The sequence below is a fragment of the Rhodococcus sp. NPDC058532 genome, assembly GCF_042719255.1.
Lineage (GTDB): Bacteria > Actinomycetota > Actinomycetes > Mycobacteriales > Mycobacteriaceae > Rhodococcus_G.
Map to the genome: position 1 here is coordinate 1 of NZ_JBHXNU010000016.1, position 56,345 is coordinate 56,345.

57 protein-coding genes, 2 pseudogenes and 1 riboswitch (1 of these 60 running past the window's edge) are annotated in these 56,345 nt (G+C 70.9%); of the genes and pseudogenes, 35 read left to right on the forward strand and 24 right to left on the reverse strand.

All coding sequences use genetic code 11. The annotated features are described in order from the left end of the window. Positions 1-148 precede the first annotated feature (148 nt). Genes ACFWQG_RS17885 through ACFWQG_RS17905 form a run of 5 tightly spaced genes read left to right on the forward strand, consistent with a single transcriptional unit; the run spans position 149 to position 4,650 of the window. A complete protein-coding gene (locus ACFWQG_RS17885; protein WP_378508987.1) occupies positions 149-439 on the forward strand; it encodes a helix-turn-helix transcriptional regulator in 291 nt (96 codons plus the stop codon). Next, positions 429-1,016 (forward strand): hypothetical protein, encoded by a 588-nt coding sequence (locus ACFWQG_RS17890; RefSeq protein WP_378508988.1) that lies wholly within the window; start codon positions 429-431, stop codon positions 1,014-1,016. Before ACFWQG_RS17885 ends, ACFWQG_RS17890 begins: the two co-directional genes overlap by 11 nt. Further along, positions 1,013-1,912, forward strand: coding sequence for an ABC transporter ATP-binding protein (locus tag ACFWQG_RS17895; RefSeq protein WP_378508989.1), 900 nt, complete (start codon positions 1,013-1,015; stop codon positions 1,910-1,912). The genes ACFWQG_RS17890 and ACFWQG_RS17895 overlap by 4 nt, the downstream gene beginning before the upstream one ends. Then, positions 1,909-3,129, forward strand: coding sequence for an ABC transporter permease (locus ACFWQG_RS17900; RefSeq protein ID WP_378508990.1), 1,221 nt, complete (start codon positions 1,909-1,911; stop codon positions 3,127-3,129). Before ACFWQG_RS17895 ends, ACFWQG_RS17900 begins: the two co-directional genes overlap by 4 nt. A 24-nt stretch (positions 3,130-3,153) precedes the next feature. Beyond that, positions 3,154-4,650, forward strand: a complete 1,497-nt coding sequence (locus ACFWQG_RS17905; protein ID WP_378508991.1) for a carboxyl transferase domain-containing protein — start codon at positions 3,154-3,156, stop codon at positions 4,648-4,650. Between the two features lie 48 nt (positions 4,651-4,698). Here the strand turns inward: ACFWQG_RS17905 and ACFWQG_RS17910 are convergent, their stop codons facing one another. Further along, entirely contained in the window at positions 4,699-5,373 is a 675-nt protein-coding gene (locus tag ACFWQG_RS17910; protein WP_378508992.1) for a GPP34 family phosphoprotein, read from the reverse strand. 55 nt (positions 5,374-5,428) lie between these two features. Between ACFWQG_RS17910 and ACFWQG_RS17915 the strand changes: the two genes are divergently transcribed. The 4 genes from ACFWQG_RS17915 to ACFWQG_RS17930 all read left to right on the forward strand — a co-directional run bounded on the left by ACFWQG_RS17915 (position 5,429) and on the right by ACFWQG_RS17930 (position 10,703). Then, complete coding sequence (locus ACFWQG_RS17915) at positions 5,429-6,586, forward strand: hypothetical protein (RefSeq protein WP_378508993.1); 1,158 nt, start codon at positions 5,429-5,431, stop codon at positions 6,584-6,586. A gap of 126 nt (positions 6,587-6,712) precedes the next feature. Next, a complete protein-coding gene (locus tag ACFWQG_RS17920) occupies positions 6,713-8,614 on the forward strand; it encodes a propionyl-CoA synthetase (RefSeq protein ID WP_378508994.1) in 1,902 nt (633 codons plus the stop codon). A 43-nt stretch (positions 8,615-8,657) separates the two neighbouring features. Then, on the forward strand, positions 8,658-9,377 hold the full coding sequence (locus ACFWQG_RS17925) for a response regulator transcription factor (protein ID WP_378508995.1): 720 nt from the start codon (positions 8,658-8,660) through the stop codon (positions 9,375-9,377). A gap of 6 nt (positions 9,378-9,383) precedes the next feature. Further along, the gene (locus tag ACFWQG_RS17930) at positions 9,384-10,703 is read left to right on the forward strand and encodes a sensor histidine kinase (RefSeq protein ID WP_378508996.1); all 1,320 of its coding nucleotides are present in this window, start codon (positions 9,384-9,386) and stop codon (positions 10,701-10,703) included. Positions 10,704-10,871: 168 nt separating this feature from the next. Here the strand turns inward: ACFWQG_RS17930 and ACFWQG_RS17935 are convergent, their stop codons facing one another. The 6 genes and pseudogenes from ACFWQG_RS17935 to pdxH all read right to left on the reverse strand — a co-directional run bounded on the left by ACFWQG_RS17935 (position 10,872) and on the right by pdxH (position 16,018). Continuing rightward, complete coding sequence (locus tag ACFWQG_RS17935) at positions 10,872-11,252, reverse strand: FKBP-type peptidyl-prolyl cis-trans isomerase (protein WP_378509092.1); 381 nt, start codon at positions 11,250-11,252, stop codon at positions 10,872-10,874. After that, positions 11,241-11,597 (reverse strand): annotated as a pseudogene (locus ACFWQG_RS17940) (FKBP-type peptidyl-prolyl cis-trans isomerase); the annotation flags it as partial. The pseudogene ACFWQG_RS17940 and the gene ACFWQG_RS17935, both read right to left, overlap by 12 nt. 2 nt (positions 11,598-11,599) lie before the next feature. Then, on the reverse strand, positions 11,600-12,898 hold the full coding sequence (locus ACFWQG_RS17945) for a citrate synthase (RefSeq protein WP_378508997.1): 1,299 nt from the start codon (positions 12,896-12,898) through the stop codon (positions 11,600-11,602). 146 nt (positions 12,899-13,044) lie between these two features. Beyond that, positions 13,045-13,956, reverse strand: coding sequence for an aldose 1-epimerase family protein (locus ACFWQG_RS17950; protein ID WP_378508998.1), 912 nt, complete (start codon positions 13,954-13,956; stop codon positions 13,045-13,047). A gap of 77 nt (positions 13,957-14,033) precedes the next feature. After that, complete coding sequence (locus ACFWQG_RS17955; RefSeq protein WP_378508999.1) at positions 14,034-15,320, reverse strand: MFS transporter; 1,287 nt, start codon at positions 15,318-15,320, stop codon at positions 14,034-14,036. Next, entirely contained in the window at positions 15,317-16,018 is a 702-nt protein-coding gene (gene pdxH, locus ACFWQG_RS17960; RefSeq protein WP_378509000.1) for a pyridoxamine 5'-phosphate oxidase, read from the reverse strand. The genes ACFWQG_RS17955 and pdxH overlap by 4 nt, the downstream gene beginning before the upstream one ends. A 176-nt stretch (positions 16,019-16,194) precedes the next feature. On the opposite strand from pdxH, the gene ACFWQG_RS17965 reads away from it, so the two are divergent. From ACFWQG_RS17965 to ACFWQG_RS17980, 4 genes are all read left to right on the forward strand, one after another. Further along, on the forward strand, positions 16,195-17,319 hold the full coding sequence (locus ACFWQG_RS17965) for a citrate synthase 2 (protein WP_378509001.1): 1,125 nt from the start codon (positions 16,195-16,197) through the stop codon (positions 17,317-17,319). A 42-nt stretch (positions 17,320-17,361) separates the two neighbouring features. Continuing rightward, positions 17,362-18,477, forward strand: a complete 1,116-nt coding sequence (serC, locus tag ACFWQG_RS17970; RefSeq protein WP_378509002.1) for a phosphoserine transaminase — start codon at positions 17,362-17,364, stop codon at positions 18,475-18,477. A gap of 129 nt (positions 18,478-18,606) precedes the next feature. Further along, complete coding sequence (locus ACFWQG_RS17975; RefSeq protein ID WP_378509003.1) at positions 18,607-20,058, forward strand: flavin-containing monooxygenase; 1,452 nt, start codon at positions 18,607-18,609, stop codon at positions 20,056-20,058. A 245-nt stretch (positions 20,059-20,303) separates the two neighbouring features. After that, entirely contained in the window at positions 20,304-21,275 is a 972-nt protein-coding gene (locus ACFWQG_RS17980) for a hypothetical protein (protein ID WP_378509093.1), read from the forward strand. A 218-nt stretch (positions 21,276-21,493) separates the two neighbouring features. Here ACFWQG_RS17980 and ACFWQG_RS17985 read toward each other — a convergent pair whose 3' ends face one another. The 3 genes from ACFWQG_RS17985 to ACFWQG_RS17995 are packed head-to-tail and all read right to left on the reverse strand — an operon-like array spanning position 21,494 to position 23,308. Beyond that, the gene (locus ACFWQG_RS17985; protein WP_378509004.1) at positions 21,494-21,883 is read right to left on the reverse strand and encodes a RidA family protein; all 390 of its coding nucleotides are present in this window, start codon (positions 21,881-21,883) and stop codon (positions 21,494-21,496) included. A gap of 34 nt (positions 21,884-21,917) precedes the next feature. Continuing rightward, positions 21,918-22,412 carry a nucleoside deaminase gene (locus tag ACFWQG_RS17990; protein WP_378509005.1) on the reverse strand — a complete coding sequence of 165 codons (495 nt, stop codon included), beginning with the start codon at positions 22,410-22,412 and terminating at the stop codon, positions 21,918-21,920. Then, on the reverse strand, positions 22,409-23,308 hold the full coding sequence (locus ACFWQG_RS17995; protein ID WP_378509006.1) for a hypothetical protein: 900 nt from the start codon (positions 23,306-23,308) through the stop codon (positions 22,409-22,411). The genes ACFWQG_RS17990 and ACFWQG_RS17995 overlap by 4 nt, the downstream gene beginning before the upstream one ends. 277 nt (positions 23,309-23,585) lie before the next feature. Here ACFWQG_RS17995 and sepH point away from each other — a divergent pair, with 277 nt between their 5' ends. The 3 genes from sepH to ACFWQG_RS18010 all read left to right on the forward strand — a co-directional run bounded on the left by sepH (position 23,586) and on the right by ACFWQG_RS18010 (position 26,360). Next, positions 23,586-24,407 (forward strand): septation protein SepH, encoded by an 822-nt coding sequence (gene sepH / locus ACFWQG_RS18000; RefSeq protein ID WP_378509007.1) that lies wholly within the window; start codon positions 23,586-23,588, stop codon positions 24,405-24,407. A gap of 109 nt (positions 24,408-24,516) precedes the next feature. Then, on the forward strand, positions 24,517-25,623 hold the full coding sequence (locus tag ACFWQG_RS18005) for an alpha/beta hydrolase (protein ID WP_378509094.1): 1,107 nt from the start codon (positions 24,517-24,519) through the stop codon (positions 25,621-25,623). A 26-nt stretch (positions 25,624-25,649) separates the two neighbouring features. Next, positions 25,650-26,360 carry a DUF6928 family protein gene (locus tag ACFWQG_RS18010; RefSeq protein ID WP_378509008.1) on the forward strand — a complete coding sequence of 237 codons (711 nt, stop codon included), beginning with the start codon at positions 25,650-25,652 and terminating at the stop codon, positions 26,358-26,360. Between the two features lie 19 nt (positions 26,361-26,379). Here ACFWQG_RS18010 and ACFWQG_RS18015 read toward each other — a convergent pair whose 3' ends face one another. Genes ACFWQG_RS18015 through ACFWQG_RS18030 form a run of 4 tightly spaced genes read right to left on the reverse strand, consistent with a single transcriptional unit; the run spans position 26,380 to position 29,403 of the window. Continuing rightward, complete coding sequence (locus tag ACFWQG_RS18015) at positions 26,380-26,628, reverse strand: DUF2537 domain-containing protein (protein ID WP_378509009.1); 249 nt, start codon at positions 26,626-26,628, stop codon at positions 26,380-26,382. Next, positions 26,625-27,428, reverse strand: a complete 804-nt coding sequence (locus ACFWQG_RS18020; RefSeq protein WP_378509010.1) for a TrmH family RNA methyltransferase — start codon at positions 27,426-27,428, stop codon at positions 26,625-26,627. The genes ACFWQG_RS18015 and ACFWQG_RS18020 overlap by 4 nt, the downstream gene beginning before the upstream one ends. A gap of 55 nt (positions 27,429-27,483) precedes the next feature. Beyond that, positions 27,484-27,915, reverse strand: coding sequence for a MarR family winged helix-turn-helix transcriptional regulator (locus ACFWQG_RS18025; protein ID WP_378509011.1), 432 nt, complete (start codon positions 27,913-27,915; stop codon positions 27,484-27,486). A gap of 33 nt (positions 27,916-27,948) precedes the next feature. Continuing rightward, positions 27,949-29,403, reverse strand: a complete 1,455-nt coding sequence (locus tag ACFWQG_RS18030; protein WP_378509012.1) for an NCS2 family permease — start codon at positions 29,401-29,403, stop codon at positions 27,949-27,951. 102 nt (positions 29,404-29,505) lie between these two features. Between ACFWQG_RS18030 and ACFWQG_RS18035 the strand changes: the two genes are divergently transcribed. Continuing rightward, entirely contained in the window at positions 29,506-29,754 is a 249-nt protein-coding gene (locus ACFWQG_RS18035) for a DUF2530 domain-containing protein (protein ID WP_378509013.1), read from the forward strand. On the opposite strand, the gene ACFWQG_RS18040 is transcribed toward ACFWQG_RS18035, so the two are convergent. The 3 genes from ACFWQG_RS18040 to ACFWQG_RS18050 are packed head-to-tail and all read right to left on the reverse strand — an operon-like array spanning position 29,747 to position 33,919. Continuing rightward, positions 29,747-30,298: a phosphatase PAP2 family protein gene (locus tag ACFWQG_RS18040; RefSeq protein ID WP_378509014.1), complete on the reverse strand. Its 552-nt coding sequence runs from the start codon at positions 30,296-30,298 to the stop codon at positions 29,747-29,749. The two genes, ACFWQG_RS18035 and ACFWQG_RS18040, sit on opposite strands and share 8 nt — an antisense overlap. Continuing rightward, on the reverse strand, positions 30,288-33,044 hold the full coding sequence (locus ACFWQG_RS18045) for a sacsin N-terminal ATP-binding-like domain-containing protein (protein WP_378509015.1): 2,757 nt from the start codon (positions 33,042-33,044) through the stop codon (positions 30,288-30,290). The genes ACFWQG_RS18040 and ACFWQG_RS18045 overlap by 11 nt, the downstream gene beginning before the upstream one ends. Beyond that, complete coding sequence (locus ACFWQG_RS18050; RefSeq protein ID WP_378509016.1) at positions 33,041-33,919, reverse strand: DUF3027 domain-containing protein; 879 nt, start codon at positions 33,917-33,919, stop codon at positions 33,041-33,043. Before ACFWQG_RS18050 ends, ACFWQG_RS18045 begins: the two co-directional genes overlap by 4 nt. 41 nt (positions 33,920-33,960) lie before the next feature. Here ACFWQG_RS18050 and ACFWQG_RS18055 point away from each other — a divergent pair, with 41 nt between their 5' ends. The 3 genes from ACFWQG_RS18055 to ACFWQG_RS18065 are packed head-to-tail and all read left to right on the forward strand — an operon-like array spanning position 33,961 to position 37,038. Then, entirely contained in the window at positions 33,961-34,770 is an 810-nt protein-coding gene (locus ACFWQG_RS18055) for a glutaminyl-peptide cyclotransferase (RefSeq protein ID WP_378509017.1), read from the forward strand. A 60-nt stretch (positions 34,771-34,830) separates the two neighbouring features. Further along, the gene (locus ACFWQG_RS18060) at positions 34,831-36,489 is read left to right on the forward strand and encodes an MFS transporter (protein WP_378509018.1); all 1,659 of its coding nucleotides are present in this window, start codon (positions 34,831-34,833) and stop codon (positions 36,487-36,489) included. 48 nt (positions 36,490-36,537) lie between these two features. Continuing rightward, a complete protein-coding gene (locus ACFWQG_RS18065) occupies positions 36,538-37,038 on the forward strand; it encodes a DUF2771 family protein (protein WP_378509019.1) in 501 nt (166 codons plus the stop codon). 74 nt (positions 37,039-37,112) lie between these two features. On the opposite strand, the gene ACFWQG_RS18070 is transcribed toward ACFWQG_RS18065, so the two are convergent. After that, positions 37,113-37,526 carry a cold-shock protein gene (locus ACFWQG_RS18070; protein ID WP_378509020.1) on the reverse strand — a complete coding sequence of 138 codons (414 nt, stop codon included), beginning with the start codon at positions 37,524-37,526 and terminating at the stop codon, positions 37,113-37,115. Between the two features lie 132 nt (positions 37,527-37,658). On the opposite strand from ACFWQG_RS18070, the gene ACFWQG_RS18075 reads away from it, so the two are divergent. The 4 genes from ACFWQG_RS18075 to ACFWQG_RS18090 all read left to right on the forward strand — a co-directional run bounded on the left by ACFWQG_RS18075 (position 37,659) and on the right by ACFWQG_RS18090 (position 40,699). Continuing rightward, a complete protein-coding gene (locus tag ACFWQG_RS18075) occupies positions 37,659-37,910 on the forward strand; it encodes a hypothetical protein (RefSeq protein ID WP_378509021.1) in 252 nt (83 codons plus the stop codon). Next, on the forward strand, positions 37,910-38,317 hold the full coding sequence (locus tag ACFWQG_RS18080; protein WP_378509022.1) for a YccF domain-containing protein: 408 nt from the start codon (positions 37,910-37,912) through the stop codon (positions 38,315-38,317). The genes ACFWQG_RS18075 and ACFWQG_RS18080 overlap by 1 nt, the downstream gene beginning before the upstream one ends. Then, positions 38,314-39,726 carry a glycosyltransferase 87 family protein gene (locus ACFWQG_RS18085; RefSeq protein WP_378509023.1) on the forward strand — a complete coding sequence of 471 codons (1,413 nt, stop codon included), beginning with the start codon at positions 38,314-38,316 and terminating at the stop codon, positions 39,724-39,726. The genes ACFWQG_RS18080 and ACFWQG_RS18085 overlap by 4 nt, the downstream gene beginning before the upstream one ends. A gap of 150 nt (positions 39,727-39,876) precedes the next feature. Beyond that, a riboswitch (cyclic di-AMP (ydaO/yuaA leader) is annotated at positions 39,877-40,062 on the forward strand. A 4-nt stretch (positions 40,063-40,066) separates the two neighbouring features. Continuing rightward, complete coding sequence (locus ACFWQG_RS18090) at positions 40,067-40,699, forward strand: transglycosylase family protein (protein WP_378509024.1); 633 nt, start codon at positions 40,067-40,069, stop codon at positions 40,697-40,699. A gap of 63 nt (positions 40,700-40,762) precedes the next feature. Here the strand turns inward: ACFWQG_RS18090 and ACFWQG_RS18095 are convergent, their stop codons facing one another. Beyond that, positions 40,763-40,954 (reverse strand): hypothetical protein, encoded by a 192-nt coding sequence (locus ACFWQG_RS18095; RefSeq protein ID WP_378509025.1) that lies wholly within the window; start codon positions 40,952-40,954, stop codon positions 40,763-40,765. A gap of 60 nt (positions 40,955-41,014) precedes the next feature. Between ACFWQG_RS18095 and ACFWQG_RS18100 the strand changes: the two genes are divergently transcribed. From ACFWQG_RS18100 to ACFWQG_RS18120, 5 genes are all read left to right on the forward strand, one after another. After that, positions 41,015-43,291 (forward strand): helicase-associated domain-containing protein, encoded by a 2,277-nt coding sequence (locus tag ACFWQG_RS18100; RefSeq protein ID WP_378509026.1) that lies wholly within the window; start codon positions 41,015-41,017, stop codon positions 43,289-43,291. Positions 43,292-43,696: 405 nt separating this feature from the next. Then, the gene (locus ACFWQG_RS18105; protein WP_378509027.1) at positions 43,697-44,131 is read left to right on the forward strand and encodes a hypothetical protein; all 435 of its coding nucleotides are present in this window, start codon (positions 43,697-43,699) and stop codon (positions 44,129-44,131) included. 135 nt (positions 44,132-44,266) lie between these two features. After that, positions 44,267-45,946 carry a DNA repair helicase XPB gene (locus ACFWQG_RS18110; protein ID WP_378509028.1) on the forward strand — a complete coding sequence of 560 codons (1,680 nt, stop codon included), beginning with the start codon at positions 44,267-44,269 and terminating at the stop codon, positions 45,944-45,946. 10 nt (positions 45,947-45,956) lie between these two features. Beyond that, positions 45,957-46,616 carry a DUF3239 domain-containing protein gene (locus ACFWQG_RS18115; RefSeq protein WP_378509029.1) on the forward strand — a complete coding sequence of 220 codons (660 nt, stop codon included), beginning with the start codon at positions 45,957-45,959 and terminating at the stop codon, positions 46,614-46,616. Positions 46,617-46,723: 107 nt separating this feature from the next. Then, a complete protein-coding gene (locus ACFWQG_RS18120) occupies positions 46,724-47,689 on the forward strand; it encodes a sigma-70 family RNA polymerase sigma factor (RefSeq protein ID WP_378509030.1) in 966 nt (321 codons plus the stop codon). Here ACFWQG_RS18120 and ACFWQG_RS18125 read toward each other — a convergent pair. From ACFWQG_RS18125 to ACFWQG_RS18135, 3 genes are all read right to left on the reverse strand, one after another. Then, on the reverse strand, positions 47,616-48,218 hold the full coding sequence (locus ACFWQG_RS18125) for a carboxymuconolactone decarboxylase family protein (protein WP_378509031.1): 603 nt from the start codon (positions 48,216-48,218) through the stop codon (positions 47,616-47,618). The genes ACFWQG_RS18120 and ACFWQG_RS18125 overlap by 74 nt on opposite strands. Before the next feature lie 100 nt (positions 48,219-48,318). After that, positions 48,319-49,899 carry an ABC transporter permease gene (locus tag ACFWQG_RS18130; protein ID WP_378509032.1) on the reverse strand — a complete coding sequence of 527 codons (1,581 nt, stop codon included), beginning with the start codon at positions 49,897-49,899 and terminating at the stop codon, positions 48,319-48,321. Continuing rightward, entirely contained in the window at positions 49,896-50,807 is a 912-nt protein-coding gene (locus ACFWQG_RS18135; protein ID WP_378509033.1) for an ATP-binding cassette domain-containing protein, read from the reverse strand. The genes ACFWQG_RS18130 and ACFWQG_RS18135 overlap by 4 nt, the downstream gene beginning before the upstream one ends. A gap of 67 nt (positions 50,808-50,874) precedes the next feature. Between ACFWQG_RS18135 and ACFWQG_RS18140 the strand changes: the two genes are divergently transcribed. Together ACFWQG_RS18140 and ACFWQG_RS18145 are read left to right on the forward strand one after the other, a co-directional pair. Continuing rightward, complete coding sequence (locus tag ACFWQG_RS18140; RefSeq protein WP_378509034.1) at positions 50,875-52,059, forward strand: pyridoxal phosphate-dependent aminotransferase; 1,185 nt, start codon at positions 50,875-50,877, stop codon at positions 52,057-52,059. A 7-nt stretch (positions 52,060-52,066) separates the two neighbouring features. Then, the gene (locus tag ACFWQG_RS18145) at positions 52,067-53,086 is read left to right on the forward strand and encodes an AraC family transcriptional regulator (RefSeq protein ID WP_378509035.1); all 1,020 of its coding nucleotides are present in this window, start codon (positions 52,067-52,069) and stop codon (positions 53,084-53,086) included. On the opposite strand, the gene ACFWQG_RS18150 is transcribed toward ACFWQG_RS18145, so the two are convergent. Beyond that, positions 53,083-53,508, reverse strand: a complete 426-nt coding sequence (locus ACFWQG_RS18150) for a VOC family protein (RefSeq protein WP_378509036.1) — start codon at positions 53,506-53,508, stop codon at positions 53,083-53,085. The two genes, ACFWQG_RS18145 and ACFWQG_RS18150, sit on opposite strands and share 4 nt — an antisense overlap. Positions 53,509-53,687: 179 nt before the next feature. On the opposite strand from ACFWQG_RS18150, the gene ACFWQG_RS18155 reads away from it, so the two are divergent. Beyond that, positions 53,688-54,302: a HEAT repeat domain-containing protein gene (locus ACFWQG_RS18155; protein ID WP_378509095.1), complete on the forward strand. Its 615-nt coding sequence runs from the start codon at positions 53,688-53,690 to the stop codon at positions 54,300-54,302. Between the two features lie 3 nt (positions 54,303-54,305). Beyond that, on the forward strand, positions 54,306-55,310 hold the full coding sequence (locus ACFWQG_RS18160; protein ID WP_378509037.1) for a MerR family transcriptional regulator: 1,005 nt from the start codon (positions 54,306-54,308) through the stop codon (positions 55,308-55,310). 112 nt (positions 55,311-55,422) lie between these two features. Here the strand turns inward: ACFWQG_RS18160 and ACFWQG_RS18165 are convergent. Continuing rightward, positions 55,423-55,635, reverse strand: a pseudogene (locus ACFWQG_RS18165) (RidA family protein); the annotation flags it as partial. 28 nt (positions 55,636-55,663) lie between these two features. Here ACFWQG_RS18165 and ACFWQG_RS18170 point away from each other — a divergent pair. Then, on the forward strand, positions 55,664-56,044 hold the full coding sequence (locus ACFWQG_RS18170) for a winged helix-turn-helix transcriptional regulator (protein ID WP_378509096.1): 381 nt from the start codon (positions 55,664-55,666) through the stop codon (positions 56,042-56,044). Positions 56,045-56,054: 10 nt separating this feature from the next. Continuing rightward, on the forward strand, positions 56,055-56,345 hold the 5' end (the start) of the coding sequence (locus ACFWQG_RS18175) for an alpha-ketoglutarate-dependent dioxygenase AlkB (protein WP_378509038.1). The gene runs 342 nt beyond the window's last position; only the first 291 of its 633 coding nucleotides appear in the window; it begins with the start codon at positions 56,055-56,057; the stop codon falls past the right edge of the window.

Below are 56,345 nucleotides of genomic sequence, written 5' to 3' on the forward strand. Positions count from 1 at the left end.
CTACGCGATGGCCCGTCCTTGCTACGGGACCGACACGCGGCCGATCCTGCAGGTCAGGGTCTCACCCGATTCCCACCACCCCAGGGGACTCTCCCGAAAACTTCGGAAAAACTTGACAGGCTGTTGTGTTTTCCCAACACTTCAGTGCATGAGTCCGGTGCGTCGCGGGGAAGCCCGACCGATCTTCAACCGCATTGCGGTGCTGCGCGCCGAGCGCTCACTCAGCCGCGCCCAGCTCGCGACGCTGATCGAGGTCAACCCCCAGACCGTGGGAGCCCTCGAACGCGTGGACCACTACCCGAGCCTCGACCTGGCACTGCGCATCTGCGAGGTGTTCGCGCTGCCGATCGAGGCGGTGTTCTCCCGGACCGAATTCACCCCGCTGTCGGCCGAGTACTACCGGCGCGACACGACGGAAGGAGAAGGCCGTGGCGCCTGAGGCGACCCTGATCGAGCGGTATCAGGCGTACCGGACGAGACGCTTCCTCGCGAACTCGGAGAAGTGGCAGACGATGCTGCCGAACTGGCGGACCCGGCACCGACGACGACTCCTCGTGCTCGCCCTCTGCGCCGCCTTCGCGATCATGTACCTGGTGGGCGTGCTGTGCCACTTCTTCACCATGGCCCCGCTGCTCTGGATCCCGGCCTGCCTGCTGTTCTTCCCGATCTGGACCTCGATCGCGATCGTCGCTGGCCAACTCGGTGACGCGCCTGCCGGTGCGCTCGACGAGTGGGAGGCGCAGCAGCGCAACGCTGCCCGGTCCATCGGACTGAGTGTCACCCAGTGGTTCATGGCGATTCCGCTCACCTACCTGATCGTGGGAAGCGTGATCACCGGCGGCGACCACACCACGATGGCCTACACCGGGGGCTTGCTCACCCTCACCAGCCTGCTCATTGGGGGCTGCTCACCGACCATGATCCTCGCCTGGACGCGGCCCGACCCGGACTCCGACAGCGAACTCGACCGCACACCCGACGACCGCACACCACACGACCGCCAGGAGACACCGTGAGCGGAAACACCCTTGCCATCGAACACGTCTCGAAACGCTACGGGGACGTGACCGCCCTCGACGACCTGAGCTTCGAGGTCAATCCCGGTGAGATTTTCGGGTTCGTCGGCTCCAACGGGGCAGGCAAGACCACCACGATGCGGATCATCCTCGGGGTGCTGACCGCGGATGGGGGAAGCGTCAGCCTCGGTGGCCGCCCGGTGGACCTCGACGTGCGGCGCACCATCGGCTACATGCCCGAGGAGCGGGGACTGTATCCGAAGATGAAGGTCGGCGAGCAGCTGACCTATCTCGCCGAGCTGCACGGCCTGTCCCGCAGCGGTGCCCGTGCCGCGGTCGCCCGCTGGACCGAACGCCTCGGCATCGACCATCGGCTCGGCGACACCGTCGACTCCCTCAGCCTCGGCAACCAGCAGCGCGTGCAGCTGGCCGCCGCCCTGGTCCACGACCCGGCGGTGCTGGTCCTCGACGAGCCCTTCTCCGGGCTCGACCCGGTCGCCGTCGACGTGATGAGCGAAACCCTGGTCGAGAAGGCGAACACCGGTGTCCCGGTTATCTTCTCGAGCCATCAGCTGGACCTGGTGCAGCGCCTCTGCCACCGGGTCGGCATCATCGCCTCCGGCCGGATGCGCGCCCTCGGCACGGTGGACGAGCTGCGCGGCGGGGCAGGCACCCAGCTGCTGGTGCACGCCCCGGCAGCACCCGACGGGTGGAGCGACCATCTCGCCGGGGTCCGCACGCTCGACCGCACCGACGGGCGCACGGTGCTGGCACTCGATCCCGGGGTCGACGACCAGGACGTGCTTGCCGCCGCACTGAACACCGGTCCGGTGCACGAATTCTCCCGGCATCGACCGTCCCTGACCGAACTGTTCCGAGAGGTGGTCGCCGGATGAGCGCCCCGACGCAGGTTCCCCAACACCCGTCGCTGGGCAATGCGCGGGCCGTCACCCTGGTCGCCCGGCGCGAATTTCACACCCAGGTGCGCAAGAAGAGCTTCCTGATCAGCAACCTGGTCATCCTGCTCGCCATCGTCGGCGGCATCGTCGGAGTGTCGATCTTCTCCGGAGACGACGAACCCGACCGGGCCACCATCGGTCTCGTCGGAGCGCCGTCACTCGGCGCCCTGCTCGAGGCCACCGGCGATCAGGCCGGGACCGCGGTCGAGGTCACCTCGATCCCCGATGAACGGACCGCGCGGGACCGGGTCACGGCAGGCGACCTGGACGTCGCGCTGATCGCGGCCGCCGACGGATCCGCCGTCGCGGTCACCGAATCCGAGCTCGACACCGGACTGCGGACCGTCCTCGACGTCGCCGTCGCCGGGCAGGCGCAGCAACGCGCCCTCGAGGAGCAGGGTGTCGACCTGGCGCGGCTCGGCGACGCCACCGCCGCCGCGGTCGTCACCGTCGACCCAATCGATCCCCCCGACCCGGAGAAGGGGCAGCGCGTCGTGCTGTCCGTCACCGCCATCGCCCTGCTGTACATGCAGATCCTCGGTTTCGGTATGTACGTCGCGATGGGGGTGGTCGAGGAGAAGTCCAGCCGCGTCGTCGAACTGTTGCTCTCGACGCTGCGCCCGCTGCAGCTGTTGTGGGGCAAGATCATCGGGATCGGTGCCGTCGGCCTGGTGCAGCTGACCGCCTACGGCATCGCCGGTGTGACGGCGGGACTGGCGACCGGACTGATCACCGTCACCGGTACCGCGCTGGCCGTATTCGCGTCCACGCTCGGCTGGTTCGTTCTCGGGTTCGCATTCTTCGCGGTGCTCTACGCGGCGGCCGGGTCGATGGTCTCCCGGCAGGAGGACGTCAACTCGACGGCGATGCCGCTGATGCTGCTGATCATGGCGATGTTCTTCGCCGCGTTCTCCGCGGTCGGCAACCCCGACGGCACACTGAGCACCGTGCTGAGCTGGATCCCCCCGTTCTCCGCGATCCTGATGCCGCTGCGGATCGCGGCGGGGGTCGCGAGCCCCGGCCAGGTGATCGGAACCATCGTCATCATGCTGGCCGCGACCGGCGCCGCATCGTTCATCGCCGCGAAGATCTATCAGCGCTCGATCCTGCGGGTCGGCAAGACGGTCTCCTGGCGGGAAGCGTTCGGACGGTAGACCCCGGCGAAGTAGGCTCCGGACATGCCCGCGCGACTGTCCGCACCCGACGTGCTCGACCTGGTGCTCGACGCCGACAGCTACCGATCCTGGGACACCGCACCGGTCGAGGTGGCCGCCGACGCGGGCTACCGCGCCGACCTGGCCGCCGCCCGGGCGAAGACGGGACTCGACGAGTCGGTGCTCACCGGTGAGGGCACGGTCCGCGGACGCCGGGTCGCGGTGATCGCCTGCGAGTTCGGGTTCCTCGCCGGGTCGATCGGTGTCGCCGCCGCCGAACGCATCGTCACCGCGGTCGAACGCGCCACGGCCGAGGGGTTGCCGCTGCTGGCCTCCCCGACCTCGGGCGGGACCCGGATGCAGGAGGGCACGCTCGCGTTCGTGCAGATGGTGAAGATTGCCGCCGCGATCACGGTGCACAAGACCGCGGGACTGCCGTACCTGGTGTATCTACGCAACCCGACCACCGGCGGGGTATTCGCGTCGTGGGGGTCGCTCGGGCACGTCACCGTCGCCGAACCGGGCGCCCTGGTCGGGTTCCTCGGCCCCCGCGTCTATCGGGCCCTGTACGGGGAGGAGTTCCCGGCGGGGGTGCAGACCGCGGAGAATCTGTACGCGAACGGCGTCATCGACGGTGTGGTCGCGCCAAAATGGTTGCGGCACCTCGTGCATCGCGCGCTGCGGGTGATGACCGGGGAGACGGATCCCTTCGTCGACGAGCGGCCAGCCCGCGCCGAGCTCCCCGACGTTCCCGCCTGGCAGTCGGTGATGCTGTCGCGGCGGGCGGACCGACCCGGCATCCGGCAGCTGCTCCGGTACGCGGCGACCGAACAGGTGCCGCTGTCCGGGACCGGGCAGGGCGAGACCGACACGACGGTGCTGGTGTCCCTGGCCAGATTCCGGGGGCAGCCGTGCGTGCTGTTCGGGCAGGACCGCAGCGGCCAGTCCCCCGAGACCACGATGGGCCCCGGCGCGCTGCGCGAGGCGCGTCGGGCGATGAAACTGGCCGGGGAGCTGGGCATCCCGCTGGTGTCGGTGATCGACACCCTCGGTGCGTCCCTGTCCAGGGAGGCGGAGGAACGGGGGTTGGCACCCGAGATCGCGCGCTGCCTCGCCGATCTCGTCACCCTGGACACCCCGACGGTGTCGGTGCTGCTCGGCCAGGGCACCGGGGGAGGCGCGCTCGCCCTGCTGCCCGCCGATCGGGTGCTCGCCGCACAGCACGGATGGCTCGCGCCGCTCCCCCCGGAAGGGGCGAGCGCGATCGTGCACCGCGACACCAGTCACGCCCCGAGAATGGCCGAGGCGCAGGGCATCCGGTCCCGAGACCTGCTCCGGGACGGCGTGATCGACGCGGTGATCCCGGAACTCCCGGACGCAGCGGACGAGCCGATCGGATTCTCGAAGCGCGTCGGGGAGGCGATCGCCCGCGAACTCGCCACCCTCACCGCGCTTCCCGCGGAGCACCGCTACGCGACGCGCATCGCCCGCTACCGCACCCTCGGCCTGCCGCCCGCCTGACAGCGGCGGATCCCCCCACGACCCGGGAGGAATCCACCGCTCTCGCGACTACGAGCCGCCGGCGGCGACGGCGGGTACGACCACCGCCGCGATCACGGCGGCGTTGACGACATCGACGGACTGGCGGACGGCCGCGGCGGCCCAATTGCCGTGCGCGATCTCCTTGGCGCGCGCCCGGACCGCCTTCTTCTTGACGTCGGGCAGCACCCGCGGGACGGCGTCGGCGGCGGACAGCAACGCGATCAACGCCGCGGTGCGCGGATCGGGCTCGCCACCGTCGACCAGGGCGGCCCGGAGCCTGCCGCGCACCACCCGCTCGTGGGTCGCGTCGACCGACGGCCACGTCTTGGTCGGGAAGATGCCGAGCAGCTTGCCCGTCGACTCGCTGACCCATCCGCGCTCGACGATCCGCCCCAGCACCGCCTCCCGCAGGTTCGTGCCGAGCTTCTCGATCGCCGCCTCCGGCTTCATCGGCTTCGACCCGCGCAGCTGCGCGACCGCGTGCGCGAGAATCGGATCCAGCGGGGCCGTCCGATTCCGCAGCACCAGCCGCCCCTTCTTCACCGCGCCGGTGCCGTCGGCGGGCTCCACCACCCCGTCGAGCGTCAGCTCGAGCAGCACCGCCCCGGCCAGTGCGCGGGGCAGCACCATCCCGTCCACCACCGGCTTGCCGGTGTCGTCGTCGAGCAGGAGCAGCAGCAGGTCCTCGGCGAGCAGTGTCATGGCTCCCACCGTAACGTCCGCGGGGGCACCGCGGACGCACGCTAGATTCGGCGACATGGCGAGGGTGCGCACCACAATTCGGGCAGTAGGGCTGGTGATCGCCGCGACCGCGATTGCGGCCTGCGGATCACGCGACTATCCCGGGGCCGACCTCGACGCGCTGCCCGCGGCCGCGGTCGGCGCGGTGTCGGTCACCCCCGCTGGCCTGGAAACCACCGACCTCCTGAACCAGAACCGGTCCCTGACCTTCCTGTTCGACGCGGACGGGGACGTCGTCGGACGCCTCGAAGGCAACGATGTCTATGCGACACAGGCGGTGGCGTCCGCGGGGCGGTTGACAATGGTCTCGGCCGATGCGGTGACGACCCTGACCCCCGCTGGCCGCGCCGAAGTCGGAATCGACGAGCACATGGTGACCGCGGCGGCGAACGATCCGGCGAACGGTGCGGCCACGATCTGGTTCAACAGCGGCGGGGAAAGCACCTACGTCGCGATCGACACCGACGGCACGGCCACGACCGGTGCGGTGCCCGGCGTCGTCGAGGTCGCCGCGCAATGCGGCGACCGCGCGGTCGCACTGACCCAGGGCCGCGAGCTCGCAGACGCCGACGGACGGTGGCTGTTCCGGCTGGTCGAGTTGCCGGCGGGCGGCGAGCCGGTCGAGCGCGGACGCTGGCGACTCGACCCCGACTTCTCCGCGGCGTCGGCGTCGGCGGTCTGCACCGCGGACGGTTCGGCGCTGCTCTCGCTGCACCGGCCGCCTCCCCCGCCCGACGGCGGGGAGCGCGGGCTGGTGCTGGTCCGAACCCGACTGGCCGACGGGGAACGCACCGCCGAGCCGGTCGAGCTGGCAGGGCAGTCACCCGCGACGAGCCGCGGCTCCCTGACCGTCGTCGGGGACCGCCTGTACTGGCTCACCCAGAGCGGGACGGTGCTATCGATGCCGCTCGGCGGGCCTGCGCAGGCACGGTCGGAGTGGACGATTCCCGGCGCGGACGTGAACATTGCATCGGTGTCCGGCACCACGGTCAGCGCACTCGACCTGCATGCGGCTCCGACCTTCGCGCAGTACGACCTCGTCACGGGCGAGCGGATCACCGACCCCGTCACGCTGCCGTGGCTGACCGAGATCGTCGACTCGGAAGCCGAGAGCGGCAACACCGCCTACGTCGTCTCCGATCTCGACGGCCTCCTCCCACGCAGCGACGACTGACCATTCACCGACCGTTCGCGACCACCCGACGACTCCTTCGTGCTTTCGCGCGTGACCGGCCGGTTCGGGCGTCGTGGTCCCCTAGGGTGTAGTGCGCAGCACCCGCGATCGAGAGGACACAAGTCGATGAGTGCAGTCGAGCAGGCCGGGGCCTACGCCGCCGCGTTCGCGGAGAGCGTCGAGAATCCGGAGCGCTTCTGGCTGAAGGCCGCCGAGGCGATCGACTGGGTCAGCGCCCCGACGAAGACCCTCGACGACTCCGCGGCGCCGATGTACCGCTGGTACCCGGACGCGACCCTCAACACCTGCTTCAACGCCCTCGACCGGCACGTCGCCGCGGGGCGCGGCGAGCAGGCCGCACTGATCTACGACTCGGCGATGATCGGCACCACCCGCACCTACAGCTATGCCGACCTGCTCGACGAGGTGTCCCGGTTCGCCGGTGTCCTCGCCGCCAGGGGCATCACCGCGGGCGATCGCGTCGTCATCTACATGCCGATGATCCCGGAGGCGGCGATCGCGATGCTCGCCTGCGCCCGGATCGGCGCCGTGCACTCGGTGGTGTTCGGCGGGTTCGCCGCCGCCGAGCTCGCCGCCCGCATCGACGACGCCGAGCCGACGGCACTGATCACCGCGTCCGGCGGCCTCGAGCCGGGCCGCACCATCGAGTACCTGCCGATGGTGGCGCGGGCCCTCGGCCTGACCGACAACGCCCCGGCGACGGTCATCGTCAAGGACCGCGAGCAGATCCCCGGCGCGGCCGCCGACCACGGCTGGCTGGACTGGGACACCGAGATCGCGGACGCCGAACCCGCTGGCTGTGTGCCGGTGGCCGCGACCGATCCGCTGTACATCCTGTACACCTCCGGCACCACCGGGAAGCCGAAGGGCGTGGTCCGGGACAACGGCGGGCACGCGGTCGCGCTGGCCTGGTCGATGCGCAACCTGTACGACATCGGCGCGGGCCAGACGATGTGGACGGCCTCCGATGTGGGCTGGGTCGTCGGGCACTCCTACATCGTGTACGCGCCGCTGCTGGTCGGCGCGACCACGATCGTCTACGAGGGCAAGCCGGTCGGCACCCCCGACGCGGGCGCCTTCTGGCGGGTCGTCGAGCAGCATCGGGTGCGGGCCCTGTTCACCGCGCCGACCGCGATCCGGGCGATCCGCAAGGAGGACCCGGACGCCGCCGAGCTCGCCAAGTACGACGTCTCCAGCCTGGTGACGCTGTTCGCGGCCGGGGAGCGGCTCGACCCCGACACCTACGAGTGGGCGACCGCGAAGCTCGGCATGCCGGTGATCGACCACTGGTGGCAGACCGAGACCGGCTGGGCGATCTGCGCGAACCTGCGCGGGCTCGAGCCGATGCCGATCAAGGCGGGCTCCCCGACGGTGTCGGTGCCCGGCTACCGGGTGCAGATCGTCGACGGCGAGGGCACCGAGGTCGAGCCGGGGACCGAGGGCAACATCGTGATCGGGCTGCCGCTGCCCCCCGGCACCCTGGCCGGGCTGTGGCGCGACGAGGAGCGCTACGTCAAGTCGTACCTGTCGACGTTCGCGGGGTACTACCTGACCGGCGACTCCGGCTACATCGACGCCGACGGCTACGTCTTCGTCCTCGGCCGCTCCGACGACGTGATCAACGTCGCCGGGCACCGCCTCTCCACCGGCGCGATGGAAGCCGTTGTTGCGCAGCACGCGGCGGTCGCGGAGTGCGCGGTCGTCGGGATCAAGGACGACCTCAAGGGTCAGCGGCCCAGCGGCTACGTGGTGCTCAAGGCGGGCGCCGACATCGACCACGAGGTGCTGCGCAAGGACCTCGTCGCGATGGTCCGCGACCAGATCGGCGCGGTCGCCACGTTCCGCGACGTGACGGTCGTGCAGGCGCTGCCGAAGACGCGCTCCGGCAAGATCCTCCGCAAGACCATGCGGCAGATCGCCGACCACGAGGACTACACCATGCCGTCGACGATCGAGGACCCCGCCGTCCTCGACGCCCTCGCGCGGCTGCTCGGTCCCGGTCAGTGACGACCGGCACAGCCAGCCCGCCGCCTGCAGGCACAATGGCGGGGTGACCGAGACCTCATCCGCAACCGTCCTGGTGGTCGACGACGACGAGGACGTGCTCGCCTCGCTGCGTCGGGGACTTCGGCTGTCCGGGTTCACCATCCTCACCGCCACCGACGGGGCGAAGGCCCTCGCCGTTGTCGCGGATCGTTCGCCGGACGCGGTGGTGCTGGACATGAACATGCCGGTCCTCGACGGCGCCAGCGTCGTGACGGCGCTGCGGGCGATGGGCAACGACATCCCGATCTGTGTGCTCAGCGCGCGCGCCTCGGTGGACGATCGGGTGGCCGGACTTGAGGCCGGTGCCGACGACTACCTCGTCAAGCCGTTCGTCCTCGCGGAACTGGTCGCCCGGATCAACGCGATGCTGCGTCGGCGCGCCGCCCCGGTCGCCCCCGCGGAATCGCCCGGCAGCGTCCCCGGCACCCTCACCGTCGGGCAGCTGGTGATGGACCTGCCCGGGCGTCGGGCCGTGCTCGGCGGCCACGAGATTGACCTCACCAAAAGGGAATTCGAGCTGCTCGCGGTGCTGGTCCGCAATCACGGCGTCGTGCTGACCCGGGAGCGGCTGCTGGAGCTGGTGTGGGGCTACGACTTCGTCGCCGACACCAATGTCGTCGACGTGTTCGTCGGGTACCTGCGCCGCAAGCTCGAGGCGCACGGGCATCCGCGGATCCTGCAGACGGTCCGCGGTGTCGGCTTCGTCCTCCGCGACCCGGCCTGATCCGCGATGCCCCGCCGCCGCTCGTATTCCCTGCGCGCCCGCGTCGCCGCTGCCGCCGCGCTCGGCGCCACCGTCATCGTCGCGTTGCTTGGCATCTTCACCTCGTTCGCGATCTCGCGGAACAACATCGCGCAGTTGGACCGCAGGCTGGATACCGCGTCGAGCGTGCTGGTCCCCAATGTCGCGACCGCGGCGGCGGTGCTGTCGTCGTTCGGTGACGGCGGCGCCTTCGCCGTCACCATCCGGTCCACCGGAACGGGGGACGTGATCGCCAGCACCCCCACCCGGATGCCCGCACTCGATGAGGGCGCCGCGACGGTCCGGGTGGACGGCACCGACTACCGCGTCGACACCACCCCGATCCCGCACTCGCCGATGCTGATGTCGCTCGCCGTCCCCGCATCCGAGGCCCGGGACGTGACGACCGATCAACGGAAGTGGGTGCTGATCGCCGGGGTGTTCGCGATCGCGGCCGCGACCGGGCTCGGCTGGGTGTTCGGCGGACGGGCGGTCCGCCCGATCGTGAAGTTGACCAACCAGATCGCCAGGGACGCACCGCAACCCGCGAAGGTGTCGGGTGTCCGGGAGGCCGAGGAACTGGCGATGGCGATCGAGAAGATGCTCGGCCGGATCGCCGAAGCGCAGCACCGGACGGAGGCGGCACTCGAGACGGCCCGCGACTTCGCCGCCGCATCCGCGCACGAGCTGCGGACCCCGCTGACCGCGATGCGCACCGACATCGAGGTGCTGACCACCCTGGAGCTCGACGAGTCGCAGCGGCGGGAGATCCTCGGCGACCTGGAGCGGACCCAGGGCAGGGTGGAGTCCACCCTGTCCGCACTCGAGCGGCTCGCCTCCGGTGAACTGTCCAGCGACCGCGACCACGTTCCCACCGACCTCGTCGAGCTGTGCGATGCCGCCGCTCACGACGCCGAACGGCAGCACCCGAACGTGACGGTCCGGGTCGAGGCGGGCCCGTCGCTGGTGATCCCCGGTCTGCCTGCCGGCATGCGGTTGGCCATCGACAACGCGATCGCGAACGCGGTGCGGCACGGCGGGGCCACCGACGTGGTGCTCGCGGTGCACCGGGACGGCGACGGCACCGTCCGGTTGACCGTCGACGACAACGGCCGCGGCCTCCCCGAGGCGGAACGCGAGGTCGTCTTCGAGCGGTTCCGGCGCGGCGCCGCCGCCACCGCGAGCGGCTCGGGGCTCGGCCTGGCGCTGGTGGAGCAGCAGGCCCAATTGCACGGTGGCCGAGCCTGGTTCGAGGACGGCGCGCTCGGCGGGGCCCGGCTGGTGTTCGAGTTCCCGGCCCGCCCCTGACTCCCACCCCCACTCCCCCGCCCGACAAGCATTGAATGGGGGTTCATGCGTCATCCGCAAGCCCGAACTCGCACATGAACCCCCATTCAACGGACACGGGTGGACGGGGCCGGAGACGACGGGGGCCCCGCGTCGCGTTCGCGACTCGGGGCCCCCGTGCGGGTGGATCTAGTTGGTGCCGAGCAGGTCGATGATGAAGACCAGCGTCTTGCCCGACAGCTGATGGCCGGACCCGGCGGGACCGTAGGCCAGCTCCGGCGGCACGGTCAGCTTGCGGCGGCCGCCGACCTTCATGCCGGGGATGCCCTCCTGCCAGCCCGGGATCAGGCGCCCGAGCGGGAACTTCACCGAGTCGCCCCGCTGGAAGGAGGAGTCGAACACGGCGTTCGTGTCGTACTCGACGCCGTGGTAGTGCACGTCGACGACGCCGCCACGCTGCGCCTCGGGCCCGTCACCGACGGTGATGTCCTCGACGACCAGCTCGGTCGGCGCCGGGCCGGACGCGGGCTCCACCTCGGGGACCGGCGGCGGGACGACGACACCGAGCAGGTCGATCACGAAGATCAGCGTCCGACCGGACAGCTGATGACCGGACCCGGCCGGGCCGTACGCCAGCTCCGGCGGGATGACCAGCTTGCGGCGGCCACCGACCTTCATGCCGGGGATGCCCTCCTGCCAGCCGGCGATCAGGCCGGCGAGCGGGAACGTGATCGACTCGCCGCGCAGGAACGAGGAGTCGAAGACCTCGCCGCTGTCGAGTTCGACACCGTGGTAGTTGACCTCGACCTTCGCGCCGGGCGTCGCCTCGGCGCCGTCGCCGACGGTGATGTCCTCGATGACCAGCTCGGTCGGTGCCGGGCCGTCCCAGGGCTCAATTTCGGGTGCATTGCTCATGGTCAGCGGTTCCCCAGCTCGACGTAGTTGCGTTCGGTGTAGCCCGTGTAGATCTGCCGCGGACGGCCGATCTTGGTGGCCGGATCCTCGTGCATTTCCCGCCAGTGCGCGATCCAGCCGGGCAGCCGGCCCATCGCGAACAGGACGGTGAACATGCGCGTCGGGAAGCCCATCGCGCGGTAGATCAGACCGGTGTAAAAGTCCACGTTCGGGTACAGCTTGCGCTCGATGAAGTACTCGTCGGTGAGCGCGGCCTCCTCGAGGGCCTTCGCGATGTCGAGCAGTTCGTCGTCGCCGCCGAGCTTGGCGAGGATGGTGTCCGCCGACTTCTTGGCGATCGCCGCGCGCGGGTCGTAGTTCCGGTAGACGCGGTGCCCGAAGCCCATCAGCTTCACGCCGTCTTCCTTGTTCTTGACCTTGCGGACGAACTCCTTGACGTCGCCGCCGCCCGCCTTGATCTCGTCGAGCATCTCGAGGACGGCCTGGTTTGCGCCGCCGTGCAGCGGGCCCCACAGCGCGTTGATGCCCGCGGACACCGAGGTGAACAGGTTGGCGTCCGACGAGCCGACCATCCGCACCGTCGACGTCGAGCAGTTCTGCTCGTGGTCGGCATGCAGGATCAGCAGCATGTCGAGCGCCTTGGCGACCTCCGGGTCCACCGCGTACGGCTCGGCGGGGAAGCCGAACGTCATCCGCAGGAAGTTCTCCACCAGCGACAGCGAGTTGTCCGGGTACAGGAACGGCTGCCCGACGGACTTCTTGTACGCGTAGGCGGCGATCGTCGGCAGCTTCGCCAGCAGCCGGGTGGTGGACAGTTCCACCTGCTCCGGATCGTCGGGGTCGAGGGAATCCTGGTAGTACGCGGACAGCGCGTTCACCGCGGACGACAGCACCGGCATCGGGTGCGCGTTGCGGGGGAAGCCGTCGAAGAACCGCTTGAGATCCTCGTGCAACAGGGTGTGCCGCTGGATGCGGGTGGTGAAGGCAGCCAGTTCGTCGGCGGTCGGCAGCTCACCGTAGATCAGCAGGTAGCTGACCTCGAGGAAGGTCGACCCCTCCGCGAGCTGCTCGATCGGGTACCCGCGGTAGCGCAGGATCCCCTGGTCACCGTCGATGTACGTGATCGCCGACTTGGTGGAGGCGGTGTTGACGAATCCCGGATCGAGGGTGGTGTACCCCGTCGCGGAAAGAAGCTTGCCCAGCTCGATGCCGTCGTTGCCTTCGGTTGCTTTGGCAATGGACATCGAGTGTGCGCCACCCGGGTAGCTGAGTGTGGGCGTGGTGTCATCGACAGCGGGCACGGAGGATCCCTCTCAAACTCGAGGCTATGCGAGTTGCAATAGTCAGTCGTCTAGAGAACCTAGTCGCAGTTGCCCGCAGCCGCCCAGGGTGGGTCACGGTTTCGCGCGACCCGCACCGTAACGAAATGTCCTGACCAGGCGATTGACTAGATCGCGCCGATGCCCCAGCTGCCCGACCAGCTCTGGCCGGGCACCAGCACCACCTCGTCGATCCCGGAGTTGAACGCGTCCGGTGGGCAGGTCATCGGTTCGACGGCGAGCGCCCGGCCCCGACCCGGATAGCCGTGCCCCTGCGCCGGGTCCGCGGTGAACACCTGAACCCACCCGAACTTGTTGTCGGTCCACAGCACGACACCGGACCCGTCGGGGGCCAGCAACTCGTGCCGGGCCCGACCGTCCGGGTCGGGCACGATCGAGCTGAACGGCGCGTCGAGGACGACCCCGCGGAGGGGCCGGGCCGCGGTGAAGTCGTAGTCGGTGTCGTACACCGACCGCGACGGCCCGTTCGGCAGCAGCCGCTCCGGGTCCAGCGGCAACCGGGTGCCTGCGGCGAGCCGCAGCGTGCACTCGTCGAGTGGGACGTCACCGACCCGCAGGTAGGCGTGCACTCCCAGCCCGAACGGCGCGGGGGTCGCGCCGACATTGGTCGCGGTGTGGGTGACGGTCAGTCCGTCCGGACCGAGTTCGTGCACGACGGTCAGCTGCAGCGGATACGGCCACCCCTTGTGCAGTCCGATCCGGATGGTCTGCTCGACGCGTCGCTCGGACTGCGCGACGAGCTGCCAGTCGTCGCGGCGGACGAGCCCGTGGATGGCGTTCTCGCGGGCCGGTTCGGTCACGGCCAGCTGATGGTCGACGCCGTCGAAGCGGAACCGGCCGTCGCGGATCCGGTTCGGCCACGGCGCAAGGACCTGGCCCGCGGATAGCGGCGGATCCGGGGTGGTCCACGTCTCGGTCAACGCCCGATCCCGGTGGGTGAGCATCCGCAGCCCGGCGCCCCGCGCGACCACCTCCGCGCGGTGGTCACCGAACCTGATCTCGTACCCGGGCGACTGCATGGGCCCCAGTGTCCATGAAATGCGGGACCGCGCCACCGGTTTCGTGCCGGCGGCACGCATGATCCGACACCGCGGACTCACACGGGCCGCGGTCGCTTCACCCGATACCGCAGGAAGGCGGGCAGCAGCAGGCACGCGATCGCCACGCCGACGACGACCAGCACGCCCCCGCCCGCGGCCGCGACCGCGGTCCCGAACGCGAACGCGGCGGCGCCGTGCAGCACGTCACCGATCCGCGGGCCACCCGCGACGACCACGATGAACACGCCCTGCAACCGTCCGCGCATGTCGTCGGGGGCGACCTGCTGCAGCATCGTCGACCGGAACGCGGCCGAGATCATGTCCACCGCGCCACCGAGGGCGAGGAACGCGAGCGCGATCCACAGCAGCAACGGTCCGCCGTCCGGATCCGCGAGTCCGACGGCAACCCCGAAGCCGATCATCGCGACACCCCACAGCGCGATGCACACCACCACAGCGCGACCCTGGTAGCTGACCCGGGGCAGCCACCCGGAGAAGACCCCGCCGACCACGGCGCCCGCGGACATCGCCGCGAACAGCAGCCCGAGCGCGACCCCGCCGGACACCGGGTCACCGAACGTCTCGTGCGCGATCTGCGGGAACAGCGCCCGCGGCATGCCGAACACCATCGCGATGATGTCGACGACGAACGATGCGAGCAGCACCTTCTGCGTGGACAGGTAGGCGAAGCCGTCGAGCACCGACCGCAGCCCCGCCCGCGTCGTCGCGCCGAGCGGCGGCAGCGCGGGCAGTGCCAGCACCGCCCACAGCGTGGCCAGCAGCGCGATCGAGTCGATCAGATACAGGCTGGCCAGCCCGACCGACGGAATCAGCACCCCGGCGAGCAGTGGCCCCGCGATCGCCCCGAACTGCACCACCGTCATGTTCAGCGAGTTCGCGGCGGGAAGCTGCTCGCCGGGGATCAGGCGCGGGATGATCGCCGCCCTGGTCGGCTGGTTCACCGCGAAAAACGCCTGCTGCAGCGCGAACAGGCCGAGGACCAGCCACACGTTGTCGAGCCCTGCCGCTGCCTGGGCCCAGAACAGCACCGACGTCACGATCAGCCCGAGCGTGGTGATCGTGATCAGGCGGCGGCGATCCATCGCGTCCGCCAGCGCGCCGCCCCACAGCCCGAACACGATCAGCGGCACCAACCCGAACACGCCGGTCAACCCGACGTACGCGGAACTGCGGGTGATCTCGTACACCTGCTGCGGCACCGCGACGACACTGAGCTGCGCACCGATCACCGTGACGATGCCGGAGACCCAGAGTCGGCGGTAGTGCGGCTCGCGCAGCGGGGTGACGTCGGCCAGCAGCCGACGTTTCCGCAGTTCCGTCACGGCTGCAGGCGCTCAGCGGTCCAGCCGGTGCCAGCGCGGGTGACCAGCACCCGGTTGTGCATCCGGTTGGCCCGGCCCTGCCAGAACTCGACGGTCCGCGGCCGGAGCAGGAATCCGCCCCAGCCCGGCAGTCGCGGGATCTCGTCGTGGTCGGCAAACCGCTCGGTGACCTCGACCAGCCGGGCATCGAGCGCCGCCCGCGACTCGATCGGCGCGGACTGATCCGACGCCCACGCACCGAGCTGCGACCCTCGGGGCCGGGTCCGCCAGTACTCCTCGGTCACCGCGTCCGGTACCCGCGTCACCTCACCGCGCACCGTGACCTGGTGCGCGAACGCGGTCCACGCGAAGGTCGCCGACGCGTGCGGGGAGCGGTCCAGCTGGCGAGCCTTGTTCGACCGATAGTTCGTGTAAAAGACCAGGCCGTCCTCGGAAACGCCCTTGCAGAGCACGGTCCGCGACGCCGGGCAGCCGTCCGCGTCGACGGTCGCCAGCACCATCGCGTTCGGCTCGGGCGTCCCCGCCTCCCGCGCCTGATCGATCCACCGCTGCAGCAGCGGCAACCAGCCGTCGGCGACGGTCGCCACGTCCAGGTTCAGTTCGTGGGCAGGCGAATTCACGCCCTGCGCCGCGTACGCGACCCGCATGGCGGCGAGGTCGACGGGTTCCGCGGCGGGAGGTTCGGCATCGGGCGACACACCCGATCACGTTACTCCCGGGTATGCCCTGCTCAACGGCGGCGGACCGACGGGCTAGAGTTCATCGGTGACCGCGGCGACACGTGCTGCACACCCGGCACGCACACCCCGCCCGGCGGTGATGGCTTTGTGCGGCCCGGACCGGCGGCACTGAAGACGAGGAGAATCCACGAGAAATGGCATCCAGCGCGGCAGTACCCGAGGATTTCGTCGCAGGGCTCGAGGGCGTCGTCGCCTTCACCAGTGACATCGCCGAACCCGACAAGGACGGTGGCGCGCTGCGCTACCGCGGCGTCGACATCGAGGACCTCGTCGAGCAGGGCGTGACGTTCGGTGACGTCTGGGCGCTGCTCGTCGACGGCGAGTTCGGCAAGGGCCTGCCCCCTGCCGAACCGTTCCCGCTCCCCATCCACACCGGCGACGTCCGCGTCGACGTGCAGGCCGGCCTGGCGATGCTCGCCCCGATCTGGGGCTTCGAGCCGCTGCTCGACATCGACGACGCCACCGCCCGCGAGAACCTCGCCCGCGCCGCCGTCATGGCCCTGTCCTATGTCGCGCAGTCCGCGCGCGGCATCTACCAGCCCGCCGTCCCGCAGCAGCGGATCGACGAGGCCCGGACCGTCACCGAGCGGTTCATGATCCGCTGGAAGGGCGAGCCGGATCCGGCGCACGTCGCCGCGATCGACGCCTACTGGGTCTCGGCCGCCGAACACGGCATGAACGCCTCCACCTTCACCGCCCGCGTCATCGCGTCCACCGGCGCCGACGTCGCCGCCTCGCTGTCCGGTGCGGTCGGCGCGATGTCCGGCCCGCTGCACGGCGGCGCCCCCGCCCGCGTGTTGCCGATGATCGAGGAGACCGAGCGCACCGGCGACGCCCGCGCACTGGTCAAGGGCATCCTCGACCGCAAGGAGAAGCTGATGGGCTTCGGTCACCGCGTGTACCGCGCGGAGGACCCCCGGGCCCGGGTGCTGCGCAACACCGCCAAGCGGCTGAATGCGCCGCGCTACGAGGTCGCTGCCGCGCTCGAGCAGGCCGCGCTCGCCGAGCTGCGTGAGCGTCGCCCCGACCGCGCGATCGAGACCAACGTCGAGTTCTGGGCCGCGGTCATCCTCGACTTCGCCGACGTCCCGGCCGCGATGATGCCCGCGATGTTCACCTGCGGCCGCACGGCGGGCTGGTGCGCGCACATCCTTGAGCAGAAGCGTCTCGGCAAGCTGGTCCGGCCCGCCGCCATCTACACCGGACCGGAACCCCGCACCCCCGAGTCCGTCGCCGGCTGGGACAAGGTCGCCCGCTAACCTTCCCGCCTCGTCACCCAACGCAGTAAGGACACATCGCTGATGAGCACCCCGATCATCCCCGCCGACCTCAAGCCCGTCGACGGCCGCTTCGGCTGCGGCCCCTCGAAGGTCCGCCCCGAGCAGCTGCAGTCGCTCGTCGACGTCGGCGCCTCCGTGTTCGGCACCAGCCACCGTCAGAAGCCGGTCAAGGACGTCGTGGGTCGGGTCCGTTCCGGCCTCCGCGACCTGTTCTCGTTGCCCGAGGGCTACGAGGTCATCCTCGGTAACGGCGGCTCGACGGCGTTCTGGGACGCCGCCGCGTTCGGCCTGATCCGGGAGCGATCGCAGCACTTCACCTACGGCGAGTTCTCGTCGAAGTTCGCGTCGGTGGCCAAGGGCAACCCGTTCATCGGTGACCCGGTCGTCGTCTCGTCCGATCCGGGCAGCGCACCGGAGCTCGTGGCCGACGGCTCGGTCGACCTGATCGGGTGGGCGCACAACGAGACCTCGACCGGTGTCGCGGTGCCGGTGTCCCGCCTCGCGGGATCGGAGAACGCGCTGATCGCGATCGACGCCACCTCCGGTGCGGGCGGGCTGCCGGTGACCATCACCGACGCCGACGTCTACTACTTCGCCCCGCAGAAGTCCTTCGCCGCGGACGGCGGCCTGTGGATCGCGCTGATGAGCCCGAAGGCGCTTGAGCGGGTCGCGGAGATCAAGGACTCGGGTCGCTGGACCCCGGAATTCCTGTCGCTGCCGATCGCGGTCGACAACTCCCTCAAGGACCAGACCTACAACACCCCCGCGCTGGCGACGCTGCTGATGCTCGCCAACCAGATCGAGTGGATGAACGGCAACGGCGGTCTGGAGTGGACCACCGCCCGCACCAAGGACTCGTCGTCGCGGCTGTACGAGTGGGCCGAGGCGTCCGCGTTCGCCACCCCGTTTGTGACGGATCCGGCGCTGCGCTCGCAGGTCGTCGGCACGATCGACTTCAACGACGATGTGGATGCCGCGGCGGTCGCGAAGATCCTGCGCGCCAACGGGATCGTCGACACCGAGCCGTACCGCAAGCTGGGGCGCAACCAGCTGCGCATCGGCATGTTCCCGGCGATCGACCCCGAGGACATCAGCCAGCTGACCAAGTCCATCGACTGGGTCGTCGCTCAGCTCTGAGTTCCGTCACCACGGCGTCATGACCACGCGAACAGCCCCCGACTCCCAGCCGGGGGCTGTTCGCGTTCACGGACCGAATGTGAGTGGTACCGTCCTTCACACACATCCGCAGCACACCGGAGGTCAGTCATGAGCAGGACACGGCCGGACGTGGACGTCCTGATCATCGGCGCCGGACTGTCCGGCATCGGCGCGGCCCACCATCTCCAGGACGCGTTCCCGGGCCGCACCTACACGATCCTCGAGGCCAGGGACGCGATCGGCGGCACCTGGGACCTGTTCCGGTACCCCGGGATCCGCTCCGACTCCGACATGCAGACGCTCGGCTACCGGTTCCGCCCGTGGACCGACGAGAAGTCCATCGCCGACGGACCCGCCATCCTGCAGTACGTCCGCGACACCGCAGCCGAGGCGGGCATCGAGAATCGAATCCGATTCGGGCACCGCATGATCCGGGCGGACTGGTCGAGCAGCGATCAGCTGTGGACGGTGGACGCCGAGCACGACGGCGAGACCGTCACCCTCACCGCCCGCTTCCTGTACGCCTGCACCGGCTACTACCGCTACGACGAGGGCTTCACCCCGGCATTCGAGGGCACCGACCGCTTCGGCGGACGGATCGTGCACCCGCAGCACTGGCCGGCGGACCTCGACCACACCGGCAAGAAGGTCGTCGTCATCGGCAGCGGCGCCACCGCGGTCACCCTGGTCCCGTCGATGGCCGCCGACGCCGGTCACGTCACGATGCTGCAGCGTTCGCCCACCTACATCGCGGCCCTGCCCGCGAAGGATCCCATCGCCAACACCCTGCGACGGGTGCTCGGCGACCGGATCTCCTACCCGATCACCCGCTGGAAGAACGTCGCGTTCTCCACGGTCACCTATCAGCTGAGCCAACGGCTTCCCGGAGTCGTCAAGACGTATCTCCGCAAGGCGCAGCAGCGGCAGCTGCCCGCGGGCTACGACATCGACACCCACTTCACCCCCCGCTACGACCCGTGGGACCAGCGCATGTGCCTGGTACCGGACGGCGACCTGTTCCGCGCGATCCGCCGCGGCACGGCGTCCATCGTCACCGGCCGGATCGCCACGTTTACCGAGCGCGGTCTGGCGCTGGAGTCCGGCGAGGAACTCGACGCCGACATCGTCGTCACCGCGACCGGGCTGAACCTGCTGATCTTCGGCGGCGCCGAACTGTGCCTCGACGGGGAACCGGTGTCGCTCCCGGACACGTTGGCCTACAAGGGAATGATGCTCAGCGGCGTCCCGAACTTTGTGTTCACCATCGGCTACACCAACGCCTCATGGACGCTCAAGGCCGATCTGGTCGCGGAGTACTTCTGCCGCCTGCTCACCCGGATGGACGCCAACGGCGAGACGGTGTGTGTTCCGGTCAACGACGACCCGACGCTCACCACCCGGCCACTGCTCGACTTCGAGGCAGGCTACGTGCAGCGCTCGGTCGACCGGTTCCCCCGGTCCGGCTCCCGGGCACCCTGGCAGCTCGGCATGAGCTATGTCCACGACCTCGTCACCCTGCGGCACCGCACCCTGGACGACGGCGTCATGCAGTTCAGCTGACCGACCGCACCCCCTCCACACCCCTCCCTGACCGCACCCCACCCCCTCCCCCTCCCCCTCCCCCTCCCTGACCGAATGTGGGATTCGGTCACATCAAGTGACCGAATCCCACATTCGGTCGGGGAGGAGCGGGTCGCCAGGGCCGTCGCGACCGGTTATCCACAGGGCGCGCAACCGTCCACAGGTCCCGGAATATCGCGGGTCGGACCGGCCTCGGGGACGTGACCGCCACCGACGATGTCTGCATGAAGCGCGGAGAGTGGGCCACCGACGTCGAATTCCTGACCTCACACAGCAGGAACGGAGTCATCCGCACGTCGCACCTGCGCGCACTTGGGGTGTCGCCGGGCACCATCACCGGCCGCTGCAGGCCGGGCGGGCGCTGGCAGCGCCTGCTGCCGGGGATCATCCTTCTGCACAACAGTTCTCCCACGAGACTTCAGCGCAACACCGCGGCGCTGATGTATGGCGGGCGCGACAGCATGCTGACCGCACACGCGGCGCTCGCAGCACACGGATACCAGCGGTCGGCATCGATGAGCGATGTCCTGCTGCTGATCCCCGCCGACCACTATCGGCAGTCGAATGCCTTCGTCCGTGTCGAACGGACGTGGCGCATGCCGGAACCCGTGATCCGCGGGACGCTTCGGTGCGCGCCGATCACGAGGGCCGTCCTCGACGCAGCGCGGCGTACTCGCGTAACGAACGACTGTCGCGCGCTGCTCGCGGACGCTATCCAGACCGGGGGCACGACGGTCGACGAATTGGCGATCGAACTCGCCGAAGGATCCTGCCGCGGCACGGCGCTGCCCCGGTCAGTGCTCCGGGAACTGGGAGCCGACGCACACTCCGTCGCCGAAATCGATGCGCAGCAGCTCTACGCCCGGAGCGGACTCCCCACCATGAAGCACAACCGGGCGGTCGAGACCGCGTCCGGCGAATTCATCGCCTCCCCCGATGGGTGGATCGACGACGTGGCGATGGTGTGGGAGATCGACTCGATCAAGCATCACTACACGACCTTCGATCATGAACGCACCCTCGAGCGGCGGGCCCGAATGCAGAGCCACGGGATCATCGTGCTCACCCACCTGCCCCGAGCAATCAGCGAGAAGCCGGCCCTGGTCCTTCAGCAGCTACGGGAAAACTATGACTTGGCCCGGTCGAGACCCCGGCCGAATGTCCGCCTCCGGCCGAAGAAGGCTCCCACCGCCTGAACGGGCCGTCGCCCCCGTGCTGTTCCCTCCCGGCTCCGCTCCCGACCGGTGGCACTCCGCTCCCGACCGGTGGCACTCCGCTCCCGACCGCTGACCGAATGTGGGATTGGGTCACACCAAGTGACCGAATCCCACATTCGGTCAGCGGCGGGGCGGTCAGCGGCGGGGCGGGTTCGGGGCGGTCAGCGGCGGGGGCGGGGCGGGGCGGCGGCGGGTGGCTAGTCCGCGACGATCGCGTCGGCCTCGATTTCGATCAGCAGGTCGGCGTCGATCAGCTTGCTGACCTCGAGGATGGTGGTGGCGGGGCGGATCTCGCCGAACACCTCGCCGTGCGCGAGTCCCGCCTCCTCCCAGCGGCTCATGTCCGTGAGGAACATGCGGGTGCGGATGACGTCCTCGGGGCGCGCGCCCGCCTCGGCGAGGGCGGCGACGATGCGGCGCAGCGCCTCGCGGGTCTGCTCGGCGAGACTGTCGCCGCCGACCGGCCCATCGGGCCCCGACGCGGTGGTGCCGGACACGGACACCTGCGCGCCGATGCGGACGGCCCGCGAGTACCCGATCTTCGCTTCCCAGTCGGAGCCGGACGAGATGTTGTTTCGATTCGACATTCCGTGGATTGTGTCAGGCCGCCCGACGGCGACGTCAGCGGCGGGTGCGCTGCTCGGCGACGAAGCGGCGGAACGGCTCGAGTGCCTCGTCGTCGAGGTGCGGACCGCTCACCTCGATCCCGACGCCCGCGGAGCCGACGACGTCGGCACAGCCGAGCGCGAAGCGGGGCCCGTCGTCCGCGAGAATCGCACCGAACTGAGTTGCTGCCGCACCGAACACGACCCGGCGCACTCCGGCCCACACCATCGCGGCCGCGCACATCGGGCACGGCTCACCGGACGCATACACGACCGCGCCGGCCATCCGCTCCGTGTTGCCCTCCGCGCAGGCGGTGGTGATCGCGTCGAGTTCGGCGTGCCCGGTCACGTCGCCCGATGTCGCCACCGAGTTCGCGCCCTCGCTGACCACGGCCCCTGCGGCGTCGACGATCACCGCCCCGAATGGTCGGTTCCCCGCGTCACCGGTCTCGACCGCCAGCGCGATCGCCCTGCGCAGGTGACGGATGTCGGTGCTATCCGGTCCGGTCACGCGGTCGCTCCCTCCGTGGTTCCGTTCTTGCGCACCAACGCATTCGCGCCGATTCCCGCGACGATGAAGGCGATGCCAAGCCAGGTCGGCCCACCGTCCATCGCGAGGGTGACGATACCGATCGGGATCAACCAGGTCGCGAGCGGAGCGATCAGGTCGGTCAATCCCGGCGCCCGCGCGGAGGGCTGCCCCGCCGCTGCCGCGGCGCGGGCCGTGGCGACGTCCGGGTACCACTGGGTGAACTGCAGTGCGCACAGGATGGCCGCGGTTTGGATCACCCAGCCGGTCCAGATGTTGTCGGCGTCGTGCAGGACCGCGTCGCCGTAGAAGCCAGCGCCGGTGGCGACGAGGAAGGCGAGCGCCCACGCGCCGGTGATCACGTAGTTCACCCTGATGAACGCTGGACTGTCCCAGTACTCCTCCTCGACCTCCTCGCGGGCGTATTGGAGCGTGAACGGCATTCGGGCGATCATCGACCCAACGGCGATCAGGAACAGCGTGATGTTCGCGATCTCCCCGATCCACGTCTCCATCCACTCCTCGCCTGCCTCGTCCACCACGAAGTGCGCGACGACGAGCGCCGCGAAGAAGAGCACGTCGATGACGCCGAGCAGCTTCACCGACCGACCACGGACGCGGTCGACGATCAGGAACGCAACGGACATCGCCAGCGCGACACCGGCGGCGACCTCGAGCCGCCCGGGACCCTGGAACACCGCAAGCACGATCCACGGCGCCAGCCCGGTCAGCGGACCGTCGAGCAGGGACGCGAACGCCTCGAACGCCCGGCGGGCCGGAGTGGATGGCGGTCCCGCCGTGGCGTCCCCGCGGTCGAATCGGTTCGCTTGGGGTCCGGATCCGTCCGAGGCGGACACCCGTTCGACGTTTCCCACCATCGCTCTTCCCTCGCCATCGGCCACTGGGTGCGCGGAGCATCGAACCGCAGCATATCGCCGAGCGAGGGCGCGAATCGGCCTAATGCGACGGATCCGGCGGCCGGATTCCCGGCGGCTCGGACACAGATCCGTAAACCCTCAAGGTGAACTAGAGACTATAACCCGAGGCAGATGGATCGACGGCACCGGGCAGGCGTGTCGTCCCCCCGCCGGAATCACGGGTGGATTACAGTCAGCCCGGGCAATATCGCGAAATCGACGCGATGAGGAGGTCAATGTGCGCGAGCTCTCCGTGATCGGACTCGAGCCCGGCGGATCGCACGTGGTGTGTGCGGATCCCGACACCGGCGAACGGTTCCGGATTCCCGCCGACGACAAGCTACGCGCCGCGTCCCGCGGCGACATCGCTCGGTTCGGCCAGATCGAGATCGAGGCGGAAAGCCAAATGCGGCCCCGCGAGATCCAGGCCCGCATCCGCGGCGGCGCCACGATCGAGCAGGTCGCCGAGGAGGCCGGGGTGTCGGCCAAGCGGATCGAGCGATTCGCTCACCCGGTCCTGCTCGAACGTGCCCGCGCCGCCGAACTCGCCCAGGGTGGCCACCCGGTCCGCGAGAACGGTCCGACCGTGCAGACCCTCGCCGAGATCGTGTCGATGGCCTTCCGCGCCCGCGGGCACGATCTCGACGACGCGGATTGGGACGCCTGGCGCGACGAGGAGGGGCACTGGGTTGCCCAGCTGCAGTGGCAGGCCGGGCGCACCCGCAACGCCGCGCACTGGCGGTTCCAGCCCGACTCGCACGGCGGCACCATTGCTGCCCTCGATTCCGCAGCAACGGACCTGATCGATCCCGACTTCGGTCGGCCGCTGCGGAGCCTCGCCCCGCTTGCCCTCTCCCCGGCCGTCGACGCCGAGGTCGAGGTCGAGGAGGCCGTCGAGCCCCCCGCCGAGCCGGAGCCGGAACCCATTCCGGACCTCGCGACGGAGACCGAGCCGAAGCAGGCACCCCAGCAACAGGGCGGCAAGGACAAGCGCGGCAAGCCGCATCTCCCGTCGTGGGACGACGTCCTGCTCGGGGTCCGCAGCAGCGGGCGCGGGTAGCCCGCCGCACCCACCGCCCCCGGCTTACAGTAACCTTTGGTAACACATATCGAAGGACGGCCAGGGGGACCACGTGCTGACGCTCGACTTGACCAAACTGACCGACGCCCTGCCGAGCCGGGACGACGTCGCGGTTGCCGCCCGCAACGCCTGGGCGCTCACGGTCGGGGGTGGCGTCGCCCCCGCCGACCCCACCCCGTCCGAGCTGCTGCGCGGCGGACCGCACCGGGACCTCTACCGGTTCGGACCTCCCCCGGCCCGGGACGCCCGCCCGGTGCTGCTGGTTCCGCCGCTGGCGGTCCCCGCCTCCTGCTATGACCTGCGCCCGGGCCAGAGCCTGGCCGCACACCTCGTCGAGCGGGGGCACGCCACCTACCTCCTCGACTACGGCACCATGACCTCGGCCGACGGCGACCTGGGGTTCGAGTCGTGGGCCGAGGACATCGTCCCGGACGCGGTGCGGCACATCAGCGAACGCCACGACGGCGCCGCCGTCGACCTGATCGGGTGGAGCCTCGGCGGAACCATCTCGCTGCTCACCGCCGCGGGCCAACCGGACCTCCCGATCCGCTCCGTCACCGCGATCGGCACCCCCCTCGACTACACCCGCATCCCGGTCATCAGCCCGCTGCGGATGATCGGCCGGGTCACGACCGAGCGCCCGCTGACCGCGGTCACCCGACGACTCGGCGGGCTGCCTGCCCCGATCGTCCAGGCCTCGTACCGGGTCACCGCACCACACCGGGAACTGTTCAAGCCGTGGTTCATCGCCCGGAACCTGCGCAACACCGAGTCGCTCGCCCGGATGGAGGCCATCGACCGGTTCATGGCGGAGATGCCCGGTTACCCGGCCCGGGTCTTCGACCAGATGTGCTCCCAGCTGATTCTTGGAAACCGTTTGGCAGCAGGAGAATTCAACTACGGCACCCGAGTGGTGCGACTCGCGGACGTGCGAGTTCCGGTGCTCGGAGTCGGCGGAACCACCGATGTGATCGCACCCGCCGCTGCGGTCGAACCGATCACGGATCTGCTGACCGGATCGCCCTATGTCCGCTTCGAGGCGGTCGCGGGCAGCCATCTCGGTCTCGTGGCCGGCCCCGGAGCGCGGGACACCACCTGGCCCATTATCGACGAGTTCCTCGGTTCGGTTTCGCACGACCTGGCCGACGCACGGTGCGCCGACCCGGAATCGGCCACGAGCGTCGTACCCTCGTAGAAAGCCGACGGAAGCGGGGTGCACCGGTGGGGCCGAGAGCATCAACGATCTGGTACGTCGACATCCCCGACCCCGCCGCGGTGCTCCGCGAGCGCCCCGCCCCCGACGCCGACGCGGCCCAGGCGCTCGCATCCCGCCTATACCCCGAAACCGTTGCGGTACCACTGCAATCCGGAACGCTGGCCGATTCGGCCGCGCCTGCCGGGCGGCAGGTGTTCATCGGCAGCTATCCGGGGGTGACCGTGGTGTGCGAGCCGACCCTGGCCGTGAACCGGCCGTCGCTGATCGACGAATCCTGGACCAGCCGACTCGAATCCGAACACACCTACCTGGTCTGCGCCGAGGACACGACCCCGTGGGGTGCGTTCGCGTGCTGGAAACGCGGCGAGCTGCGCAGGTCGTTCAGTGCGACATCGGCGTTCATCCACGAGAACATCGGCCTGCCCCTGGTGTGGGAACGCGAGTTCTGGGGCGGCGAGCACCCCGCCGAGCGCCCGATCGACGTGCTGCCCGATCCGCAAACACTCCCCTTCGATCCCGGCGAGTTCGCCGACGCGGCGAACCTGCACTGGCTCGGATTCCGCCATACAACGCCCGCCGCGGCCGACGCGACCGGTGTCGCCGACGTGGCGCTCTGCGGATTCACCCTCTACGCGGCAGGCACGGAACCGGCCGCCCCGCCCGCGGAGCCCGAACACCGGGGCCTGCGCGGATGGTGGCGCAGGCTCGCAGGCTGACCGTTCGGCGGACCAGGCGTCAGCGGGCCCCCAGCAGCAGGGCGGCCCACCCCAGCAGCACCCCCGCCGCGGCGCCGTACACCACCCACCGCCACACCGGGACCGCGCGCCACTGCCAGACGGTCGGCGCGACACCCGCCACCACGACCACGTTCACCACGAGCGCGAGCAGCGGGTGCACGGCGATCATCGCTGCGCCACAGGCAATCACCGCCACCGTGACCAGAACCGCGGAGAACCCGGCGACGACCAGCGCCGGACCGCTCATCCGAGCCGGACCCGCTCGTAGAACGCCATCGCCGCCGCGGTCGCCACGTTGAGCGAATCGGTGCCCGGCGCCATCGGGATGCGGGCCCGGACATCGGTCTTGCGCATCGTGTATTCGGACAGCCCCGGCCCCTCCGCCCCGAGCAGCAGCGCCACCTTCTCCCCCGTCATCGCCTCGGCGAGCGTGTCCGCGGCCGGATTCGGGGTCAGCGAGATGAGCTGAAAACCATTGTCCCGCAAGTGCTGCAATCCGTGCGGCCACTCCGGAACCCGAGCGAACGGCACCCGCAGCACGTGCCCCATCGACACCCGGACGGCCCGGCGGTACAGGGGGTCGGCGCATCGGTCGCCGAACAGCACGGCGTCCACCCCGAGGCCGGCCGCGTTGCGGAACATCGAGCCGATGTTCTCGTGATCGTTGACCCCCTCGAGGACCGCGACGGTCCGCGCCCCCGCGAGCACCCCGTCAAGGTCGAGCGGCGGCGGGCGATGCGCAGCGGCCAGCACACCGCGGTTGAGGTGGAACCCCACCACCGCAGCCATCACCTCCGCCGACGTGCGGTAGAACGGCACGTCGACGCCGGCGAGGTCCGCGGACAGCTCACCGAGCCTGCGGTCGACACCGAGCAGGCTGATTGGCTGGAACCGGGACGACAACAGCCGCTGCGCAACGAGAACCCCCTCGGCGATGACCAGCCCCTTGCCGTCGGGGAGGTCGGGTCGACGGTCGGAGGAGTTCAGATCACGGAAGTCGTCCAGCCTCGGATCCGCCGGGTCATCGATGTCGATTACGTCAGCCACCCGACCATCTTGCCGCAGGGCAGAAAGGGCGCCTCCGCCGCGCCGCGCACCTGCCCTAGTCGGAGTTGGTGACGAATCCGCCGATGATGTCGATCGAGCGCCGCAGCACGGCCAGCTGCTCCGGGTCGAGTCCGGCCAGCTGATCGGTCATCCACTTCTCCCGCGCGCTGGTCTCGTCGGCGAGCAGCGCGTGGCCCGCGTCCGTCAGGGAGACGATGATCTGCCTGCCGTCGGTGGGGTGCGGGGTGCGGGAGACCATTCCCCCCTCCGCTAGCGACGCGATGACACGGGTCATCGACGGCGGCTGCACCCGCTCCTTCGACGCGAGCCCGCCGGGTGTCATCGGTCCGTGCTCGTCGAGGCTGGCCAGGGCGGACAGTTGCGTCAGCGACACCGGGGAATCTGCCCGGCGGCCACGCAGATGCCGCGACAGACGCACGACGGCCAGGGAGAGATCGCTGGCGAGTGAGCGGGTATCCAAGGTCACTCACGGAGGATACGGCACTGGCCCGCAACTATTTCAGGTAATCGCGTCGGTTATGGGGCCGACAGCAAAATACGCGACAAACAGGGCGGCGACAACCCACAGCAGCGGATGAATCTGCTTCGCCTTGCCGCTCGCCGCTCCGATCACCACCCAGGCGATGAACCCGACACCGATCCCGTTTGCGATCGAGTAGGTGAACGGCATGACGACGATCGTGAGAAACGCGGGCAGCGCGATGTCGAACCGAGTGAAGTCGATGTCCCGGACCTGCCCGATCATCAGCGCCCCAACCACGACCAGCGCGGGCGCGGCCGCCTCGATCGGCACGATCTCGTACAGCGGGGTCAGGAACATCGCGGCGAGGAACAGCACCCCGGTCACGACGTTCGCCAGGCCGGTCCGCGCCCCTTCGGCGATACCCGAGGCGGACTCGACAAAGACGGTGTTGGAGGAGGCGGAGGCACCGCCACCGACGATCGCGCCCGCGCCCTCGACGACGAAGGCCTTGCCGATCCCCGGCAGGTTGCCGTGCTCGTCGGTGAGCCCGGCCTCCTTGCCGAGGCCGGTCATCGTGCCCATCGCGTCGAAGAAGTTGGCGAGCACCAGCGTGAACACCAGCAAACTGGCCGCCAACACACCGATCCGGGTGAACGCCCCGAACAGGTTGACGTCACCGACGAGGCTCAGGTCCGGCATCTGGGTGAGCACGTCCGGAAGTCCGGGCACGCTCAAATTCCAGCCCTTGGGGTCGACGCCCTTGGACGGACCGATGTCGAAGACGGCCTCCAGGATCGCGGCGAGCACGGTGGTGACGACGATGCCGATGAGCAGGCCACCGCGCACCTTCCGCGCCACCAGGACTCCCATCAGCAGCACGCCGAACACGAAGATGACCGTCGGCCACGACGCGATGGATCCCCCGATGCCGAGCCCGACGGGCACGGTGGTGCCTGCCACGTCCGGGATGCGCCGGACGAAGCCGGCATCGACGAAGCCGATGAACGCGATGAACATGCCGATGCCTGCGACGATCGCCGACTTCAGCGCATCGGGCACCGCGTTGAACACCGCGGTTCGGAAGCCCGACACCGCCAGTGCCACGATGATGAGGCCGTCGATCACGACCAGGCCCATCGCCTCCGGCCAGGTCACCTGCGGCGCGATGGTCACCGCGAGCAGCGCGTTGATGCCGAGGCCCGCCGCGATGCCGAACGGATAGTTCGCGATGATGCCGAAGGCGATGCTCATCACGCCCGCGACGAGCGCGGTCACCGCCGCGACCTGACTCACCGGCAGGATGTTGCCGAGCACATCGGTCTTGGCGGACGCGTCGTCCGGCGAGAAGCTGCCGAGGATGAGCGGGTTCAGCACCACGATGTACGACATCGCCACGAATGTGACGAGACCGCCGCGCATCTCCTTGCTCAGCGTCGATCCACGCTCGGTGATCTTGAAGTAGTTGTCGAGTATCCGCGGGGTGCCCGCCATCGTCCCGTCCTCAGTTGCCCAGGGTGCGACGCACCGTTCGCGCCTTCGGAGAGACTAGGGCATTCGGCGCGATCGGGCCCGGTGGCCGGTACCGTTGTGTCGGTGAGCACGCCCCGCAACGATCCCCTGCTTCCCGCCCGGTTGATCGACCCCCGCCCGGTGCTCGCACTGGGCACCGCGGCCTGGATGACGGCGACGATTCTGGTGCTGCTGGTCGGCGACCGGTGGGAGCCGCTGCTGCCGATCTGCCTGGCCGGACTCGCGTTCGGGGCGCTCGGGTCGGCACTGTTCCTTGCCCAGCGGCGCGCGGCGCGGCGCGGCAGCCGGACCGCGCAACGCGGGCTCAGCTAACCACGGCTCGTCGCGCGGCATACCGGGCAGTGGCCCAGATCCACAGCGCCGCCCATGCCACCCCGAGCAGCCAGCCCGCCAGCACGTCGGTGAGCCAGTGCGCGGCAAGGTATACCCGGGACAGCCCGATCCCGGCGGTCCACAGCACGAGCAGCGTCGCCGGGAGCGGTCCGAGTGCGCCTCTGGTGCGGACCAGCACCGCGCCGAGCACGCACACCAGGATCGCCGACATCATCGCGTGCCCGGACGGGAACGAATGGGTCAGCTCGTCGACCAGACGGTCCGGGAACGGCGGTCGCGCCCGGCCGACCACCAGCTTCGACGCGCTCATCAGCAGGAATCCGCTGACCATCGCGCCCGCGACGAGCACGGCATCGACGCCGCGTCCGCGGGCCAGCAGCGCGAGCATGACAGCGGCGGTGATCGCGGCCGCGACGACCGTGTCGCCGAGGTGGGTGATCACGGTGACGACCTCGGTCAGCCAGGGCGTCCGCCAGTGCAGGACCTGGTCGAGGACCGCCCCGTCGATCGGGTCACCAACCACCGGTCGGCCCCGGCCCGAGCCTGCGGGCGTCGGCGTGGGTGCGACCCGCCCCGTCCACCCACCACGGCACCTCGACGTCGGCCTCGACCGCCCCGGACAGTCGCACCGTCAGCGTCTCGTGCAGCACCAGGACCCCGGCAGGCAGCGACCGACCGGACGTGACCGCGGCGAGCACCGCGCCCGCCTCGCGCGCCGGGTCGACGGTGCGCCCGGTCCCGAGCACCTCCCCGCGCACCGCCTCCGACGCGGGCGGCAGGTCCAGCAGGTCCGCGAGCGCCCCGGCGGACGCCAGGTCGCCGACCACCAGCCGCCCGGCCGGGACGGCGGCCGCCAGCCACGGCCGGTCCAGCACCATCGCGTCGGCGGGGTCCGCGACGGCGCCGTCGACGGCGCGGACCCGGGTGGGGGGCGGCAACGCGTCCAGGTCGAGCAGGCCCGCCGCGGTTGCCTCCGCCAGCAGCCGGTGGGTGCGCACCGTCACCGCGGGGGTTGCGACCCGGTCCGGGTCGGCGAGCCGCTCGATCAGCAGGTCGGCGAGGGCCTGGTCGTCGACGCGGTCCGCGGCCAACGCGCCCGCCAGTGCCGCGGCGTCGGGATGGTCCAGCGGGTCGAGCAGGCCCTCGAAGGTCGGGTCGTCGGGGGAACGCAGCGACCCCAACGGGACACCGTCCACGCCAGCGTGCCGTCGCAACCACCACGCGGTGTAGCCGCCCCGGTCGGCGAGCAGGGCGGCGGTCTCGGGCCCGGCGGCGAGCAGGGTCAGCGCCTGCCGCCACGCACCGGGGGCGACGAGGTCGAGGTCCCGGACCGCGAGCAGTACCTCCGGGTCATCGGGCAACGTTGCCCACCACTCGGATTCGCGGTCCAGGTGGTGGTCGGGGCCGGTCGGCAGTTCCTCACGCACCACCGTGAAGCCCCATCCGACGCCGAGCGCCAGCAGCGCGTCGGAGCCGTGGGCGTCGACGACCCGGGCGGCAACGGTGGTGAACGGTGAGTCCTCGTCGAGCACGGCGGCCAGCGGCGCACCGGGGAGCAGCAGTTCGTCGGCGGGACGCAGGTCGCCCGCCTCGTCGGGCAATGGCAGCGCACCAAGCCAGCCGGGCAGCGGCCCCTGCCCGGCCGCGGCCGCCACCAGCGGCAGCACGACGTCCACGAGTTCCGTTGCGGCACCGTCACGGTCGTCGAGCCAGCCGTCGTCGTCGTACTCGATCCGTTCCCGCAGTGCCGGGTCGCCGAGCACGTCGAGCACCCCGACCGTGGTGGCGCCGAGCCGGGTCAGCAGCGGATGCGCCGCGTCCGGATGGACCAGTCGGATCCAGTCCACCCCGCGTCCGGCCGCGCCGAGGTCGTGGCCGAGGAGGGTGGTGCGCGGGCCGGTCACGGTCCGGCCGTCGGTGAGCGGCACCGGGATCGCGGCCAACTCCTCGGCCGCGAGGGGGTCGACGACGAGCGGGAGGAGCGCGTCGTACAGCCGGGCCCACCAGCCGGGATCCCGGTCCAGTCCGGCGAGGAGTTCGGCGAGCCGCGCCAACCCGAGCCGGTGCACCCCGACCGCGCCGAGCGCGCGAGCCGCCGCGACGCCGGACATCTCGGCGGTGAGCAGTCCCGGGACCACGTCGGCGAGCAGGTCGCCGAGATCGTCGTCGAGCCCGGGCAGCACGGCTGCGTCGCCGGGGCGCAGGATTCCGCCTGCGGCGCCGGGCAGCCAGGGATGGTCGGCGAGGCGCCGCAGCACCGCCTCCCGCAACTGCTCGTCCACCTCGCCACGCGCAAAGCCGGGGGTGGGAAGAAGCGCGATCCGCTGCGAAACAGGCAGGGACGCAACGAACTCTGCGTATCCGTCGGCGAGGTGTGCGATCGCGGCGCCGGGCAGGATGCGACGGCGGTCCGGCTGCAGCTCGGCGTCCGCGATCACCATCGCCGGCAGCGAGAGCTCCTCGTCGGAGCGGGTCGGGGCCCGCAGGACGTCGCTGGCCAGCGGCCGCACCACCCCCCCGGCGACCGGCACCAGGAATCGTGCCGTCGGTCCCGCGTACTGCCACCAGGTCCGGTCCCCGACGACGACCTCACCGACCCCATCACCGAGATCCCGTTCGGTGCGCGTGAACTCCCGGTCGCCGATCCGGATCGACTGCAACGCAGGAAGTTCCAGCAGCAGGTCGACCGCCTCGGCGGTCATCGCGGCCAGCAGCGCTGCGCCGTCGACGTCGGGCAGCAACCTCAGCACGACCTCGGTGTCGAAGCCCGGCGCGGGGGCCGCGTCGCTGGCCCACGCCAGCCGCAGCACCGGCACCCCGGCGTCGGGTTCGGGCAGCCCGGCCCGGGTGATCTCGGCGCGGGTGCGGCGGGCGGAGAACACCACCGACCCGGTCACCGACCGCAGCTCGGCCTCGTCCGCGACGGCGAGGACCGCCGTGAACCCGACCCCGAACCTGCCGACCCCTTCACGTTTGCCGGAGACCCGCAGCGCGGCCAGTGCCTGCACACCGGCCGCATCCAGGGGGGAGCCGACGTTCGCGATGTGCAGCATCCGGCCGTCGAGCCGGACGTCGAGCCGCCCGGGAACGCGGGCGGCCGCCGCGGCGTCGGCCGCGTTCTGCGCGAGTTCGGTGAGGATCCGGTCGCGGTAGCCGCCGCGGACGAAGTCTGCCTCAGTGACCGCGTCCTCCCGCAGCCGCGTCGGCGACGAGGTCCAGGCGAGCAGGGTCGCCGCGCGGAGCGCCTCGGTGCCGAAGGGGTCGGTCACTCGGTCGGCGCCGCGTCCGTCTCGGCGTCGGGCCGCTCGTTCGTGGTCGGCTCCGTCGCGGTAGCGGGCTCGCCCGCGACCGTCTCGACCGCCGCCGCGGTCGGCTGCGGCAGCGTCACGACCTCAAGCGCGCCGTCGTCGTAGGCGTCGTAACGCGGGGTGCCCGCACCGGTAGGCAGTTCGGTGTCGGAGTGGGCGCCGCAGCCGTACTCGGCGTGCACCACGTGCCCGTCGGCGGACAGTTCGTTGCCGCACACCCCGAACGCCGCCCGCAGCGAGCCGGCGAGCGGCAGGTAGAACCCGCACAGCCCGCACGTGGAGGGGGCGGCCTTCGCCATCTCCGAGTCGGGTCCGAAGTCGCCGTCGCGCCAGCGTTGCGCGGCGTCGAGACGACCCTCACGGCTGAGGACCTGCTGGCGGCCGAGCCCGACCTCGCGGGCCACGTCGTCGACGACCGGGTCACCGGTCGCCACGTATCCCGGCGCGAGCCGCGGATCCTGGGCGCGGGGGGCGAGCAGGTCGCCCGGCGACAGGTCGCCGGCACGCACCCGCTGATCCCACGGCAGCCAGTCCGGCGCGACGAGGGCGTCCGGTCCGGGCAGCAGCGCGGACTCGTTGACGGTCACCCGATCCGAATCGGGCAGCGCGGACAGCACCACCGCCCACTGCCAGCCGTGGTAGCCGGGCAGCGTCGCCTCGAAGCGGTGCGTCGCGGTGTTCTCGTCCTCGGCGGTCACGCCGAGGTGCGCGCCGACCTGCACCTCGCCGAGGTCGGTCAACGCCCTGCGCGCGAACTCCACGGCCTCGGCAAGAAGGGGACGCACGGGGGCAAGCTCGGGGGCAGATGACAGACTCACATCTTCATTTTGCCGCATTGCGTGCGGCGTGCACCCGCTCGGGCTGCGATGCTTGCATCGTGACCCGGTTCCGACTGCTCGGCCTCGCCGTCGCGGCGACCGTCCTTACCCTCGGCAGCTGCGCGGCGGGGTCCTCCGACGACCCCGGCTCCTCGGGTCTCGGCTCGTCCGGGTCGGTGCCGACCCTGCGCGTCGACGTCCTCGACCGCCGACCCCACGATCCCACCGCATTCACCCAGGGTCTCGAGATCGCGGATGGGGCGCTGCTCGAGGGGACCGGGCTGGTCGGCCGGTCGTATGTCACCGCCCGCGACCTCGACACCGGTGCCGAGTTGGCGCGGGCCGACCTGCCCGCCACCATGTTCGGTGAGGGGATCACCGTGGTCGGTGACACCGTGTGGCAGCTGACGTGGCGGGACCAGGTCGCGTTCGCCCGCGACCGGACCACCCTCCGGGAACGTGCCAGGGTCGCGTACGACGGCGAGGGCTGGGGCCTGTGCGCGCAGCCGGACCGGTTGGTGATGAGCGACGGCAGCTCGACCCTCACCTTCCGTGACCCGGCGACCTTCGCCGTGCGCGGCACCGTCGATGTCACCCTCGACGACCGCCGGGTCGACCGGCTCAACGAACTCGAGTGCACCGCCGACGGGATGGTTTATGCGAACGTGTGGCAGACCACCGACATCGTGCGGATCGACCCGGCGAGCGGTGCGGTGGTCGCGGTGATCGACGCATCGGGCCTGCTGACGGAGGCGGATGCTGCCGAGGCCGACGTCCTCAACGGCATCGCCGCGATCCCCGGCACCGACCGATTCCTGATCACCGGGAAGCTGTATCCGACGATCTTCGATGTGCGCTTCGTCTCCTGACCACGCCGCCACACCGGGGCTTATGGTCCTGTGTCCGACTCCTGGGACAGAATTGGACCCGTGACCGGACCGCACCACCCATCCGAACCCGAGGGCCGTCGGGCAGCGCCCGACGCCGGGCGCGGGTCGGGACATCCCGGCTACCCGAACTACCCGCCGGGTCGACCGTCCGGTCGCCGGGCGCCGCTGCCGCCCCTGCACCCGACGACCCCCCTCGGAGCGCACCCCGACGACGAGGTCGACGACCAGCGGACCGAGCAGGTCCGGGCGCCGAGGCAGGGCGGCCCGAAGCCGCCACCGATTCCACGCAAACTGACGGTCACGCGGGTCGCGGCGATGCGCAGCAGGGAACTGACCAACCGCGGCATCGCGACGTTCCGCAGGGCCGCGACCGCCGACGGCGCCGACAAGTCGGGGCTGACCCACCTGACGTATGCGGTGATGGCGAACTTCGCGACCGACGCCGCGCTCGCCGTCGCCCTCGCCAACACCCTGTTCTTCTCCGCGGCCACCGGCGAGGACAAGACGAAGGTGGCACTGTATCTGCTGATCACGATCGCCCCGTTCGCGGTCATCGCCCCGTTGATCGGACCGGCACTCGACCGGCTGCAGCGCGGTCGGCGGATTGCGCTCGCCGCGTCGTTCGCGCTGCGGACCGTCCTTGCGGTGTTGCTGGTGTTCAACTTCGACAGCTGGGCGCTGTACCCGTGCGCGCTGGGGATGATGGTGCTGAGCAAGTCGTTCTCGGTGCTCAAGAGTGCCGTGACCCCGCGCGTGCTTCCCCCGGACATCGACCTGGTCCGCACCAATTCGCGGTTGACGGTGTTCGGACTGATCGGCGGCACCATCGTCGCTGGCGGCGCAGCGGGCGCGATCGCATTCGCATTCCACTCCACCGGGGTGCTCTGGTTCACGGCCGCGCTCACCGTCCTCGGCGCGTACCTGAGCATGCGCATCCCCGCCTGGGTGGAGGTCACCGAGGGCGAGGTGCCCGCGACCCTCACCTACCACGGCGACGACGCCGTCACCGAGGTGATCACCCGCGAGCAGCGGGAGGCGATCGCGCCCGAGAAGCGCCGGCAGCCGCTCGGCCGCGCGACCATCACCGGGCTGTGGGGAAACGGCACCATCCGTGTGCTCACCGGATTCCTGACGCTGTACATCGCGTTTGTCGCGAAGTCGCGCACCGAACACGAGCCGTGGATGCAGGCGGCGATGCTCGGCCTGGTCGGCGCGGCGGCGGGCATCGGCAACTTCGCGGGCAACGCGACCGGGGCCCGACTGAAGCTGGGCAGGCCCGCCGTCGTCGTGCTGCGCTGCACGGCGGCGGTGACCGCGGTCGCGGTCGTCGCCGCGGTCACCGATAGCCTGCTCACCGCGGCACTCGCCACCCTCGTCGCGTCCGGGGCGAGCGCGCTGGCGAAGGTGTCGCTCGACGCCTCGCTGCAACAGGACCTGCCCGAGGAGTCCATCGCGTCCGGATTCGGTCGTTCCGAAACGGTGCTGCAGCTGAGCTGGGTCCTCGGCGGCGCACTGGGGGTCCTGCTGCCCACCCAGTACTGGATCGGCTTCACCGTCGTGTCGGTGGTGCTGGCCCTCGGCCTGGCCCAGACCGTCCTCACGTACCGTGGCCGGACGCTGCTGCCGGGACTCGGCGGCAAGCGCCCCGAGCACGCGCACCAGGAGGCCCCCGTCGGCCCCGGCGCCCGCACCACCTGACCACGATCCCGCCACCCCGGGCGGGCCCGACGACCGAGAATGGAAACTATGAGCTTGCAAGCCCGGACGAAGAAGATCCTCGCGGCGGTGGTCGTGGTGGCGCTGGTTGCCGCGGGCGGTCTCGCCACCGTCACCGCGTTGCTCGTCCGCGACGCCCCGGAGACCCTGCCCACGATCACCGCCTATGCGCACGGCAAGACCGTCGACGTCGAGGCGGGTGTCTGCGACTCGACCATGCGCTGCGCCGACCTCACGGTCGCGTACCTGCCGGTGCCCGCGGGCTCCCCCCTGCAGCTGTCCCTGCCGAGGGACATCGCGGCCGGCGAGTGGCGGCTCAACGTCCAGTTCGGCGACCCGCGCACCGGCGAGGTGTTCGAGGGCTACCGGGACTACACCCCGGACGAGAACTACTCGGTGACGGTGCCGACCCAAGAGAACGAGCAGCTGCTCGGCGTGATCATCCAGCAGCCGTCGTCCCGGGACTTCGCGCCGGTGTGGGCGCTGCAGACGTTGCCGGATCTGCCGGAGGCCGCGCCCTCCGCCGAGTGAGCGGTGCACCAACGCGAGGAGCCCCCGGTCACGACCGGGGGCTCCTCGCGTCTCACCACGGGGGGGTGTGCGACTCAGCTGTCGAGTTCGCGGGCGACGGCCCGGACCACCTCGGAAATCCGCTGGGCGGTCTTGCGGTCCGGGTACCGACCCTTGCGCAGGTCCGGCTGCACCTTCGCCTCGAGCAGGGTGATCATGTCCTCGACCATGCCGTGCAACTCGTCGGGGGTGTGCTTGCGCGCGGCGTCGTCGCGGCGACCCGCCCCGGACTGACGCAGGTTCGGCGCCGGGTCGAGCACCTTCAGGCTCAGCGCCTGGGGGCCACGCCGACCGGCGGCCATGCCGAACTCCACCCGCTGGCCCGCCTTGAGGGCCTCGACCCCGTCGGGCAGCGCCGACGACCGGACGTAGACGTCCTCCCCCTCATCCTGGGAGAGGAAGCCGAAGCCCTTTTCAGCGTCGTACCACTTCACCTTGCCGGTAGGCACCGCGTCACCTGCTCATCCACGTAAAACGACCACATAAACGAACGCGCCCCACGAGCGTGGGACGCGATGCCCGCAGTCTACCTCCGCGTGCCCCTGCCGGGCACCCGGGTTTGCTGGCGATACCGTGGAGGCGTGGCACCACGAACCCCCGGCACCGATTCCCCAGCAAGCACGCCGTCCGGCGGCGGGCTGTTGTTCCGCACCGCGATGGTCCTGTTCTTCGCAGGCCTGATCGCGGTGGTCGCGATCTTCGTCATCGCGGCGACCGGACACACCCCCGGGCTCGCGCTGTATCTGCTGGCCCTGCTCTGCCCGATCGGATTCCTCTGCGGGATCGGCGCGGCCCTGCTCGCGGGTCGCCGCACCCGAGGCGGGGAGCACTGATGCGGATCGTCCTCAACATCATCTGGCTGGTGTTCGGCGGGCTGTGGCTCGCGCTCGGCTACTTCCTCGCCGGCGTGATCTGCTGCATCCTGATCGTCACCATCCCGTTCGGCATCGCGTCGTTCCGGATCGGCCTGTACGCGCTGTGGCCGTTCGGCAAGACGGTCGTCGACAAGCCGACGTCGGGTGTGGGGTCGTTGATCGGGAACGTGATCTGGCTGGTGCTGTGCGGGATCTGGCTGGCGATCGGGCACGTGGTGACCGCGGTCGCGATGGCGATCACGATCATCGGAATCCCGCTCGCCATCGCAAACCTGAAGATGGTGCCGATCTCGCTGATGCCGCTGGGCAAGGACATCGTCGACGTCGGGACGACCCGCACCTATCAGGCGGGATATCCGGCATGAGTGTGCCGCCCCGCACGGACGCGGAGCGGAGCTCCAGCACGGGGACGGAGCGGGCCTCCAGCACGGACGCGGGGCGGCCCTCCAGTGCGGACGCGGAGCGGACCTCGAGCACCGGCGCCGGGCGGACGCTCCCCGCGCGCCCATGGTTTCTCGGTGTCCTCGCCGTCCTTGCCGCCGCCACCGTCGTCGCGCACGACCGGGTGATTCCGCTGGGGCAGCCGCTGTGGGGGTTCTTCCGCAACGGTCTCGACCTGCTCGTCTATCGCAGTGGCGGCGCCACCGTCCTGACCGATGCCGGTCTCTACGACCACGCGCTGCACGGCGGCATGTGGTGGACGTACCCGCCGTTCTCCGCGGTGATCTTCGCGCCGCTGCGCCTGTTCTCGCCGGAGATGACGACGCTGCTCGGCTACCTGGTGAACTTCGTGGCCCTGTACCTGGTGGTGCTGCTGTGCTGGCGGCAGCTCGGGTACCGCGCCAACCGCACCCTGTACGTCGCCACCGGATTGCTGACCGTGGTCCTGAGCGTCATCGAGCCGGTGCGGACGACGATCTGGCTGGGTCAGGTGAACCTGCTGCTGATGCTGCTGATCGTGTGGGATCTCGGCAGGCCCGAGGGCAGCAGGCTGCGCGGCATCGGGGTGGGCATCGCGGCCGGGATCAAGCTCACGCCCGCGCTGTTCGTTGTGCATCTGCTACTCACCCGGCAGTGGCGGGCCGCGGCGACCGCGGTGGCGGGCTTCGCGGCGACGGTCGCGGTCGGGTGTGTGGTGATCTTCTCCGATTCGCGGGCCTACTGGACCGGGGTGATCTGGCATTCGACGCGGATCGGCGAGACGGCGTGGCCTGCGAATCAATCCGCCTCGGGGGTGCTGGCGCGGTGGCTGCATCTTGCCGAGCCGCCGCGGCTGCTGTGGCTCGGTGTCGCGGTCGCCCTCGCCGGACTCGGCCTTGCCGCGGCTCTCCTCGCGCACCGGCGCGGGCACGCGCTGCTCGCGGTGACGCTGTGCGGCCTGACGTCGTGCGCGGTCTCGCCGTTCTCGTGGGGGCACCACTGGGTGTGGTTCGTGCCGTTGCTGATCCTGGCGATGGATCGGGCGTTGCGCAGCGGCCGCGCGGTGGCCTGGTTGCTGCCTGCCGCGCTCGCGCTTCCGCTACTGATCTGGGCGCACGGGTTCCCGGACGGCGTGTACGGGATCGGGCTGTTCATGGTGCCTGTGCCCGCGGCGCTGGCACCGATCTTCGCCGCGGTGTACCCGTTGCTGTTCGTGGTGATCGCTGCGACCACCCTGGTCGCGTTGGCGCGGACCGGCCCCGCGGCGGGTCCGAAAACACCAGCGGAGCCATGTGATCTGCCTCACATAACGGTTGGGTCACAGCCGGGTCTCGACCGAGCCGCAACCAGCTGACCTGCACAGACGCCGGTGCGGTCGGCCGAAACCGCGGGAAACACGCCGTTCCCGTAGGAGATGACTCACCGCGATCGGCCACGTACGGTCGTCACCGGTCGGTGTTCCGGCCAGTCCGAACCGCCGCGCCAAACCTTGTCCCGCGGAACGGATTCCCACAGATCAACCCAGGGACAAGGACGGGGGACCCACGTCCCCAGTGGACACCGGGAGGCATGCACCAGGCCTCCCTTGGGGTGAAGCCGCTGTTTGCGCCGGTCACGGAGCGAACACGGCCGGGCGACCTCTCAGCCCGAACCCGACAGCTGACCTCGCAGGCGCGTGCGGAGAGGAAAACCCCATGAGTGCTGGACGCCATCGCAAGCCCACGAACACCCGCAAGACGGCAGCCAAGGTCGTCGTCACCACCGCAGTCTTCGGCGCTGCCGGCGCGGCCTTCGCGGCCCCCGCAAGCGCTGCCCCCGACTCCGACTGGGACCGTCTCGCGCAGTGCGAGGCAGGCGGCAACTGGTCGATCAACACCGGCAACGGCTACCACGGCGGGCTGCAGTTCTCCCCCAGCACGTGGACCTCCCACGGCGGCGGCGAGTACGCGGCCACCGCCAACCAGGCCAGCCGCGAGCAGCAGATCGCCGTCGCCGAGAAGGTCCTCGCCTCGCAGGGGTGGGGCGCCTGGCCGTCCTGCTCGTCCAGCCTCGGGCTGGCCAGCGCGCCGACGCAGCGCAGCGCTCCGGCCGCCGCGGCCGAGACCCCCGCGCCGGCGCCCGCCGCGGAGGCCCCCGACGTCACCAGCATCCCCACCACCGACGGCACCGCCGATGTGTTCGACCGGCTCGACAGCACCCTGCAGGCCGTGAAGGCCCGGGGCATCGCCGTCGACCCGCAGGTCGAGTCCCTGTACGAGCAGGCGAAGCTCAACCCGCAGGTCATCGACTTCCTCAAGACCTACGCGCCGCTGGTCGCACAGCGCTAGCCAGTGCACGAGAAAGGCCCCGCACCAAACCGGTGCGGGGCCTTTCTGCTGCTCGCCTTGGCGTCAGCGGTTGATGACGGTGACGGGATGGACGTAGGGCAGCTCGGACACCGGCCGCGGGAACTCGGTCTCCTCACCGAACGGGGAGAGCCCACCGGACCGCGTCGACGAGAGCTCGGTGACCGCGTGGTCGCCCTCCTTGACGTGCTCCGGCCAGCCGTTGTCGACGTATCGCTTGCTCGCATTGTTAGCCACGAGGCCATTTTGACATCGACCTCGTATCCCGTACAGCCCAGGTCACTAATGTTGGATGCGATGACCGACACCGACGCCGCCCCCGACAGCCTCGCGTCCTGGCTCGCCACCCGCACCGACGCCGAGCTGGCAGACCTGCTGCGGCTGCGCCCCGACCTGGCCGTCCCGCCCCCGTCGACCCTGACGGTGCTGGCGTCCCGGGCGGAGCAGCGCGTCTCGGTGCTTCGCGTCGCCGACGACCTCGACGTGCTCGAACTCACCCTGCTCGGGTTGCTCGGCCGCGACGGCGCGACGGCGGCCGGGGTGCGGCGGGACCAGCTCGCGGACGCGGTGGCCGGGCGGGCACCCGCCCGGGCCGTTGACCGTGCCCTTGCCGCGCTGCGGCAGCGGGCCCTGGTGTGGGGGACGACGGTGTTGCGGGTGACCCCGGCGGCCGTCGAGGCCCTCTCGTGGCGGCTGGACCCGGCAACGACGGCCCTGACACCCGACCAGATCACCGCCGCGCTCGACGCGCTGACCGCGGACGAGCGACGACTGCTGGACACCCTCGCGCACAGTTCCCCGGTCGGCCGGACCCGTGACGCCGCGCCGGGCACCCCACCGGATCGGCCCGTGCAGCGGCTGCTCGCGGCGGGCCTACTGTCCTGGCGGGACGAGCAGACCGTCGAACTGCCCGTCCAGGTGGGGCAGGCGTTGCGCGGCGAGACCATCACCGACCCGACCACGCTGACCCCGCCGACGATCCGCGGCAGCAAACACCGGATCGCCGAGGTAAACGCCGCGGCCGCGGGCGAGGCGCTGGAACTGCTCCGGCACTGCGAGCGCCTCCTCGTTGCGCTCGGCGACCACCCCGCGCCCAGCCTCCGGGCCGGCGGACTCGGCGTCCGGGAGATCCGCAGGCTGGCCAAGATCGTCGGCGTCGACGAGTCGCGGCTCGCGCTGCTGCTTGAGTTGCAGGCCGGGGCGGGCCTGATCTCCAGCGGTCTCCCCGACCCGCCGCCCGCCGCCGACACCGGCGAGGACTACTGGGCGCCGACCGCGGCCGCGGACGGCTGGCTCGACGCGGCCGCGGCGCATCGGTGGCAACTGCTCGCGCAGGTGTGGCTGAACCTGCAGCGCCTGCCGTGGCTGGTGGGGTTGCGGGACCCGAATGACAAGCCGATCGCGGCGCTGTCCGACGAGGCGCGCGCGTCGGCGGCGCCCCGCGAACGCCGATTCCTGCTCGACATCGTCGCCGAACTCGGTACCGGGGTCGGGGCGAGCGCCGCCCAGGTCGCCGACGTGGTGGCCTGGCGTCGGCCGCGGTGGTCGGCCAGGCTCGGCGCCGCCGCGATCGACCGGACCCTCACCGAGGCGGCCGCCGTCGGCTTGATCGGCAGGGATGCGCTGTCGTCGCCGGGGCGCAGCCTGCTGCACGACGGCCCACCGGAGTCGGTGCTCGCCGAGATGGTCGCGGCGCTGCCGACCCCGATCGACCACGTGCTGGTGCAGGCGGACCTGACGGTGATCGCGCCCGGGCCGCTGGTGCCCGGCCTCCTCGCCGAGATCACACTGGTCGCCGACGTCGAATCCGCTGGCGCCGCCACCGTCTACCGGGTCGGGGAGGCCGGGGTGCGACGCGCCCTCGACGCCGGGCGCACCGCCGCCGAGCTGCACGCCCTGTTCGCCACGCATTCGCGGACGCCGGTCCCGCAGGCGTTGACGTACCTGATCGACGATGTCGCCCGCAGGCACGGCAGGCTGCGGGTCGGCATCGCGCAGGCGTTCGTCCGCTGCGACGACCCGGCGACGCTGGCGGAGGTGCTGTCCTCCACGGTCGCCGAGACGCTGGCGTTGCGGGCCCTCGCCCCGACTGTTGCGGTGTCGCAGGCTCCGCTGGGCGAGGTGCTCGACCGGCTGCGGGCGGCGGGGTTCGCCCCGGCGGGCGAGGACTCGTCGGGCGCCATCGTGGATCTGCGGAGTGCGGGCGCGCGGGTGCCGAAGCGGCGGGCCCGGCCGGTGCGCCGGATGCCCGCCCCGCCCAGCGACGAGCAACTCGACCTGCTGGTCCGGCAGTTGCGGGCCGGACAGCGCGCCGCGTCGACCCCGCGCGGAGACGCGGTCCGCGCCGACGGCAGCCGGGCGAGCAGTGCCGCGACGGTGGCGCTGCTGCAGCTCGCGGTGAAGGTCGGGCGCAGCGTCCGGATCGGCTACGTCGACGCACAGGGCATCGCGACTGAACGGATCGTCGACCCGGTCAGCGTCGGCGGCGGCCAGCTCGACGCGTTCGACCCCGCCGACGGCGCGATCCGACGGTTCACCCTGCACCGGGTGACGTCGGTGTCACTCGTCGACTAACCCACCCCGCGCCCCCGCCCACCCGCGCACCCGCCGACTGAACGGAAGCGTTCAGTCGATCACATCGACTGAATGATCCGTTCACTCACGCCGCCCGACCGCCGGGCCACTCGGCGGCCGGACCCAGGCGGCCGGACCCAGGCGACCGGACCAGCACCGGGACGCCGCACGAGAACGAGAAAGCCGCCTGCCTGCACGACTGGCTTTTCCCGAGGAATGACGTATGGTCGGGCCCAGTGATTGCCACTTCGAAATTCAGGAGCGACAATGGCCGACAAGAAACCGGGCAAGAGCCTAAGAAAACCCACCCAATCCTTGAAGGAACGGCGCGCCGAAAAGCGGGACCGAGCGGCAGACTCCGGCGAATTCATCCGGAAACGTAAGCGACACTGACGGACGAGCACCGTGCAGCACGACGCGGCCGCGCCGGCGGCGACCCGAATCCTCGACACCCTCGTACACCAACTGTCCCCGCGCACCGACGACGAGACACAGCCAAATCCCCACTCCAGCGGCCACCGTGCCGCGCTGGTGTCGGCGCGAATCTTCGTCCTCGACGAGTGCATCAGGGACTCGCTCCTCGCGACCGTCCCCGACCCGACCCAAACCGGGGGCACCGTCGGAACGAAGACACTTCGGGCACTTGATCGCATCAGGGACCGCCTCGATAACGAACTCGGCGCCACGTCGGGGCACACCGAACGCGAGGCCCGATACCGGGCCGGAATTTTCCGAGGCCCTGATTCGGGTGCGGCAAATTCGACCGGATTTCATGGTCGCGCGGTGAATATTCTCGACCCATCGCAAAATACATCGCGAATTCGGTGGGCCGAGGAATGATCCCCGTTCATGCGCGATCTCGTGTCCTCCGTGGCCCGCTCGCTCCTGCGCGGTCGGGCACCCGCGACGACGGATCACGCCGCCTCCTCCGCGCAGCGTGGACAATGGAGTGGTTGTCCACGCTAGGAGGCGCACGTGACCGACGGACCGCTCATCGTCCAGTCCGACAAGACCCTGCTGCTCGAGGTCGACCATCCGCTGGCCGATCGGGCCCGGCAGGCGATCGCGCCGTTCGCCGAACTCGAACGCGCACCCGAGCACGTGCACACCTACCGCGTCACCCCCCTCGCCCTGTGGAACGCGCGGGCCGCCGGGCACGACGCCGAGCAGGTCGTCGACGCCCTCGTCACCTACTCCCGGTTCGCGGTGCCGCAGCCGCTGCTGGTCGATGTCGTCGACACGATGGCGCGGTACGGGCGGCTGCAGCTGGTGAAGAACCCGGCGCACGGGCTGGTGCTGGTCAGCCTGGACCGGGCGGTGCTCACCGAGGTGCGCAGGCACAAGAAGATCGCCCCGATGCTCGGCGCCCAGGTCGACGAGGACACCGTCGTCGTGCACCCGTCCGAACGCGGCCACCTCAAGCAGCTGCTGCTCAAGATCGGCTGGCCAGCGGAGGACCTCGCCGGCTACGTGGACGGCGAGGCGCACCCGATCGAACTCGACTACGACGGCCGGTTCCCCGGGTCCGCGGACGGCGGCTGGCACCTGCGGGACTACCAGGAGATGGCGGCGGACTCGTTCTGGGCGGGCGGCTCCGGCGTCGTGGTGCTGCCGTGCGGTGCCGGTAAGACGATGGTCGGCGCCGCCGCGATGGCGAAGGCGAAGGCGACGACGCTGATCCTGGTCACCAACACCGTCGCGGGCAGGCAGTGGAAACGGGAGCTGATCGCGCGGACGTCGCTGACCGAGGACGAGATCGGCGAGTACTCCGGCGAGAAGAAGGAGATCCGCCCCGTCACCATCGCCACCTACCAGGTGATCACCCGCAAGTCGAAGGGCGAGTACAAGCACCTGGAACTGTTCGACTCCCGGGACTGGGGCCTGGTCATCTACGACGAGGTGCATCTGCTTCCCGCGCCGGTGTTCCGGATGACCGCGGACCTGCAGTCCCGGCGCAGGCTGGGACTGACCGCCACGCTGGTCCGGGAGGACGGCCGGGAGGGCGACGTGTTCTCGCTGATCGGGCCGAAGCGGTACGACGCGCCGTGGAAGGACATCGAGGCGCAGGGCTGGATCGCGCCCGCCGACTGCGTCGAGGTCCGGGTGACGCTGACCGACGCCGAGCGGATGGCGTACGCGACCGCCGAACCGGAGGAACGCTACAAGCTGTGCTCCACCGCGCACACCAAGAACGCGGTGGTGAAGTCGATCCTGGACCGGCACCCCGACTCCCCGACCCTGGTGATCGGCGCCTACCTCGACCAGCTCGACGAGCTCGGCGAGGCGCTCGGCGCGCCGGTGATCAAGGGGTCGACGAAGACGAAGGAACGCGAGCAGCTGTTCGACGCGTTCCGGGCCGGGGAGATCTCGACGCTGGTGGTGAGCAAGGTCGCGAACTTTTCGATCGACCTGCCGGAGGCGTCGGTCGCCGTGCAGGTGTCCGGCACGTTCGGGTCCCGGCAGGAGGAGGCGCAGCGGCTCGGCAGGCTGCTGCGCCCCAAGCACGACGGCGGGCAGGCGCACTTCTACTCGGTCGTCGCCCGCGACACCCTCGACGCCGAGTACGCGGCGCACCGGCAGCGGTTCCTGGCGGAGCAGGGGTACGCGTACCGGATCACCGACGCGGACGATCTGCTCGGACCGGCGATCGGGTAGGAATAGGTGTGTGCGCCGCTTCGAGTTCCCCGTAGACACCGCCCACGCCACGTCGGTCAACGAGACGGTCGGCGATGTCCGTCGCCTGCGCTGGGCCGCGCTCATCACCGGACTGCTGTTCGTGGCGATCGGGGTCTGGCTGATCGTCCTTGCGCATCCGTGGTCATACATTCTCGGCGTGGTCGCGCTGGTGGTCGCGGCGGCGTCGGTGTGGATGGCGTTCTGGGCGCCCCGCAAGGTCGGGTCGGTGGAGGACCTGTACGCCAACGGTGAGCTGGTGCCCGCGATCGTCGCGGTCACCCGCCCCAGGGGTGCGACGCTGCTGGCGTTGGTGAACACCGCGAAGCCGGGCGCGGGCCAGCCGCACTACGCGCTGGTGACCCGCACCATCCGCACCCTGCCCGGCCACTCGATGTCGAATGTCGGGGAGCGGGTGCCGTCGATCTCGGTGCTCTCCGACCGCTCCACCAACTCGACGGCGGACACCTGGCAGATGGTCAGCCCGATGCCGGTCGCGTGGGGCACCAGGGACCCGAAGGTGATCCGCCGCGCGATCGAGCAGATCCCGAACGCGGAGTGGAAGCTGCTGACGAAGTCGATCCCGCTGACCGAGGATGTGCCGCGCGCGAAGAACCAGCAGCTGCCCGTCGATCCCGACGACATCCACTGAGTCGGCTCCGCCGCCGTGCGCTGAGTCGAATCGCATGGGACGGAACGGTACCGAGACAGGATCGACGACGGTGCCGTTCGGAGTCTGCCGCCCGTACACTCGACCCGGTGCAGGACATCCTGGTGGACGAGTTCGAGGCGCACCGCGGCCATCTGCTGTCGGTCGGCTACCGGCTGACCGGCTCGGTCGCGGACGCGGAGGACGCCGTCCAGGAGGCGTGGTTGCGGCTGCGGGACACGGACCGCGACCGCATCGTGAACCTGCGGGCGTGGTTGACGACCGTGGTCGGCCGGATCTGCCTCGACCACCTGCGCAGCGCCGCGGTACGCAAAGAAACGTATGTGGGGCAATGGCTTCCGGAGCCGGTGGTGATGCCACTGTCCGGGGCCACACCGGTAGACCCGCTCGACGCGGTGGTCCGGGGGGAGGACGCCCGGATCGCGGCGCTCGTCGTCCTCGACACCCTCGGCCCCGACCAGCGGACGGCGTTCGTGCTGCACGACGGGTTCGGCGTGCCGTTCGACGCGATCGCCCAGGTGCTCGGCACCTCGGTCGCGGGCAGCAGGCAGCTGGCATCCCGGGCGCGGCGGGCGGTCGCCGCGGCGGACGTGCCCCCGCCGGACCCCGGGCACGACGCCGCGGTGGAGCACCTGCTGGTCGCGCTGGCGAGCGGCGACCTGCAGGCGGTCCTCGACGCGCTGCACCCGGACGCGCTGGTGATCGGCGATGCGGGTGGGACCACCCGCACCGCCGTCAACGTCCTGCACGGCGCCGACCGGTTCGCCCGCTTCTTCCTCGGCCTCGCCGCCAAGTACGGCCCGGACGCGCTGTTGACGTACCGGCCCGCGCTGGTCAACGGTCGACTCGGCATCCTCACCCCCGGATCGCCGGGCGACGACACCCACCCCGGCTTCGCCGCCCGGGTCGCCGGGTTCACCGTTCGGGACGGAAAGGTGTGGGCCGCCTACGACTTCGCGAACCCCACCAAGTTGTCCGGGGTCAGGATGCCGGACCCGACGGAGCCGGGTCGGCTTGCGGATCCGCCCACGGGACACGACACGAATCCGTGCTGAACCCCTGGTCCACGATGCCGAGGGCCGAGTACGTCCTGGCCCGCTGATTCTCCAGCGCGATCTGGTAGGTCAACTCGACGACACCGGCCTTCCCGAACCGGCGTTCGAGGTCGGCGACCTGCTCGTCGGTCACCTCGGTGGGGGTGGCGGTCATCGCGTCCGCGTAGTCGATGGCCGCGCGCTCGTCGTCGCTGTACAGCGCGGAGGTGCGGTAGTCCTCGATGTGCTGCAGCCGGTCGATGTCCAGGCCGTCGAGACGCATCAGCATCGACCCGAAGTCGACGCACCAGGAGCATCCGACGGTCCACGCCACCCGGTACACCGCGATCTCGCGGACGGCGGCGGGCAGCACCGTCGATGCCTTCTCGGCGGCCAGCTCCTGCACGGACGACGCGACGAACAGCTTCCGGTGATGGGCGACGACGGCGAAGGGCTCCGGGACGGATCCGAAGCGGCGGCCCATGACGCGGTACGCGAGCCGGACCAGGGGTCCGGCCTCGGAGGGCGCGAGCGGGGCGATGCGGGGCATGACGTCTCCTTGCTGTCGGTGGGCGAACATCCTCTCGTCGACTTGGACGAGACGGGGGCGGGGAATGTGACACGCAGGCTCCGGCGGCGGTACGGGCCGGTCAGGCGGCCGCGTCGCGGCGGCGGAACGCGACCGCCCCCGCCGCGCAGAGCAGGGCCGCAACCAGGGTCACGACCAGCACCGGCACCCAGTCGACCGGGACCGCGGGCACCAGCGGCAGGTGATGAAACGGGGACAGTGCCATCAGCCACTCCGGGAACTTGAGGGTGGAGCCGAACATCAGCACCACGAAGCAGAACGCCAACGCGAGCCACGCCACGACCGTGGCCCGCGGGGCCGCGCCGAACAGCAGCAGGGCGAGACCGCCGAGCACCCACACGGCGGGCAGGTACACCAGGGCGGCGCCGAGCAGCCGCGGCACCTCGGCGAGGTCGCCGGTGATCGCCCCGTACATCAGGCCGGTGCCGAGCCCGCCGAGCGCGACGACCAGCGCCGACCCAACGAGCATCACGCCGGCGTGCGACCCCAGCCAGCGCACCCGGGTCAGCGTGGTCGCCAGCAGCGGTTCGGCGTGGCCCGCGGTCTCCTCGGAGCGCAGCCGCAGTGCCGAGGAGATGGTGAATGCGGACGCGATCATCGCGAGCATCGACGACGCCATCGCGTAGAACGCATCCACCAGGCTCGCGGTGGCCTGCCCGAGCAGTTCCCCGAGGTCCACGTCACCGAGCAGGTCGCCAACGTCGTTGCCGATGGTGCCGAACGCCAGCCCGGCGGCGAGCATCCCGATCGACCAGCCGATCAGCGAGCCGCGTTGGAGCCGCCAGGCCAGCCCGGCCGCGCCAGCGGAGCTCGCGCCGCCGCGGGCGGGGCCCGGCCGCGGCGGCAGCACCCCGGCGCCGATGTCGCGGCGGTCGAGCACGGCGAGGGCGAGCCCGGCGACGAGCGCGGCGACCGCCACCGACAGTGCTGCGGGCCACCAGATCTCGCCGTCGTAGGGCCGCATCGCCTGACCCCACCCCAGGGGTGAGAGCCAGGACAGGGCGCCTCCCCCGACGTCGCCGACCGCACGCAGCACGTAGGCGACGGCAATCGCGGCGCCGGTCGCCCCGTATACCGTCCGGGTACTGCCGGTGACCTGCGCCGCCAGCAGCGCGACCGCGGCGAACACCAGTCCCGCGCAGGTGGCACCGACCCCGAGCGCCGCCGACCCGGCGACCGGCAACCCGTAGGAGATCAGGCTTGCCGCGACGACGACGCCGTACAGGACGCACGCCGCGGCGGTCACGATCACCGCCGCCGCGACCGGCGCGTACCGGCCGACCACGCCCGAGCGAATCAGCTCGTCGCGGCCGTTCTCCTCGTCGGCGCGGGTGTGCCTGCCGATCAGGAACATGGCCATCAACGCGGCGACGATCATCCCGAAGGCACTGGCCTGGAACGCGACCTGGCCGCCGATGGTGTCCAGTACGCGTGGCGGGCCCGCCATCGCGATCATCGCGGCGTTGTTCTCCATGCTGGCGGCGACGGCGTCCAGGTCGGCCTGGGTCGGGTAGGCGATGTCCACGCCGACGGCCTGTGAGTAGTACACGAGGACGCCGCCGAGCAGCCAGCCGACCAGCGCGACGCGTTCCCTGCGCAGCACGAATCGGGTGAGGGTGCCGGTCCCGGCCAGTGCGCTCACGATTCGTCGACCCCTGCCGCGGCGAGTTCGTCCCCGTAGTGGCGCAGGAACAGTTCCTCCAGCGTCGGCGGCTGGCTGGTGAGGGTGCGGATGCCGAACCCGGACAGGTGCCGGACCGCGGCGTCGAGCTCGGCGGTGTCCACCTGGAAACGCGCCCTGGTGCCGTCGACGACAAGGTCGTGCACCCCGGTGAGCGCCTCAAGTCCGGTGGCCGGGGTGGCCGTCTGGCACGCGATCGAGGTGCGGGTCAGGTGCCGCAGCTCGGCGAGGGAGCCGGTCTCGACCGTCCGACCCAACCGGATGATGGTGAGCCGACCGCAGAGCGCCTCCACCTGGGCGAGGATGTGACTCGACAGCAGCACGGTGCGGCCCTGCCGGGTGACCTCCTCGATGCATTCCTGGAAGACGGCCTCCATCAACGGATCCAGCCCGGACGTCGGTTCGTCGAGCATCAGCAGTTCCGCGTCGGAGGCGAGCGCGGCGACCAGCGCAACCTTCTGCCGGTTGCCCTTCGAGTAGGTGCGGCCTTTCTTCGTCGGGTCCAGGTCGAATCGGTCCACCAGGTCGGCCCGCCGGGCCTCGTTGAGGCCGCCGCGCAGCCGCCCGAGCAGGTCGATGACCTCGCCGCCGGACAGGTTGGGCCACAGGTTCACATCGCCGGGCACATAGGCGAGCCGACGGTGCAGGTCCGCGACGTCGCGCCACGGGTCGCCGCCGAGCAGTCGGGCGGTGCCGCTGTCGGCGCGGAGCAGACCGAGCAGCACCCGGATCGTCGTCGACTTGCCCGCCCCGTTGGGCCCGAGGAAGCCGTGCACCTCCCCCGCCTCGACGGTCAGGTCTAGCCCGTCGAGCGCCGCGGTCCGGCCGAACGTCTTGACCAGCTTCGAAATTTCGATTGCCGGGGTCATTCGACCACCGTACGGCCGAGCCCAACCGGGGGCGAGTGTTTCGGGTGCGCGTCGCTAGGCTGGGGCAATGCCCGCCGCACGCCACAGTCAGACGGTGACCCGCCTGCAACCGTTCGCCTCGACGATCTTCGCGGAGATGACGGCTCTTGCGGTGCGGACCGGCGCGATCAACCTGGGGCAGGGCTTCCCCGACACCGACGGGCCTGCGGCGATGCTGGAGGTCGCCCGCACCGCGATCGCGGACGGCCTGAACCAGTACCCGCCGGGGCCGGGGATGCCGGTGCTGCGGGAGGCGATCGCCGCGGACCGCGCCGCCCGGTACGGGCAGGTCTTCGACCCGGACACCGAGGTGCTGGTCACGGTCGGTGCGACCGAGGCGATCAGCGCGACGCTGCTCGGGCTGGTGGAACCGGGTGAGGAGGTGGTGCTGATCGAGCCGTACTACGACTCCTACGCCGCGGCCGTCGCGCTCGCCGGCGGGGTGCGGCGGACGGTGCCTCTGGTTGCCGACGGGGACGGGTTCGCGCTGGATCTGGACGCGTTGCGGGCGGCGGTCGGGCCGCGGACCCGGATGATCGTGGTGAACACCCCGCACAATCCGACGGGCACCGTCCTGTCCGACGCCGAGCTGGCCGCGATCGCCGAGCTCGCGGTCCGGCACGAGGTGCTGGTGCTCAGCGACGAGGTGTACGAGCATCTGGTGTTCGACGGCGCAGCCCACAGCCCGATCGGGATGCTGCCGGGGATGGCGGAGCGGACGGTGACGGTGTCGAGTGCCGCGAAGACGTTCGCGGTCACCGGTTGGAAGACCGGATGGGTCTGCGGCCCAGCGGAACTCGTCGACGCGGTGCGCACGGCAAAGCAGTTCATGTCGTTTGTCGCCGGCGGCCCGTTCCAGCCCGCGGTCGCGCACGCGCTTCGGTTCGAAATGCCCTGGGTGACCGAGCAGCGAGCGGTGTTGCAGCACAAGCGTGACCGGTTGTCGGCCGCCCTCGCCGAGGCCGGGTTCGGTGTCCGTGCCAGCGCGGGAACCTACTTCGTGTGCGCGGACATTTCCCCGTTGGGGATCGACGACGGCGTGCAGTTCTGTCGCGCACTTCCGGAGCGGGTCGGGGTGGCCGCGGTGCCGGTCAGCGTGTTCAGCGATCACCGGGAGCCGTGGAACCGACTGGTGCGCTTCGCCTTCTGCAAGCGGGACGACGTGCTAACCGAGGCGATCGCCCGTCTCCACCAGCTGGCGGGACGGTGGTGACCGGCCGATGAGCGGGCGGACCGTCCCCGCGGACTTCGTCCGCCGCGCCGCCACCCTCGCCGCCGGCGCCGGTTTCGACATGGGGGCGCCGCTGACCGCGGCGGGCATCCCCCCTGCGGTGCTCGGTGAGGGCGCTGGCCGGATCACGCCCGCGCAGCTGACCCGGTTCACGCAGGCCGCGTGGCGGCTGACCGACGACGAACTGTTCGGGCTCGGCACCGCCCCGGTGCCGCGCGGCACGTTCCGTGTGGTGTGCCTGACCCTGATCCACCGTCCCGACCTCGGTGCCGCGCTGGACCGGCTCGCCGACGTGATCCGGGTGCTGCCGGGACTGTCGCCGCTGCGGCTGGAGGCCACGCCGACGACCACGGTGCTGCACGTGGAGATCCCGCAACGGGACGCGGCGCTGCGGCCGGAGATCGCCGACGCCGCCGATCAACTGCTCACCGACTTCGTTCTGATGTTGCTGCATCGGTTCGCGGCGTGGCTGGTCGGCAGGCGCGTGAAGCTGGTGGCGGTCCGGCTGCCGTATCCGGAGCCGGACCGGACCCTGGCCCGCAGCTATGACGCGATCTTCGGGGTTCGGGTGAGTTTCGGTGCCGACCATGCGGCGATCGAGTTGGACAACGCGGTGCTGCGGGCACCGATCATCCAGACCGAGGAGACCCTCGAGGAGTACCTGCGCGAATCACCGAATCTGTTGTTCTCCGAACGCGATTACGACAGCAGCGCGGCAACGCAGGTCCGGAAGGCGCTCGAACGCGGCGCGGCCGGGCGGGCGGCGACGGCGGAGGACATCGCCGAGATGCTCTCCATCAGCGCCGCCCACCTGCGGCGGCTGCTCCGGCACGAGGGGACGTCACTGAACCAGCTGCGCGAGGAGGTGCTGCGGGACGCCGCCATCTCCGGGCTCGCCCGCGGCGACTCTGTCGACGACATCTCGACTCGGCTCGGGTTCTCCGAGCCGAGCGCGTTCCGCCGCGCGTTCAAGCGGTGGACCGGCAGCACCCCGGGCGCATTTCGCTAGGTGAGGCAGAATTCGTTGCCCTCCGGGTCGGTCATCGTGATCCACCGGAACGGCCCCTGCTCCCCACGGTGCGCGATCGCCGCCCCGCGTGCGACGAGCGCCTGCGCGACGGCCTCCCGGTCGTCCCCGGCGCGGACGTCGAAATGCATCCGGTTCTTGACCGTCTTGCCCTCGGGAACCAACTGGAACAGCACCCGCGGCCGGTCCGGGTGCGCGGGGTCGGAGATCCCGGCCCCCACCCGCCACACCAGCACCCCGTCGTAGACCTCGGTGTCCTCCTCGCGGGCCTGCCCGGCCGCCACGAGCCCGCGGATGAAGTCCTCGTCGCTGGGCTCCACCCGCCAGCCGAGGGTCTGCGCCCACCACTTCGCCTGATCGTGCGGCCGCCCCGAATCCACCGTCACCTGAATTTCGTAGCTCATGCCAGGACGGTACGACGCCGCACCGACACTCTCGATGATCCACGACACAGCGCCCTTGACCCTGACACAGTGTCAGGGACTGGAGTGGCGGACGAAGGAGGTGGTTGCACGTGAACCCGACCAACCCGAACACCACCGACACGACCAGCACCGACGGGGGTGGGCAGGTCGCCACCGGGATCGGCGCACTCGCCGACCCGCACCCGTCGCGGCGGCTGCGGGCCGCGCTCGCCGCCGGGACCGAGCCCGACCCCGGCACGGCGGATGCCCTGGTCGCGCGGTGTGCCGTCGAACCGGACTTCTTCGTCCGCGACATGCTGACCTGGGCGTTGTGCCGGTTGCCCGCCGACGTCACGGTGCCCCTGCTGATCCGCGAACTCGGCTCCGACCTTGGGCAGGCCAGGAGCCAGGCGCTGCACACGCTGTCCAAGGTCGGGGACCGTCGGGCCTGGCCCGCGGTGTCGGGTCTGCTGCACGACGATGACGACGAGGTGGCGCGGGCCGCATGGCGGGCGGCGGTCGCGCTCGTCCCGCCCGGCGACGAGGCCGGGCTCGCCGGCGCGCTGGCACGGGCGCTGGGGCGCGGCGACCGGGACGTGCAGCTGAGCCTGAGCCGTGCGCTGGTGGCGCTCGGGGACACGATCGTCCCGGTCCTCGACGCGGCAACCACCAGCGTGGACCCGCTGGTCTGCGCCCACGCCGAGGCCACCGAGCGGCTGCATCGGGATCCCGACAGCGGGTTCACGCTGTCGGTCGAGGCGGCGAAACGCGTCGCCGTTGGCCGCGGGGCATAGCGGGTGTTGATCGGCGAGGTCTCGCGGCTCACCGGCCTCAGCGCGCGGATGCTGCGGCACTACGACGCGCTGGGGCTGGTACAGCCGACCGGCCGCACCTCGGGCGGCTACCGCGAGTACTCGCCCGACGACATCCGCCGGCTCTTCCACGTCGAGAGCCTGCGGACGCTCGGCCTATCCCTCACCGACGCCCGGCGGGCCCTCGACGAGCCCGGATTCGCGCCTGCCGAGCTGGTCGGCCAGCTGATCCGGCACACCCGGCAGCGGATCGCCGCCGAGCAGGAACTGCTCACCAGGCTCGAACGCGTGGACGCCGCCGCGCCTGCACAGTGGGGTGACGTCCTGCATCTGGTTGCACTGCTGCGTGCGCTGGAATCGGAGTCCGGGGGACGCCGCCAGCAGGCGGTGCTATCGCACGAGGCGCCGGTGCCCGCCCGGGCCCTGGCCGAGGCGGCGCTCACCGAGGAGGACGCCAACGTCGCGGGGGCGCTGAGGTGGTCGTTGGCGCGGGCGGACGGTCGAGGGTTGGCGGAGCTGGCAGTCGGTCTGGACGCCGACGCCGCCGAGGTGCGGCGCCGCGCCGTCGAGGCGATCGCGTCGGTACCCGCCGCGGAGGCCACCGCCCTGCTGCGGCGGGCGATCGGCGACGCGGACGGTGCCGTCCGCGGCCGCGCCGCCCTCGAACTCGGCGCCCGCGGTGGCGTCGACGCGATTCCCGTGCTCCTCGGGATGGTCGTCGCCGGTGGTCGTGACGTCGAGGCCGCGGAGGTGCTGGGCCGGCTCGCGGAGGTCGCTGGGGTCGGCGACGAGATCGTCGGGGCCCTGCAGGGCGGCGTCGACTCCTCCGCCGACGGACCCACCCGACTCCGAATCACGCAGGCGTTGGCCGAGATTCCCGGCACCACGGCACACCAGGCCCTGCTCCGACTCACCGCGGATGCCGACCGGACCGTCGCGGCGACGGCGGCGGCGATCGTGCATTTGCGGGATCAGGCCGGTCCCGCGTGAGCCCACGACACCCGGAGCCCCCTCCGGGGCGGGGTCCGTGTGTCGTTCCTCCCCGGTCGGCCGTGATTCACCCGGACCGTTCGCGAAACCCGGGCCGTTACAGGACCGAGGTTCAGTCGAGGACGGCTGTCGCCTCCACCTCGACGAGAACGTCGGGCTCGAAGAGGTAGTCGACGCCGATGAGCGAGGCAGGTGGCATCGGCGACGGCAGTCCGACTTCGGCGGCAACCTGCTCCACGCCGGCCATGAAGTCGCCGATCCTCTCGGGCGCCCATCCGGTGACGTAGAACGTCAGTCGCAGAACGTCAGCGAAGGACGCTCCCGCGACGTGGTGATAGGGGCCCGCGGACGAACTGCGAGTCACCGCGCCGCACCGCGAACTGCTCGACCAGGTCCTCGACAAGTGGTCGTTGGCGGTGTGCAACGAGCTGTGCGAGAGCCCCCACCGGTTCAACGAACTGCGACGCGCGATCCCGGCGGTGACCCAGAAGTCACTGACGGCAACCCTGCGGCGACTCGAACGCAACGGCATCATCGAGCGCACGGTGATCGGTTCCCGCCCGGTGGCGGTCGAGTACCGGATGACGCCGCTCGGAAAGACCCTGCGCCACCCGGTCGACGTCCTGCTCGCATGGGCCGACGAGCACCTGCCCGCGATCGAATCGGCCCGCACACGTTTCGACGACGCCGAGCCTGCCCCAAGAATGGGAACATCTGTTCGAGCATCGGGGTAGCATCGGTCGCATGGAACAGGCCCTGCAGGCGTCGCTGTTCGACGATCCCACCGCCGGTCCACGGTTCGCGTCACTGACCGGTGTGCGCCGCCGCGAACTCGCGGGCGGCGCCTGGGTGGACGTGCTCCCCGGCTGGCTCAGCGGGTCGGACAGCCTGTTCACCCACCTCACGACCTCGGCGGCGTGGCGCGCGGAGAAACGCCGAATGTACGACCGCGTGATCAGCGTCCCGCGCCTGGTCGCGTTCTACGACAGGGAGGTCGCACTCCCCCACCCGTTGCTGGCTCGGGCGCGGGACCTC

Excerpts from the sequence above, each read along its gene's own strand:
- ACFWQG_RS17885 (WP_378508987.1), top strand. The coding sequence starts at position 149 with ATGAGTCCGGTGCGTCGCGGGGAAGCCCGACCGATCTTCAACCGCATT.
- ACFWQG_RS17900 (WP_378508990.1), top strand. The coding sequence starts at position 1,909 with ATGAGCGCCCCGACGCAGGTTCCCCAACACCCGTCGCTGGGCAATGCG.
- ACFWQG_RS17905 (WP_378508991.1), top strand. The coding sequence starts at position 3,154 with ATGCCCGCGCGACTGTCCGCACCCGACGTGCTCGACCTGGTGCTCGAC.
- ACFWQG_RS17910 (WP_378508992.1), bottom strand. The coding sequence starts at position 5,373 with ATGACACTGCTCGCCGAGGACCTGCTGCTGCTCCTGCTCGACGACGAC.
- ACFWQG_RS17915 (WP_378508993.1), top strand. The coding sequence starts at position 5,429 with ATGGCGAGGGTGCGCACCACAATTCGGGCAGTAGGGCTGGTGATCGCC.
- ACFWQG_RS17920 (WP_378508994.1), top strand. The coding sequence starts at position 6,713 with ATGAGTGCAGTCGAGCAGGCCGGGGCCTACGCCGCCGCGTTCGCGGAG.
- ACFWQG_RS17930 (WP_378508996.1), top strand. The coding sequence starts at position 9,384 with ATGCCCCGCCGCCGCTCGTATTCCCTGCGCGCCCGCGTCGCCGCTGCC.
- ACFWQG_RS17950 (WP_378508998.1), bottom strand. The coding sequence starts at position 13,956 with ATGCAGTCGCCCGGGTACGAGATCAGGTTCGGTGACCACCGCGCGGAG.
- ACFWQG_RS17965 (WP_378509001.1), top strand. The coding sequence starts at position 16,195 with ATGGCATCCAGCGCGGCAGTACCCGAGGATTTCGTCGCAGGGCTCGAG.
- serC (WP_378509002.1), top strand. The coding sequence starts at position 17,362 with ATGAGCACCCCGATCATCCCCGCCGACCTCAAGCCCGTCGACGGCCGC.
- ACFWQG_RS17975 (WP_378509003.1), top strand. The coding sequence starts at position 18,607 with ATGAGCAGGACACGGCCGGACGTGGACGTCCTGATCATCGGCGCCGGA.
- ACFWQG_RS17980 (WP_378509093.1), top strand. The coding sequence starts at position 20,304 with ATGAAGCGCGGAGAGTGGGCCACCGACGTCGAATTCCTGACCTCACAC.
- ACFWQG_RS17985 (WP_378509004.1), bottom strand. The coding sequence starts at position 21,883 with ATGTCGAATCGAAACAACATCTCGTCCGGCTCCGACTGGGAAGCGAAG.
- ACFWQG_RS17995 (WP_378509006.1), bottom strand. The coding sequence starts at position 23,308 with ATGGTGGGAAACGTCGAACGGGTGTCCGCCTCGGACGGATCCGGACCC.
- ACFWQG_RS18015 (WP_378509009.1), bottom strand. The coding sequence starts at position 26,628 with ATGAGCGGTCCGGCGCTGGTCGTCGCCGGGTTCTCCGCGGTTCTGGTC.
- ACFWQG_RS18030 (WP_378509012.1), bottom strand. The coding sequence starts at position 29,403 with ATGGCGGGCACCCCGCGGATACTCGACAACTACTTCAAGATCACCGAG.
- ACFWQG_RS18050 (WP_378509016.1), bottom strand. The coding sequence starts at position 33,919 with ATGCGGCAAAATGAAGATGTGAGTCTGTCATCTGCCCCCGAGCTTGCC.
- ACFWQG_RS18065 (WP_378509019.1), top strand. The coding sequence starts at position 36,538 with ATGAGCTTGCAAGCCCGGACGAAGAAGATCCTCGCGGCGGTGGTCGTG.
- ACFWQG_RS18080 (WP_378509022.1), top strand. The coding sequence starts at position 37,910 with ATGCGGATCGTCCTCAACATCATCTGGCTGGTGTTCGGCGGGCTGTGG.
- ACFWQG_RS18085 (WP_378509023.1), top strand. The coding sequence starts at position 38,314 with ATGAGTGTGCCGCCCCGCACGGACGCGGAGCGGAGCTCCAGCACGGGG.
- ACFWQG_RS18090 (WP_378509024.1), top strand. The coding sequence starts at position 40,067 with ATGAGTGCTGGACGCCATCGCAAGCCCACGAACACCCGCAAGACGGCA.
- ACFWQG_RS18100 (WP_378509026.1), top strand. The coding sequence starts at position 41,015 with ATGACCGACACCGACGCCGCCCCCGACAGCCTCGCGTCCTGGCTCGCC.
- ACFWQG_RS18125 (WP_378509031.1), bottom strand. The coding sequence starts at position 48,218 with ATGCCCCGCATCGCCCCGCTCGCGCCCTCCGAGGCCGGACCCCTGGTC.
- ACFWQG_RS18135 (WP_378509033.1), bottom strand. The coding sequence starts at position 50,807 with ATGACCCCGGCAATCGAAATTTCGAAGCTGGTCAAGACGTTCGGCCGG.
- ACFWQG_RS18140 (WP_378509034.1), top strand. The coding sequence starts at position 50,875 with ATGCCCGCCGCACGCCACAGTCAGACGGTGACCCGCCTGCAACCGTTC.
- ACFWQG_RS18145 (WP_378509035.1), top strand. The coding sequence starts at position 52,067 with ATGAGCGGGCGGACCGTCCCCGCGGACTTCGTCCGCCGCGCCGCCACC.
- ACFWQG_RS18150 (WP_378509036.1), bottom strand. The coding sequence starts at position 53,508 with ATGAGCTACGAAATTCAGGTGACGGTGGATTCGGGGCGGCCGCACGAT.